A 57,671-nucleotide genomic window follows, 5' to 3' on the forward strand; every position below is an offset into this window, starting at 1 on the left:
GGATAATGGTCTTGTTTTCCTCCTTGGGCACCGTCTGTGCGCTCTGAAAAACGCCGTCGTCCGAGATCGTGATCTCAAGCTGCGCGTTTTGGACGATATGCGCCACCGGCGTCAGCGGTTCCTTTTCGCCCTCCACCGCCACGCCGGCGCGGTGCGCCTGCGTTTGATAGGTGCGGTATGCCGCTTGCAGCAATCCCACTTATTCCGCCTCCTTTGCAAGGCTGTCCACGCTTTGGAAATTGCCGAAGGTTTCGCCAAACGGTTTGCATTCCATGTCCCGCACCGGGCGGGTAATCGGGCATTGCTCCGGCCGGTCAAATTCGATCACGCCCTGACGCATCACCGGATGCCAAAAGCGGACGGTCATTTTATTTTCTGTTTCCGGCGAATACGCTTCGTCCGCATAGGTGATCCCGTGGTAGGTCAGGCCGAACGCCAGCTCCGGCGTTGAATCGTAGTGGCCTTCTCCTTCGCCGAATACGCAGGGCGAGACATAGCCCTGACATTCCCGCGCGCCGAGAAAAATATCACGCCGGCCGCCGCGCTCGATCATGCGCTTTGCGATATTGTGGTGCTTGTGCTCGTTCCGGTCGCCCGCCAGCTCCGGCCGGTTCTCGTTCCATTCAAAATGCGCGCGCACCTGATAGCGGCAGTTCCGCAGATAGGTATAATACGAAAGGTCGTTCTTTTTGTCGTAATAATGGATGGGGCGAATGCCCTTGACCTCGGTCTGGATCTGGTTCATGACGCGTACCGCGTCGATGTACCAAATGATCGTCGGCTTCCAATATACCGAGCTGAGGATACCTTTAAGCGCTTCATATGTCGGCACTTGGAGCGAGCACTTTTCTCCGCCGACGCGCATGATCGGGTCGGAGAACAGCGCGTATTCGCCGATCACTTCAAACTCCACCGTGTTCCGATATGTCATGTTACACCTCCATAAATGTATTTTGATCCCCATCCGGGGAAAAACCGGTCTGGTCGGAATAAAACTCCGGGAGGAGGGCCAAAACAGCCCCGTCGCATAGCGCATAGACCCCGCCTGACTCGCGCAGGCGGTCCAGCTCGTATTGGTACAGCGATACGGAAAAACGCCCGGTTTGCTGAAACAGCGCCTGCCGGTAGGGGAGATCGTAAGACGCCTGTGGCGAACCAAGCGAGTCGATCAGCTCGGCGCCGCCCGCAAACGGCGTGAGCACATCCGTCGTGTTGTCGTCGAACACGTGAAAAGCTTGCCCCGCGGTGGCAAAGGCCTGCCCGAACAGATAATCATTTTTCACCGCGCAATGGCCGCGGCCTGTCTGGTTGACCGATAAATAGTCAAGCAGCGTTTGTCCGCCGGGCAACGGATAGTCCTGCGCGCCTTGTTTCATTTCGTCATACAGGGCGCGGTAATAGGATTGCACCGCCGCCTCACCAGCCAGATCGTTTGCAAAGGCCGTGGGGGTGCGTGAATATTGCAGCAAAACAGAGGCCGCCGCCTGCTGGCATTCGCGGATTTCTTTTAAATGGCTTAGGTTTTCACCGCGCAGCCGGACGATGTAGACCGGATATAGCCTTCCGTGATCGCCGCTTCGGTTGCAGCGTCCGGCGGACTGCACGATATTATCTAGTCCGGCCAACACGCGGATGACACACCCGAAGGAAAAATCGACGCCCGCCTCGACGAGCTGCGTGGAAATACAGATCACCGGCGCATGGTCGTCAAGCGCTTTCTGAATCGCAGTCATGGTCTGCATACGGTGCGCCATGCACATGGCGTTGGACAAATGAAAGCGCAGCCCCTTCCACCGGCCTTGCAGCGCGGCGTATAACGCGCGCGCCTGCGTCCGCGTGTTGCAGATCAGCAGCAGACTGCCGTGCTTGCCCGCCTGTTCGCAAGCGAAGCCGGCCAATTCTTCCACGGTAAAGTCCGGCACGCTGCGGTCGATGATCTCCGTGCGGCGGAATACCGTTTGCCAGCTCTGCTCCTGCGGGACGAGCTCGGGCTCCGCCGCGTACCGCAGGCGGTGCGCCGTCTGCTCCAAGCACGGCTGCGTGGCCGAGCAAAGCACCACGGACGCGCCGCAATAGGAAGCAAGATAATTGAGCGCCAAATTAAATTCGGATAACAAGCGGCGCGGCACCGACTGTACCTCGTCGATCACGATCACGCTGTCGCGCAGCGCGTTCATGCGCCGGATGCAGGAGCTTTGCCCGGCAAGCAGCGTGTTCAGCAACTGCACCAGCGTGGTAATGACCATGGGGGCCTGCCAATTCTCCAGCAGCAGCTCGTTGTAGTCCAGTTTCTCTTCACTTTTTTCCTGCACGACATTGGAGTGATGCTCTAAAATCAGACGGTCGTCGCCGAGAAAGTCTCGAATGACCTTTGCGTTTTGTTCCAGTACTGACAGTAACGGAATAACGAAAAAGATTCGCTTTTTTCCTTCTGCGGCAGCGGCGAGCGCGTAGCGCAGCGAGGCCAAGGTTTTGCCGCCGCCCGTGGGAACGTTTAGCCGGAACACGCCGCTGCCTCTTCCCGCCGCCATTCGGCAGCGGTCCGAGATGCTTTTTCTGACCTGATCGATGGACTCCGTATTGGGAAAAGCCGCAAGGCGGGATTCTAACACGGCCAACCGATCGGCCCAGCAGGCGGACGGTACCTCTGGGTAAGCGGCGGGATCGGCTGTTCGCATAAATTCCGCTGTGTCCCGCCGGTCGCCCTCGATCACGGCGGAGAGGGTATGCCGGGCGAGCAGCGCCAGATAAAAGAGCAGTTCCTTCTGGCTGTCGCCAAGCGGCCGCAGCCTGTCAAGCGCGGCCTGCACCTCTTTTACCGCTTCGTCAAACAGCCGGTCGAGCGTTTGTTCATTTTCGCAGAGCTGAAGAAAATTGGCGCGGGCCTGCTCGTACCCGGTGCCCTCGGTGGTCAGCCGGTGCCGGAACCCGTCCGCGCCGTCGGGGGAGATGCAGTCAAACTGTCCATGGTGCGCGCCAATGGCAAAGGCGAGCAGCTCGCTCGTCGCGTTGCGGAAGGTCTGTCCCGCATCGGTGTGCCACCGTTCCAGCGCGTATCGTGCGCCCGCAAAGGTGTGGTTGACGCTGCCGCGGCGTGCTTCTTCCCCACGCGCTTTCCGTTCTATATATTGCTTGAACGCCTCGGTGTATTTCCCCATGTCGTGCAGCAGCCCGGCCAGATACGCCGTTTGCTCCATGCCCGGCGGCGCGGCGGCGCGTGTGTATACGGCGCATTGCCGGTTGTGTGCGGCAACGGTCTGCACAATTTCTCTTCCGGCGTCGTCCCTGCGGATGTGTGCGGGATAGTTCAAAGTAGCTCGCCTCCGTCGTTTGTCAAGCGGTTCATTTTCGATATGTTAAGCATACCATAGGAAGTGTCCGATAAAAAGGACTTTCAAAACCGCATATCACCAAGTAGAAGGTAAATCTTGTAATCAGTATAGCACAGTCTTTGACCGATTTCCACGAAAAAACCGATAAAACGACACCGGCGCGCCGCAGGCTTCGCCGCTATCCGGACGACGGTTTTTGCGAATCAGGCAGCTTGTCGAAACGAGTCGTAAATTTTGTTTACAATCTCTTCAGACTTTCTACAAACTTTGGACATATCGGTAGGGTATTCTATTACCAGAGCAAAGGATTAGAAAGTTACCTCCTTTAAGGCAGGCTCTATAGAAAATCTGACCCGGTCCTGTGGGACGGAATACCGCGCAGGCTCCCGGGCAGTCCAAAGATACAGGCGGCTGAAAAGCGCCTTTGTTCATAAAAAGCACGCGCCGGAGCAAAAGCTCAGAGCGCGTGCTTTGGCGTATTATGAGTCGGCTTGCTTTTCCTGCGCCTGTTCCCGCGCAAGCATATCGGCCATGATGCCGGGATAGATGCGGTCCAGCCGGTACCAAAGCAGACAAATGGCGATCAGCGCCCAAGCCAGCAGGTTGCCGTAAATATAGATATGCTCGATCATAACGGCGGCCCGCGCGGGAATGACCGAGCGCCCGGAAAAGCCCGCGGCTTCCAGCAGCAGGCCGACCAGCGCCATGGTAGCGCCGCTGCCGAATTTTTGTCCGGCGGTGGTGGCGGAAACGATCAGGCCTTGCAAGCGCACCCCGGTTTTCCAATGGCCGTATTCAATGATATCGGCCAGCATGGAGTATTTAACGCCACGAAAACAGCCCTTGCCAATTCCGCGCAGCACGCAGGCGAACAGGGCAAGGCGCAGGCTGGCGGGAGAAAAAAGCTGCATGGCCATGCCGAGCGCCGCAATGACGGCGCCGGACAGCGCCACGCCCCGCTTGCCAAGGCGAAAGATGAACGGGGCGAGAAACAGCACGGTCACAATCTGCGGCACGGATTCAAACGCGGCGAGCGCGCCGGTCAGGTCGCGGTCGCCCAGCACATACTGCGCATAATAGGCGCTGCAAGAACCCGTGACCGCTTCGTAGAACGCGAGAAAAACCGAAAGCAGAAAAAACAAAAGAAAGTACCGGTTGGTCAGGATGAGGCGCAGGCCCTGCAGCAGCGGCACCTCGCGTCCCTCACGCGTTTTGGTTGCAAGCGGCACGCGCTCCCGGCAGTTTTGAAAACAGAACCAAAGCATGAGGATGGAGAGCGCGGCATAAAGCAAAGACACGGTGATCCAAGCGCGCTGCGTATTGCCCAATAGCGAAACGAGCGGGAAGGTGACGGCGGTAACGACCAGATTGCCGACCGCCGACATGCCGGTGCGGTACAGGTTGACGGAGGCGCGTTGGGCGGTGTCGCGCGTCATCAGCGTGGCAAGCGTGGCGTAGGGCAGGTTCAGCGCGGTGTAAACGACAGTTGTGCACAAGTTATAGGTGATGAAAATATAGACCGCCCGAACCCACTGCGAGCCCGGCGGCACCGTGAACAGCAGCACGGCGGATATCCCGTAGGGCAGCATCATCCATAGGATCCAAGCGCGCGCCTTGCCGTGCCTCGAGTGCGTCCGGTCGATCAGCGCGCCCACGATCACATCGCTGATACCGTCAAATATGCGGGAGATCATCAGAATCGTGCCGACGATCAACACGTCCACATGGATCACATTGGTGTAGAAATACAGCAGCAGCGAGGTCGTCAGGGCGAAAACGACGTTGCAGGCCACGTCGCCCATGCCGTAGGCCAGTTTTTCCCGCGTGCGGATGCGGGCGAACTGCGCATCCGCCGTGCCGGTGATCGGTGGTTCCACCCTGTGTTTCATTCCTCTCTTTTCGATATACCACTATCGTATCGCGTTACGGAATAAATATCAATTAGCATTCCTGTACAAGGTACTTTGTTCAATATTGTCATGGTATACAACGCCGTGCTGTGGTATAATAGCCGCAAAACGGCTATTATACTTTGATTAAATTAATTATACCATCAGCGGCTCTTAGGTGTGTTTTGGCTCTTCGGAATTGCTTGCCGCTGTGGTATAATAGCCGCAAGACGGCTATTATACCCGGATTAAATTAATTATACCATCAGTGGCGCGTAGGTGTGTTTTGACAATTTGAAAAAGCTTGCCACTGTGGTACAATAGGCAAAAGGGCGGAACGGGAGGCGGAAGTATGGAAAAAAACCTGTATATGCTGCTGGAGGGCAGATACCCCACGCTGCACCGGGTGGAAAAGAAAATCGCCGGTTATGTGCTGGCGCACGCCGACGCTGTGGTGACGATGAGCGTGCAGCAGCTTGCCAAGGAATTGGACGTGGCCGAATCGAGCATCGTGCGGTTCAGTAAAACGCTGGGCTGCTCCGGCTTCGCCGAATTTAAGCTGATGCTCGTGAAATATGCGCCAAGCGCGGCGCGCACGATCTTTGAGGAGCTTTCGCCGCAGGACGATGCGGCCGCGATCACCAAAAAGGTTTTTTCCCGCAACATCGATACGTTGGAGCGCGCGCTCGGCCTGTTGGATTTTGACAAGATCGGGCAAGCGGTCGACTGGATGGACGGCGCGGAGCGTATCGTATTTTATGCGCTGGGCGCTTCAGCGTCGATCGCGGAGGACTTTTATATCCGTTTGATGCGCATCGGTATGAACGCGCAGGCGGTGACCGACGCGCACCTGAGCCAAATATCCGCCGGTATGCTGTCTCGCCGCGCGGTAGCGGTCGGCATTACGCACACGGGCCGCACGTTCGAGGTGGTGCACGCGCTGGCGGCCGCGCGGGAGCAGGGCGCAAAGACCATAGCGATCACCGGCTTTCCGCAAACGCCGGTAGAGCGCGCGGCCGATCTGTGTCTTGAGCTGTATTCGCCCGAGCAGCTGTTTGTCTCGCCGCGCGTGGCGCAGGTGTCGCTGATCGATAGCCTGTATGTCGGGCTGGCCCTTCGCAGAAAGGCAAGCGCACTGAGCTACGTCAACCGCATGGAAAATTCGCTGAAAGATTTCCGCGTCAAATGAGCGGATAAAACAATTTACTAGAAGGGGGTGTAAAATAAATTTTCACAAATGAATAGAAAACTGTTGCAAAGCGAAGAATGCTACCAATTTTGTCATTCTGAGAAGCGAAGCGACGAAGAATCTCGCGCGAACGCGCGTTCCCAGCGTAAATTCCGCGCGTTCGCGCGAGATTCTTCACTTCGTTCAGAATGACATTTGGGTACTCTTCTATTTTGCAACAGTTTTTTTACAGCCCCTTCTTTTTCGCGGAATAATATTCCGTGATAATGAATATTGTTTTGATATGTCGCATTGCATAAGAAATATTATTCGATATTGTGAACAAGTGATGAAAATAAAAAAGATGTTGAGATTACCTTGATATTTTATAAAAAGGCAGATATATTGGATGAAAAGCGGAAGACGCGTTTGGTGGGGGAGGTGTGTGAGCGAACGCGTCCAGCTGATGGGAAATGAATAATATTTGAAAATGGAGCGAGCAAGAACACAGAAAAGGAGCAAAAGAGGAAATGAGGAATACGCTGAAAAAAGCGGTTAGCTGGCTGCTGACCGCGGTCATGCTGGCGGCCTGTTTGCCTGCGGGCTTTGCCGCCGAGGGGGCGGCGTTCAAAAACGGCCCGTATCTGATGGCCCCAAAGACCGATAGCATGGTCGTCGTTTGGGAAGCAACGCAAAAGACGGAGGCCACCATCGCCTACGGCACGGAGGAGAACGCGCTTTGCGAACCGATTCCGGTGCAGCCGCGCGCGGACGCGCCGGATTTTCAGGGCGCGAAAATGCAGCTTTACCAGTACCGGCTGGAAAATTTGAAACCCGGCGCCCGCTACTATTACGAGGTAAAGCTTGCCGGGGGAGAAAGCTGCAAAGCAAATTTTAAGACGCTGGAAAACGATCCGGAGAAAATAAACCTGATCTCGCTCTCCGATTCGCACGCCTTTGCCACCCGCGCCGAGCTGGACGCGGCGGTGAAGCAGTACGACCCGGCGTTCCTGCTGCACTGCGGCGATATCGTGGAGGGCACCGGCGCGCAGGCCGAGCAGTTCAGCTATTTTCTAAAGGGCGAAGCCGCGGATGATTTCATTCACTATTATCCGGTCGTGTATTCCAGCGGCAACCACGATCAGGGCGGCGTGTATTACAACACCTATATTTATGACGTGCAGGATAAGGAATACGGCGCCGTGGTAAACGGTGACAGCTCGTTTGATTACGGCGGCCTGCACATTACATTGATGAACAGCGCGCCATGGGGCCTGTACCAAATGAACTCCGAAGCGACCGGACAAAAGGCCGACGCCGCCACGATCGATACGATAAGCAAGGCGATGGATTGGCTGCGGGGGGATCTGGCTTCGGATGCGGCGAAAAACGCGGATTTCCGCATCATCACCATGCATCATCCGGTATCGGATGCGTATACCAAGCGCTATATCCCGGATGTGATCGAGCCGGGCAAGGTCGACCTTTTGCTGTCCGGCCACACGCACAGCTATGCGCGCGCGGTGTCTGCAAATCCGGCGGTAGGCGCTTCGACCGTGTACCTGACCCATCAGGACGCGCGCACCTATAACAAAAAGGGCGATTACTTCCATATCACCGGCGACGGCGACACGCTGACCGTGGATGTGTTCGGCGCGGAAAGCGCGGGCGCGGAAAGCAAGCTGGCCGTTTCCACCACGATCGCCAAGGAAAAGCAGGTGCTCGGCTATTCGGATGTTTCGCTTACGCCGAACGAGGTGCTTTATAACGGCTTCGTCACGGTCAAGGCGACGGTGACGAACAACGGCAAGGGCTTGGCGGCGGCCGTGCTGCCGGTCACGGACAACGGCGAAACGCGTTACCTGTACCAATTTGACGGCGAGACGAAAACGCTTGACCCGGGCGCGTCCGTCACCCTGACCGGCACGCTGTCCATGGGCACGCTGGGCAAGCACACGCTGAAGCTTGCGGACAAGTCCGTTGATGTGAACGTAAAATTCCGCGCCGCCACCTTTGACTACCGCAACATCCGCACCAAAATGGGCGACGGGGAAATGAGCGATATCGAAAGCAACACGCTGCACATTAAGGCGGATGTGACGAATATCGGCAACGAAGCGGGTACGGCCACGGCGGAATTCAAGATCGACGGCGAAACGGTCGAGACCAAGCAGTACAATCTGGGTTCGGACGAGACCAAGACGGCAGAGTTCAGCCATACCTTTGAAAAAGCCGGCGCCTATGAAGTCACGATTGGCAACGCCGCGCCGCAGACCGTTTACATCGAAGGTTCGATTCAGGGCATGCCGATCGTGAAGGACAAGTCCGGTAGCGGCAACAACGGCTATATCCACGGCCAGCCTGAGCTGGGCACGGACGACCAAGGCCGCCAGACGCTGATTTTGGACGGCAAACGCGATTATATTGAGATACCGGACAACGGCGGCTATACGGTCAAGGATGCGTGCACGGGCGTCGTATGGGCCAACCTGCCGGGCGCGGGTACGACCAAGCCCGGCGTTTCCGAGCTGACCGAGCAATATATCGATCTGGACGGCAAGGGCGCGATCCCGGATCACAATCCGCTCATGGTCAAGGGCATCGGTCTTGGCTGGGGCACGCCTTATCTGTTCCGCATGGCGGTGCGCGAAAACGGCAAGGTGACCTACGGCGTGTGCCTGCTCGACGATAACGGCGAGTTTAGCTGGAACGACGACAGCACTGAAAAAAGCGGCATCCAAAAGGATACTTGGGTGCAGTATACCAGCGCCTTTGACTTTGAGACCGGCGGCGACGCGTATGAAAACGACTACAACAGCTCGCACGTCGACAAGCCGCCTTTTACCGCGCCGGTCAAGAACTGGGAGGGCGAGCCGATGTACATCGGTCTCGGCTTCAAAAACACCTTGCAGACCGGGCGCGGGCGCGGCATGTACCACACCATGCTGCCGGGCGCGATCGCGCAGGTCCGCTTTTACACGGATAAGCTGTCCGCCGCTGAAAACGACACGCTCCGCGCCGCCCCAACGGCGGCCGGGCCCAAGGCCGACGCGCTGAAAATCTGGCTATCCTTTGAAGACAGTGATCTGAACCTGAGCGGTACGCATACCACCGAGTGGGTGACGGCCACGGCGGCGCCGTCCGCGCTCGCGTACGATGTTTCCTTTGGCGGTAAAGCCTCCGTCACAGCGACCGTGCAGACCTCGGACGACGGCAAGACGATAAAGGAAGAAAAAAACTATCCGCTTGAAAACGGTGCGAACACCGCCGCGCTGACCGGCTTGGGGCAGGCGAAGTATGTGCGCGTCAAAACGGCGTTCGTCTCGGATTTGAACAAGACGGAATCGAGCGTGCCGGTGCTCACGGAATATACGCTGACCGCGGGTTCGTCTAAAACGTGGAACACGCTGGTGGATTGGAGCAAGGGGACCTTTGAGGGCGCGGCGGGCCATCAGTCGGGCGATGTTTACCGCAACCACGCGAAGGATTTTGACGATTACGGCGAAACGGCGGATCAGGCGGATGTGTCCGGCTTTGCCGATACCGCGAACCATTGGGCGAAGAACGCGATCGAGCAGGTGGTGGAAGAGGGCCTGTTCACCGGTGCGAGCGCAACCGCGTTCGAGCCGGAAAACACCATGACGCGCGGCATGTTCGTCACCGTGCTGGGCCGCATGGCCGGTGCGAAGGGCGACGGCGCGGCCGCGGCCGCGGTTTTCTCCGATGTACCGGCGGACGCCTACTATGCGCCCTTTGTGGCGTGGGCCTCTGAAAACGGTATCGTCACCGGCACCGACCCCGGCCGGTTTTCGCCCGGCGAACCGGTCAGCCGCGAGCAGATGGCGGCGCTTCTGAGCCGCTACGCGGACTATGCCGCGCTGCCGCTGGGCGGCGACGCGGAACGGCAGGTGTTTGCGGACGATGCCAGCATCCGCGCGTTCGCGCGCGACGCGGTATACCGCATGCAGCAAAGCGGCGTGATTCTCGGCCAGCCGGGCAACGTGTTTGAGCCGCAGGGCAACGCGACCCGCGCCGAAGCGGCCACCATGCTCTGCCGTTTTGAAAAGCTGACGGAAAACGCGGCCTGACACGGCCACATAGATAAAGGAGCGCCTCCCGCATTTTCATGCGGGAGGCGCTCGCGTTTGTTTTATTGGCGGCGGACCGAGGGGCGAAACAGCTTTTTCATCAGCAGCTTGCCGTTAAAGGGGATCAAGGGGTACAGATAGCTGTGCCCCGAAAAGGTTTTGCACGAGAGCAGGATGACCAGAATAGCGAGCAGGCCGAGCAAAAAGCCCCAAACGTTCAGTGTGACGGTCAGGATCAGCAAGCCCATGCGCATGAATTTCATCGCATAGCCCAGCTCGAACGAAGGCTGGTTGAACCCGCCCAACGCGACAAAGGCCATATACAGCATGGCTTCGGAGGAAAACCAACCGGATTTGACCGCGAAATCGCCCACCACGATACCCGCGATCACCGAAAGCGAGGTCGTCAGCATCGAAGGCGTGTTCAGGGTGGCGAGCTTGAGCCCGTCAATGCCGAGTTCCAAAATGATCAGCTGCCAGAAAAGCGGCACCGCGGGCGGCTCGGAGGGAATGAGGAACGCAAGCCCCTCCGGCAGCCATGCGGGATTTTGGTTGACCAGCAGCCAAAGCGGCGTGACCAGCAGCATCAGCAGCAGCACGAGAAAGCGCGTCAGCCGCAGGTAAGAGCCGGTCAGCGGCGGGAAATAATAGTCGTTCGCCTCCTCCATGATGTCGAAAATAGAGGTCGGCAGCGTCATGGCGGCGGGGGAGTTGTCCACCAGAAGGACAACGTCGCCCTCGAGCACCTGCGCGGCGGCGGCGTCCGGCCTTTCGGTGTATTTGAAGCGGGGGAACGGGTTATACCATTTATGGGGCAGCAGCAGCTCGGCCAAGCTTTCGCTGTTCATGGTCAAAGCGTCCACCTGCTGTCCGTCCCGCGTCAGGCGGTCGCGCAGCTTTTTCAAAAGCGCGTCGTCCGCGCGGTCGGCCATATAGCAGAGCACCACGTCGGTTTTGCTCGCGGCGCCAAGCGTGAAAGCCTCCATCCGCAAGTGCGGCGAGCGTATACGGCGGCGGATCAGTGCACAGTTTAAAACCATGGTTTCAACAAAGCCGTCGTGCGAACCGCGAAAAACCTTGTCCTTCTCCGGCTCGGCGGTGTCGCGCTGGGGATAGGTGCGGATATCAAGCAGCACGTACTGCGCAAAACCTTCAATCAGCAGCGCGGTCTGCCCGGCGAGCACGGCGGTGACGACCTTGCTCTCATCCTGTTCCAGCGCGGCCTCGCAGTAGGGCACGGCAAGGTCTAAAAAGGCCTGTTCATCGACAAAGCAGGGATCGTCCTGCTTCAGGGAGTAGAAAAACTCCATGATCTTTTCAAACAGCTCGTCCTTGACAAAGCCGTCTATCAGCGTGAACATGGCGCGCCGTCCGGCGAAGCGCACCGGCCGCTCGAGCAGGTCAAAGCTTTTGTTAACGGCAAGCGCCTGCCGCAGCGCGCTCACCCGGGAATCGAAAGAAGACATGGCATTTCGTCCTTTCAGGGAGAATTACGGTTAGTTTGTGCGTAAATTGGGAGAAAATACACCGAGAGCAGTGCATCCAATTTGACGAAACGCAAGATGTGGTATATAATATAGTTGTGGTAATATGTATAAATTTTGACACCGGCGAAAGCGCCGGTTTTATTTGGGTATAGGAGTGCAAAAAAAGCATGAGTAAGGCAAAGCAGCATTACGGAAACGAAAGTATTTCCTCGCTCAAGGGCGCGGATCGCGTGCGCAAGCGCCCGGGCGTTATCTTTGGCTCGGACGGGCTGGAGGGCTGCGAGCACGCGGTTTTTGAAATACTTTCCAACTCGATCGACGAAGCGCGCGAGGGCTACGGCAGCGAGATCACCGTGACCCGGTACGAGGACGGTTCGATCGAGGTGGCCGACCAAGGACGCGGCATGCCGGTGGAGTGGAACGCGGCGGAAAACCGCTATAACTGGGAGCTGATCTTTTGCGAATTGTACGCGGGCGGCAAATACCAAAACGACACCGGCGAAAACTATGAGTTTTCGCTGGGTCTTAACGGCCTTGGCACGTGCGCCACGCAGTACTCCTCCGAATATATGGACGCTACCGTCGTGCGCGACGGCTTTGAATACAGCCTGCACTTTGAAAAGGGCGAAAACAAGACCGGCACCAAGGAAGGCTTCATTAAAAAGGAGACGACCTCGAAAAGGACCGGCACCAAGATTCGCTGGAAGCCCGATCTTGAGGTGTTCACCGATATCCGCGTGCCGCTCGATTATTATCAGGACACGCTCAAGCGGCAGGCCGTGGTCAACAATAAGCTGAAATTCATCCTGCGCGACCAACAGGGCGGCAAGTTTGAAACAAGCGAGTTTTTATATCAAAACGGCATTGTCGATTATGTGCAGGAGCTGGCCGGCGGGACGCCGCTCACCTCTGTGCAGTTTCTGGAAAACGAAAGGCGCGGCCGCGACCGCGCGGACAAGCCGGAATACAAGGTGAAGCTTTCCTGCGCGTTCTGCTTTTCCCCAAGCGAGCAGCGGCTGGAATACTATCATAACTCCTCGTGGCTGGAGCACGGCGGCGCGCCGGACAAGGCGGTGCGCTCGGCTTTTGTTTCCGCGATCGACGGGTATATCAAGCAGATCGGCAAGTACACCAAAAGCGAGAGCAAGGTCACCTTTCAGGACGTGGCGGACAGCCTCGTGCTGGTGACCAACTGCTTTTCCACCCAGACCTCGTACGAAAACCAGACCAAAAAGGCCATCACCAATAAATTCATTCAGGAAGCGATGACCGACTTTTTAAAGCAGGGTCTGGAAATCTATTTTATCGAAAACAAGGCCGAAGCGGACAAGATCGCCGAGCAGATTCTCATCAACAAGCGCTCGCGCGAGCAGGCCGAAAAAGCGCGCCTTAACATCAAGAAAAAGCTTTCCGGCAACCTTGATCTGGCCAACCGCGTGCAGAAGTTTGTCGACTGCCGCACCAAGGACGTTGCGCGCCGTGAGATCTACATCGTGGAGGGCGATTCGGCGCTCGGTTCGGTCAAGCAGGGGCGGGACAGCGAGTTTCAGGCCATCATGCCGGTGCGCGGCAAAATACTCAACTGCCTGAAAGCCGATTATGATAAAATTTTCAAAAACGATATCATCACCGATCTTTTAAAGGTGCTCGGCTGCGGGGTAGAGGTGCGCAACAAAGCCTCCAAGGACCTTTCCGCTTTTGATCTAAACAGCCTGCGGTGGAATAAAGTCATCATCTGTACCGATGCGGACGTGGACGGCTTCCAGATCCGCACGCTGATTCTGACCATGCTGTACCGCCTAACGCCCACGCTGATCGAAAAGGGCTTTGTCTATATCGCGGAATCGCCGCTCTATGAGATTGAGTGCAAGGGCAAAAGCTATTTCGCGTTCGACGAAACCGAAAAAGCCGCGATCATCAAAAAGCTGGAAGGCAAAAAAATGCTCATCCAGCGCTCCAAGGGCCTTGGCGAAAACGAGGCCGACATGATGTGGGAGACCACCATGAACCCGGAGACCCGCCGCCTGATCCGCGTCGAGCCAGAGGAAGCCAAGGCGACCAGCGATATGTTCGACCTGCTGCTCGGCGACAACCTCGCGGGCCGCAAGGAATATATTGCGGAAAACGGATATTTATATTTAGAGCTGGCCGATATCTCATAAACGATAGGTGAAAAACAATATGGCTAAAAAACCCGAGAAAAAAGAATATAAAGAGCATCCGTCCACGCCGCAGCGCATCACGGATACGCTGCGCGAGAACTATATGCCCTATGCGATGAGCGTGATCGTGTCCCGCGCCATCCCGGAGATAGACGGCTTCAAGCCCTCGCACCGGAAGCTGCTGTACACGATGTACAAAAAGGGGCTGCTGAACGGCAACCGCACCAAGTCCGCCAACATCGTGGGCGAAACGATGAAGCTCAACCCCCACGGCGACGGCGCGATCTATGAGACCATGGTGCGCCTGACGCGCGGCAACGAAGCGCTTTTAAACCCCTTTGTTGATTCCAAGGGCAACTTCGGCAAGGTCTATTCGCGCGATATGGCCTATGCGGCCCCGCGTTACACCGAGGCAAAGCTGGACGCTTTCTGCGCCGAGCTGTTCCGCGACATCGATTGCGACGCGGTTGATTTTGTGGACAACTACGACGGCACGATGAAGGAGCCTTCGCTGCTGCCGACGACCTTCCCGAACATCCTCGCTTCCGCGAATACGGGCATCGCGGTCGGCATGGCGTCGAACTTTTGCGGCTTCAATTTGGCCGAGGTGTGCCGCACCGCAATCGCCTGTATCAAGGACCCGGCGCACGACCTGCTTTCCACCTTGCCCGCGCCCGACTTTTCGACCGGCGGCGAGCTGATCTACGATGAAAACGAAATGCGCGCCATTTATGAGAGCGGCCGCGGTTCGTTCAAGGTGCGCGCTAAGTGGGAATATCAAAAAAAGGAAAATATCATCGAGGTCACCGAGATTCCGTATACGACCACGATCGAAGCCATAATCGACAAGGTGGCCGAGCTGGCCAAGGCGGGCAAGCTGCGAGAAATCGCCGATATCCGCGACGAGACCGACCTTTCCGGCCTGAAGCTGGCGATCGATCTCAAGCGAGGCACCGACCCGGACAAGCTGATGGCCAAGCTGATGAAGATGACGCCGCTCATGGACAGCTTTTCCTGCAATTTCAACGTGCTGATCGGCGGCTTGCCGCGCGTATTAGGCGTTCGGCAGGTGCTGGACGAGTGGACGGCGTGGCGCACCGAATGCGTGCGCCGCCGCGTATACTTCGATTTGAACAAGAAGAAGGACAAGCTGCATCTGCTGCACGGCCTTGCCAAGATTCTGCTCGATATCGATAAGGCGATCCGCATCATCCGCGAGACCGCCGAGGAAGCCGAGGTTATCCCGAACCTGATGATCGGCTTTGGAATCGACCAGATTCAGGCCGAGTATATCGCGGATATCCGCCTGCGCAACATCAATAAGGAATATATCCTTAAGCGCACGCAGGAGACCGAAGCGCTTGAAAAAGAGATCAAAAAGCTCGAAGAGATCGTGGGCAGCAAGGCGAAGATTCGAAATATCATCGTCGCGGAGCTGGAGCAGGTGATCAAAAAGTACCCGTCCGAGCGGCGCACCAAGCTCGTCACCGCCGAAGCCGTGCCCGTGTTCGACGAGACCGAACACATCGAGGATTACCCCGTGCTGCTCTTCTTGACGCGCGAGGGCTACTTTAAGAAAATTACGCCTCAATCCTTCCGCATGGGCAGCGAGCACAAGCTAAAGGATGGGGATGAGATCGTTTGGCAGGCCGAAACGACCAACAAGGCGGAGATCATCTTCCTGACCAACATGCAGCAGGCCTACAAAGCCCGCCTGTATGATTTTGACGACTGCAAAGCCTCCGCGCTGGGCGACTATCTGGCCTCTAAGCTCGGCATGGACGAAGGGGAAACGCCGGTGTTCGCGTTCCAGCCCGGCGATTACAAGGGGATCATGGCGGTCGTGTTCCAGAACGGCAAGGCCGCCCGTTTCTCGATCGACAGCTTTGAAACCAAGACCAACCGCCGCCGCCTGACGGGCGCGTATTCGGGCAAGTCGCCCGCCGTTCAGTTCTTCTTCCCGGTGGATGAAACGACCGAGATCACCATGTTTTCCACCGCGAACCGCGCGCTGACCTTCCGCGCGGGCATGCTGGATATCAAGGCCAGCCGCTCGACACAGGGGGTACAGGCGATGGTGCTGCGCGGTAAGCACACGGTCACCCGCGCCGTCCGCATGGAGGACGCGGCGCTTACCGATAACGGCCGCTACCGCTGCCGTTCCATTCCCTCTATCGGAGCTTTGCTGACCGATGAGGACCTGCCGGATAAGCAGCTGACGCTTTAATATCGTATGGCTGAGAGGGCTGTGAAAACCGTAAAGGTTTTCACAGCCCTTTTGTCTTAACTTGCGGACGTGCTTTCGCTTTGCCATGCGTTTGCTTTCAGAACAAAAAACACGGTAAGCAGGGTCGAAAAAAGGTCGGCCGCCGGCTGTACGCAGATCACGCCGGTCAGGTCGAACAGCCGGGGCAGGGTGAATATGAGAGGGAAGAAGAAAATACCCTGCCGGCTCAAGCTGAGCGCGCTGCCGATCAGGCTATTCCCAATCGCCAGATAGAGGGAAGCGTACACCATTTGAAATCCAAAGGTGATGAGCAGCACGGCGTTCAGCCGCAGCGCCTTGCTGGCCAGCGCGATCATCTGCGCGTCGCTTCCGAAAAGGGAAACCACCGGCTCGGCAAATACGATCAGCGCCGCCGCCGCGATCACGCAAAAGGCGGTCGACCAGATCAGGCAAAGCTTAATGGACTTTTGCAGCCGCCCCAGCTGCTTCGCGCCGTAATTGTAGCCCGCGAAAGGCTGAAAGCCCTTTAGAAAACCGAACACGACATAGGTGGACACGGTCATGATCCGGGTGACGGCCCCCATGGCCGCGACGGCATAATCGCCATAGGGCTTGGCAGCCGTATTAATCAACCCCATGGACGCGCTGGCCAGAAACTGAAACAGAAGCACGGGAACGCCTATTTTTAAGATTTCGCCGTAAATTTTTCCCGAAATTGTGATCTTGCGCAGAGAAAACCGCAGCACACCCTTTTTCTTTGCGATATAGCCGAGATAAAGCGCCATATTCAGGCACAGAGAGAGCACGGTGGCGATCGCCGCGCCCTCGATGCCCAGCTTCATGCCATAAATCAGGATGGGGTCCAAAATCACGTTCGCAAGGCTGCCCGTTAGCATGGCGGCCATGGTAAAGCGGGTAGCGCCCTGCGCGGTAAGCAGGTTGTTCATGGATACGGTGAACACGTTGATGATAGAGCCCACGACATAGATTTTCGCGTAGGCGCGCGCATAGGGCAGAATCGTTTCCGTAGCGCCGAGAGAGGTCAATACGGGATCGAGAAAAAGAAGGATGACCGCGATGATCGCGCCGCCCAATAAGATACCGGAGAAAAGCGCGGTCGAAGCGGTCCGGTCCGCATGCTCGTGATCGCCTTTGCCGAGCAAGCGGGAAATGTAAGAGGATGCGCCCGCGCCGAACATCATGCCAAGGCCAATGATGATTTGCACGATCGGGAACACAACGGATACGGCGCCCATTTGGCTGAGCCCCAACCCGCCCACGAAATATGCGTCGATCACGTTGTACAAGGCGGAGATCAGCATGCCGACCATCGTCGGTATGCCCAGCTTGAGCAGGGCGGAAGCAACGTTCGCTTCCCGCAAAAGATAGAGGTGCGTGGATTTTTCAGACATGGTCATGTCCTCCTAAAAATGGTTTTATATGATCGGCAAAGCCGGGATCATTAACGAAAACTGAACGTTAGTTCGATATTGTTCAATAAAAAAAGGAACCGGCCTAAAGGCCGATTCCGGATAAATACATTTTGGATAATTTGTGAAGGGTCATAACAGCCCATTCCTTTCCCTTATCATGATACATGATCTGCATCAGGCCATCAACAAAGTTGCTTGCAATGATATGGACAAAAACCTCGTCCGCGGTCTCGTCGTTACAGTGCTGCGCCAAATGTTTCTCTATTTCGGCGATAAAGCGATCTTTTTCATGGTCGTACTTGGTGCCGCCGCTTTGATCGATCAAAATAATAAATTCCTCGCGGTGGTCAAATAGGTCGAGCAAGCAGTCGATTTCGGCTGTGCTCAGTCCGTAAATAGCGTTGCCGCCGTGCATCCGCTGGGGTTCCTGCCGGTCACCCGCGCAGAGGACGCGCTCCCAATCGTACAGAACGGGGAGGAGTACGGCGTCGAAAAGCGCCTGCTTGTTTTTATAGTAAGAGTAGATCAGGCCGGTCGGTATTTTGGCCCTTTGGGCAATGCTGCGCATAACAGCCGCCTGATAGCCCTTTTCAAAAAATTCCGCCAGCGCGGCCTTTAAAATATTCTCGCGGATTTCATCCTTTAACACCTGCGGCATAGCGTCCTCCAATATTGAACTTATGTTCAATTATAAGGCGGAGCATACGCTTTGTCAAGGAACAAAAAAGCGCATTGCAGAAAATTCCGCAATGCGCCAAGCGATGTATCATTCGTCGAACAGTGGGGTGGAGAAGTACCGCTCGGCGGTGTCGGGCAGCACGGTAACGACCGTTTTGCCGGGGCCGAGCTTGCGCGCCAGTTGGATCGCGGCGGCTACGTTGGTACCGCTGGAAATGCCGCACATCAGCCCTTCCAGACGGGCGAGGTCGCGCGCGGTCTGAATGGCTTCGTCGTCGGACACAATGTACAGGTTATCGTAAATTTCCGTATTCAGGTTTTTGGGGATCACGCCGTCGCCTATGCCCATTTGCAGGTGCGTGCCGATCGATCCGCCGGACAAAATGGCCGCGTTTTCCGGTTCGACCGCCCAAATTTCCAGCCCCGAGTTATGCTCCCGCAGCACCTCGCCGATGCCGCTGATCGTACCGCCCGTACCAAAACCGGCGCAGAAGCCGTCGATCGGGCCGCCAACCTGCTCTAAAATCTCAAGCGCGGTGTGCGCGCGATGCACGGCGGGGTTTGCCGGGTTGTCGAACTGCTGGGGAACAAATACCTTGGGATCGCTCGCGGCCATATCCATGGCCTTTTGCAGGCACTGATCGATACAGTCCCCAATATTGCCCGCGTCGTGCACAAGAATGACCTCGGCCCCGTAATGGCGGACGAGCTTCCGGCGTTCCTCGGATACCGAATCCGGCATAATGATGACCGTGCGGTAGCCCTTTACCGCGCCGCACAGCGCAAGGCCGATGCCTTGATTGCCGCTTGTCGGCTCGACAATGATGGTGTCCGGGCCGATCAGACCGCGCTTTTCCGCGTCCTCAATCATGTTCAGCGCGGTGCGCGTTTTGATCGAACCGCCTACGTTAAGGCCTTCGTACTTGACCAGCACCTCAGCGCCGCCCTCGGGCGCCATATGGCTCAGTCGCACCATCGGCGTGTGGCCAACGGCCTCTAGAATATTGCTGTAAACCATGTTAAATGATCTTCCTCTCAAACGTGTTGTCCAATAGCTATTATTATAACACAGTTCATTCTATATGGGTAGGAGAGAATTTGTTTAAAAAGGTGATACGGTCAGTATACAAAAATGAAGTTCTCAGTGTAAGAACTGAGAACTTCATTTGGTGTTTCATTGGAGCGGCGGTGAGGTCACCAATGTCCTTCGGTTAAGAATAACTGACTCCTATACAACATAGCGCCGCCCTTTGGCCTCCCCACGGCGGGGCATATGCGTAAACTTAAGCAGCGTATGCATAGAGCGCTCTTTGGGCTTCCCCCGACGAGGGGAAGCTGGCACGGCGAAGCCGTGACTGATGGGGGGCGCATGAATTGGCAGCATGATGTGCGTGTCTGCCTTAAAGTGCGCTATTCGTTACGCCCCCCATTCGTCACGCGCCTACGGCGCGCGCCACCTTCCCCTCGTGGGGGGAAGGCTAGAAAACGGTCTTTGGCCCCCCGCGCATTGCTTAAGTTTACGCATATGCCCGACGACGGGAAGGCCAGAAAGCGGTCTTTGGCCCCCGCGCATTGCTTAAGTTTACGCATATGCCTCGTCGGGGGAAGCCCAAAGGGCATTTGCTACCCAATTAGTACTTACTCACTCTTAACTAAATGACATTGGCGGGTCACCCCGTCCTACGGCATATGTGATTCATGATGCCTTTCCGCCTTTTTACCGAACAGCACAAATAAGTACGGCACAAAGAGGGACACGATGATACCGCCCCAAAGGGGAAACGCGGGAAAAATCTGAAACACGCCCTGCAAAAAGGCAGAGGAAAACTGTATGGGCAGGCCAAGCAGCAAAAACAGGGTTATAGGATAAGCCCCCATCAACTGCACGACCTTTTCAAGAACCAGAAAAACGACGTGATACACTACGACGAGCGAGGCGGACAGGGCGAGTTCACGGCGGGTCATGCGCCGAGCAAACAGCAAACCCACCAGAAGGAACAAAACCAGACCCATACCGACTAAAATCAACGTATGGGGAAGATTAATCACCTCGGAGCTATACACGCCGTTCGCGTCCGGCAGCAGCGCCCGCGTAAGTTGAAACGCAGAAACGAAGTCTGTGATCGTCAGCACAATGCCACAGACCGTGCAGAGCAAGGGAATACGTAAATAGGGATGGCCCATATCAAGCACCTCCCGGCACGATACATTAATCGAGGTATGTAATCTTTTCGATCCCCTTGATCCCAAGACCCGGCTCGTCGGAAACGGTGATGTCCTTTTCATGGAACACCGCGCCGCCGAGGATGGGATCCTCCAGACAGAGCACGGGGCCGTCCAGATCGACCTTGGTGATGATCTGCTTGGCGCAGGCCAGATGAATCGCCGCGTTGACCGAAATTTTTGCTTCCAGCATACAGCCGATCATACACTCGACGCCGTAAACCTCGGCGGCGGACGCAATCTTGAGCGCGTTGTACAGGCCGCCGCACTTCATCAGTTTAATATTGACCAGATCGGCCGCGCGCATCTGCATGATGGTCAGCGCGTCGGAGGGGCCCTGCACGCTTTCATCCGCCAACACGGGAATCGATACGTTGTCCGTCACGTATTTCAGGCCGACAAGGTCGTGCTGATGCACCGGCTGCTCGACAAATTCGATGTCCAGCCCCTTGTCCTCCATCTGGCCAAGGATGCGCACGGCTTCCTTGGGCTTCCAGCCCTGATTTGCGTCGATGCGGATACGCACATCCGAACCGACCTCCTTGCGGATGGCCTCCAGCCGCTTCAGGTCGAGCGGCGCGTCCTTGCCGACCTTGCATTTCAGGCAGTCGTATCCACGGTCGATCGCGTTGCGCGCGTCGCGGGCCATTTCCTCCGGATCGTTCACGCTGATGGTGATGTCGGTAACGATCTTATTGCGGCTGCCGCCCATCAGCTTGTAAACGGGAATGCCGTAAAGCTGGCCGTAAAGATCCCACAGCGCCATATCGACCGCGGCCTTGGCGCTTGTATTCTTGAGGATACAGGCGTTCAGCGCGAGCATCAGGTTTTCAAAATCATCCACCTCGCGGCCGAGAATGGTGGGGATGATGTGATCGCGGATCGCGCCGATGATCGCGCCCGCGGTATCGCCCGTGACCGCGCCGGTCGGCGGCGCTTCGCCATAGCCGATCGCGCCCGTGTCGGTGTGAATCTCAACGATAACGTCCTCCACCGAGGAGACCGAGCGCACCGCCGTTTTGAACGGCACGCGCAGCGGCACGGAGATCTTGCCCAGTCTTACTTTGGTGATTTTCATATTGTCATGCTCCTTCACTATTTGTCAGGATAGAATCTTCCAGTAGGTGTTTTTTTCACCTATGTTAATAGCCAGCCAATGGCCGAGTGAGTCAGCGGCAATAAAGAGATAAACCGGTTCCTCTTCAATCGGCGAATAGTCAAGCAAAATTTCGTACCAGCCGGAACCGGAGGAGCCCTGCGGCATCATGCGCCGGACCTTGAGTGACTGAAGCCGCCGGTAGGTCTCGTCCAGATCGAAGCCGGTCAACTCTGTTTCTGTGAAATTCGCGCCCGCCGTGCCGATCTTGATCGTCATACCGGTAAGGGGCGCGTACGGCAGTATGCCGGACAGCGGCCGGGATCGAAAATACGTTCCCCAAAGAATACCCGCCGTGCAGAAAACAAGCGCCAGCACGCTCCATGTGCGCTTTCCCATGTCCCTTTTCCTCGGTTCCCGTTTACTTCGCCAGCTCGAACATGGCCGAGGCGATGATCTCGGCGTTTTGCAGCAGGCGTTCAACCTCCATATACTCATCCGGCTTGTGCTCGCGCACCTCGTCGCCCGGAAAAATCGGCCCAAAGGCCACCAGATTCGGGATCGACTTGGCATAGGTGCCGCCGCCGATGGATTTTAAAACCGCTTTGTCGCCGGTCTCGGCTTCGTAAACGCGGGATAGCTTTGCAATCAATTCGCTTTCGGGCGGCATATAAATGGCAGCCTTGTGGCGCATTTCGGTCTCGGTAAAGCCCGCTTCGGCAAAGGCTGAGCGCAGCGGGGGCGCGGCTTCGTCGAAGGTCCTCGTAACGGGGTAGCGCACGGAAAGCGTGACGGATACCTCGTCCTCGCCGCCGCGGATCACACCTAGGTTGACGGTCAGATCGCCCGAAAGCTCATCGCGCATGGCAAGACCCAAATGCTCGCCGCGCGTTTCCATGCCGATGCGCTCCGCCAAAAAGGTCAGCGTGTCCTTTACATCGCCTTCGGTCAGCGGCAGTTGTAAAAGCGCCTGCGCCAGACGGCCAATGGCGTTTTCGCCTTGCTCGGGCGTGGAGCCATGCGCCGAAACACCCTGCGCTTCCACACGGATGCCGCCTTGGATCGGCGTTGCGGTCACTTTATCGGCATGTATCCGATCCGCCGCTTCGGGCGGGCAGGAGAGTTCGGCAAAGGCGAAGGCGGGGGACACGTTGGACGCCGTGCCGCCCTCGATCCGGCGCAGGTGATACGCGCCGTTTTGGCGCAGCTTGCGGCTGTAAGAGCAGTTCATGATGCCCTTTTCACCGTTGATGATCGGATATTCGCCATCCGGCGTAAAGCCCATGACGGGGATTTCGCCGCCCTTTTCCAAATAGTACTTCATATCCTGACAGCCGGTCTCCTCATTGGTGCCGAACAGCAGACGGATGCGGCGGGAAAGCGGCGCGCCCGCATCCTTTAACGCGGCCAGCGCGTACAGTGCCGCCACGGTGGGGCCTTTATCGTCCATGGTGCCGCGCCCATATATGCGGCCGTTTTCGATCTGGCCGCCAAAAGGCTCGCGCGTCCAGCCGTCGCCCGCGGGAACGACGTCCAAATGGCCCAGAATGGCCACCATTTCCTCGCCCTCGCCATACTCGCACCAGCCCACGCGCCCGTCCATATCGGTGGCCGGAAAGCCCAGCTTTTCGCAAAGCGCCAGCATCTGGTCAAGACTTCGCCGGACCTCGGCCCCGTAGGGCGCGCCGTTCTCCGCCGGGCCTTCGACGCTGGGGATGCGGATAAGCGACGCTAGATCGGCAAGCAAGTCGTCCTGATGCTGCCGGAGATAAGCTTTAAAATCCATCCTTGTCCTTCCTTTCCTTATGTTCCATATGCTTATTGTACCCGAAAATACGGTGTATTGCAAATAAATGCACAAAAAACTTATGCCCAAAAGCAAAATAATTAAGCATATTGCAATGGGAGGAAAAATCATGTATAATGGGAGCAGACAACTGCCGCGCTCCGTGGGGAATTTGGTGGGGCGGGGGAGAAAACTGAAAAAAGAGAGGGAAACTGTATGATCACCAACGGCTTTACTTACATTGCGGTTCTGGTATTTCTGGCCGCCGTTTTGGTCGGCGCGGAAAAGCTGACCAAATGGAAATTCTTCAAGTTTGTGCCGCCTGTCGTGCTGCTGTACCTGCTGACCATGGTGCTTTGCACGGTCGGCGCATGGGATATGGAGGCGACTGCACCCGCGTATGGTGCGATGAAAAACAACATTCTGTACGCCATGCTTGTGTTGATGTTGCTGCGCTGCGATATCCGCAAAATCCTAAAGCTCGGCCCGCGTATGCTGGGCGGCTTCTTCGCGGCAAGTATCTCCATCGCCATCGGCTTTATCGCTACCTACGCCATAATGCACTCCCAGCTCGGTGCGGACGCATGGAAGGCCCTCGGCGCGCTTTGCGGCAGCTGGATGGGCGGTTCGGGCAACATGGTTGCCGTGCAGGAGGCGCTGCATATCGGCCCGGCTGACATGGGCTACGCGCTCGTCATCGACTCGATCGACTATTCCGTTTGGGTCATGTTCCTGTTGTGGGCGATCTCGTTCGCGCCGCAGTTCAACAAGTGGACAAAGGCTTCCACCTCCACGCTCGACGAGGTATGCAAGCGTTTGGAAGACGAGCAGTTGGCGAATGAAAGCCACATCACCTTTGCCGGTTTGCTGTTTCTGGTGGGCAGCGCGCTTTTGGTGTCGGCGGTCGGTCAGAACATCGGTGCGGCTATCAACGGCGTTGCTCCGTGGTTGGATAAGGCGACGTGGACGGTGCTGTTCGTCACGGTTGTCGCGCTGATAGCGGCGGTCACGCCGATGGGCAAGATTGCCGGTTCGGCCGAGCTCTCCAACGTGTTCCTGTATATCGTCATCGCGCTTCTTGCCTCGCGCGCGAGCCTGCTCGAGATGACAGACGCGCCGATGTGGATTCTGTCCGGCTTTATGATTCTCGCGATTCACGGCATCATCCTTGTCGTGCTCGCCAAGATCTTCAAGCTCGATATGTTCACCTGCGGTGTGGCCAGTCTTGCCAATATCGGCGGCACGGCCTCCGCGCCGATTCTGGCGGCGTCCTACTCGGGCGCGCTGGTTCCGGTCGGCGTGCTAATGGCGCTGATGGGTTATGTCATCGGTACCGGCGGCGGTATAATCGTTGCAAATATTATGAGATTGTTTGCGTAAACGCATACTCGAAAATGGACGCGAAAGCGTCCATTTTCTATTTAATTCGGACAAGGGAAGGGAAGATCGCTATGCAGCTCAATACCTTGGGCGCGGTACATGAATTTTTGAGGCGGCAGGTGCGGCCCGGCGCGGTGTGCGTTGACGCGACGGCGGGACGAGGGCGAGACACGGCGCTGCTTTGCAGGCTCGCGGGTGAAGCGGGGCGCGTTTTAGCGTTCGATATCCAACCGGAAGCGATACGGCAAACGCGCGCGCTGCTGGAAAAAGAGGGACTTTGCGCCGAGGTAATACAGGATAGCCACAGCCACATGGAAGCCTACCTGCCGCCTGAAACGGCGGACTGCGTGGTTTTCAATTTCGGTCGCCTGCCGGGCGGCGATCCGGCCGTCTTTACGACGGCAGACACCTCGCTGCCCGCGATCGACGCGGGACTGCGGCTTCTCAAGCCGGGCGGCGTAATGGCGCTGGCGCTGTATTACGGCGGCGCGAACGGCTACGCCGAACGGGACGCGGTGCTGACGCACCTGCAAACGCTGGACGCAAAGTCCTTTACCGTTTTGCGGTGCGACTGGCTCAACCGTCGAAACGACCCGCCGATCCCGATTTTTATCTGGAAAGAACAGGGGCTATGTGGTACAATGAAGCAAAAAGGAGAGTGAAACGATATGCCATGGTGTCCCAAATGCGGGGCGGAATACCGCGAAGGCTTTACGGAGTGCGCGGAATGTCACGTCGCGCTGACCAATATCGAGCCGCGTCCGGAGGAGAAGGAACCGGAACCCCAAGAAGAGTTGATGCCGGAAGGGTTTGAAAATCCCATCGCTATTTATACCGCGTCTTCCAAGGAGGACGCAGACATGCTCTGCGAAGCCCTTCGGGAAGAGAATATCACCGCGGCCACGCGCATGGCGGTGTTTTCACAATTAAACCGCGTCTATGGCGGCGGTTCGGCGCGTTACGGCGTTCAGATCATTGTGGAGGCGAGTCAAACGGCTGCCGCCCGCGCGGTGATCGAGCGTTTCATGAGCGACTTGAAGGACGCCTCGATCGACGACGACGAGCTGGCCCGTCTGGCTGAGGAGCAGGCAACGGAAATGCCCGAGCAGCCGATGGAGGATAACGCTTCTTTCAAAATGATGCCGGTGATCGCGGGTGTGATCGCCTTAGCGCTCGTTTTGCTGTACTTTATCACACGCTGAGCTTAGGAAAGGGGGAAACCTTGCATGCCATGGTGTCCCAAATGCGGCGCGGAGTTCCGGGAAGGGTTTACAACCTGCAACTCCTGTCATGTGCCGCTGATCGACCATAAGCCGGACGGCACCGAGGAAGTGCCGCCCGAGCCGCAATACGGCGAAAAGTGGCTGCAGAACGATAAGAAGCGCGCTCTTACGCTTACCGCCCTGCGCGCGCTGATCATCCTGTTTCTGGCGGCGGCCGTTCTGCTGCTCATCGCGGATAAAGGTATTTTTTAAGCCGCGAATCGCTCGCAAAATCATATACGAAAAGGGCGCGTTGCAGATCTTTGTTCTGCAACGCGCCCTTTTTATCAATCGATATCGTCGAACAGATGCGTAAAATCAAATGTTGCGAAGTAGTCCTTCGGGGTTTCTGCGCGGCGCATGAGCTCGGTCGTGCCGTCCTCGCGGAGCAGAACCTCGGCGGAGCGAAGCTTGCCGTTGTAGTTGTAGCCCATCGAGAAGCCGTGCGCGCCCGCGTCGTGAATGAACAGGTAATCCCCGATGTCGATGCGGGGCAGGTTGCGGTCGATCGCGAACTTGTCGTTGTTTTCGCACAAGCCGCCGGTCACATCGTAGGTGCGGTCGTGCAGGGCGTTTTCCTTGCCCAGCACGGTGATGTGATGGTAAGCGCCGTACATGGCGGGGCGCATCAGGTTGGCCGCGCAGGCGTCCAGCCCGGCATATTCCTTGTGCGTGTGCTTGTGATGGATGCACTTCGTAATCAACGCGCCATAGGGGCCGAGAATGAAGCGCCCCATCTCGGTGTAGATGGCGACGTCGCCCATGCCGGCGGGAACAAGAATCTCGTCATACGCGCGGTGCACGCCCTCGCCGATCGCGAGGATATCGTTCGGCTCCTGCCACGGCTTATAGGGGATGCCCACGCCGCCCGACAGGTTGATGAACGCGATGTGCACGCCGGTTTCCTTTTGCAGCTCGGCCGCGGTCTTGAACAGGATGCGGGCCAGTGCCGGATAGTACTCGTTCGCCACGGTGTTGGAAGCAAGAAACGCGTGAATACCGAAGTTTTTGACGCCCTTGCTCTTCATGATTTTGAACGCTTCGGAAAGCTGATCGCGGGTCATACCGTACTTGGCTTCTTGCGGAGTGTCCATGATCTCGTTTTCGAGGACAAAATCGCCGCCCGGATTATAACGGCAGGACATGGTCTCTTTCCACGTGCCCACTCGGTCGTAATAATCCAGATGGGTGATATCGTCAAAGTTGATGATCGCGTCCAGATCGGAGGCAAGCTTGAAATCCTCATCCGGCGTGACGTTGGAGGAGAACATGATATCGTGTCCCGTGACGCCGCAAGCGCGGCTCATCTGAAGCTCCGTGTAAGAGGAGCAGTCGCAGCCAAAGCCTTCCTCGTGCAGGATCTGGATCAGGCGCGGGGTGGGCGTTGCCTTTACGGCAAAATACTCGCGGTAGCCGGGGTTCCAAGCAAAGGCCTGACGTACCTTGCGGGCGTTTTCGCGAATGGCCTTTTCATCGTACAGGTAAAACGGGGTGGGGTAAGTCTTTACCATCTCCTCCACTTCGGGGAGGGTGACAAAGGGTTTCTTTTCCATTGAAATTTTCGCCTTTCCTTTATAGCTTGAGGGGGGTGGTTAGTCGTCCATATTCTTGCCGAGCAAGCGCTCGAACCGGCGGCGCATATCGTCTTCAATGCGCTGGGTCTCCAGTTCGTCAATAGCGGTGATGCGGCCATTTTCAACGGTGACGACCATACCCTCCGCTACCATGGCGGGTGCTTCGGCGCGGGGAAAACGGATCAGCTCGTCATCGATCTCGACGATGACGAAATCGCCTTCAAAGCGATCCACAATACCGGATTGTTTCATGCAGCATTCTCCTTGGTGACAGATGGTTGGTCGAACGGTAGGATCACCGCGCCTTCTTCGGCGGTGATGTGGATGGTGGAAACGCCGACCTTTTGAAGATTTTGCAGCGTATCCGGGTCGGGGTGTCCGAAATCGTTATCCTGCCCGCAGCTGATCACGGCGACGGAGGGATGAACGGCACGGAGAAACGCGGGGGTGGACGAGGTCGCGCTGCCATGGTGGCCCACCTTCAGCACCTCGCACGAGAGGCGGGGATGCTTGCTGAGAAGCGCCTTTTCGGCGGCGGCCTCGGCGTCGCCCATCAGAAGCACGCTGTGCTCTCCCGCCACAAAGCGGGTGATGAGCGACCGGTCGTTTAGGTTTTTCAGTTTTTCGCGCGACGGCGCGGGGCCAAGAAATTCGAGCGCCGCGTCCGAACGGAAGCGAAGCGTTTCGCCGTCCTCGGGAACGATGGGGCGGATGCCGCGCTTTTCAAGGGCGGTGAGCAGCCTGTCGTACGCGGCGGTGTTCGCGGTTTCCGGGCCCATGTAGAAATTATCGATGGGGAAGGCGTCCACCACCTGCGCCATGCCGCCGATATGGTCGGCGTGCGGATGGGTCGCGACGGCCGCGTAAAGCTTTTTCACGCCGAGCGCGCGGAGGTATTCGACCACCGTATCGCCCGCGGAGGCCTCGCCCGCGTCGATCAGCACGGCGTCGCCGCCCGAAAGGAGCAGCGTCGCGTCGCCCTGACCAACGTTGATAAAGTGTACGGCGGTGTCCTCCGTGAGCACGGAGCCCCCGAAAGAATAACCGGCAAGGCTCAACGCGCCGTCCGCTATGACCAACAGTGCCGCGAGAAGCAGCAGTACAAGACGGAGCTTGCGATGTGCGCGGGTCTTCAAGCGATTACTCCTCGCAGGTACGGTAGGTATCGAACTTATCCGTAATCTCAGCCGAGGGGGCCGGGGTCAGCAGGCTGACGATGACGATGGCAATCAGGCCGCAGACAAAGCCGGGCACGATCTCGTACAGATCGAAAATGCCGCCGTGCAGCTGCGCCCAGACCAGATCGACCACGCCGCCAACGATGATGCCGGCAAAAGCGCCCTGCTTGTTCGTGCGCCGCCAGAACAGCGAGCACAGCACCAACGGGCCGAAGGCCGAGCCGAAGCCGGCCCAAGCATAGGAAACCAGACCGAGTACGGTGCTGTTCTGATCGGTGGCAATGAGCGCCGCGATGACAGCGACCGACATAACGCAGATGCGGGAGACCCACATCAGTTCGCCGGCGGAGGCTTTGGGTCGGATCTTGTTGTGGTAGAGGTCCTCTGTGATGGCCGAAGCGGTAACCAGCAGCTGGCTGTCCGCCGTAGACATGATCGCGGCCAAAATAGCGGAAAGGAAGATGCCGCCGATGAACACCGGGAAAATACGGCCGACCATGGTAATGTAAATCGTCTCTTCCAGACCGCTTACATTGAGCAGGCTGTCGCCCAGATACATACGGCCTGCAACGCCGATGAGCACGGCCGCCGTCAGCGAGATCAGCACCCATACGGTTGCGATATGGCGGGATTTCTTGATGGCCGAGGGCTTTTCAATGCCCATGAAACGCACAAGGATGTGCGGCTGGCCGAAGTAGCCGAGGCCCCACGCGACCAGCGATAGAATACCCATAAACGTGAGCGGCGTATTGGTCGCGCCGTCGACAAACATGCTCAGGAAGTTGGGGTTAAACGTCTGAACCTGCGTGAAGAAGGAGCCGACGCCGCCGAGCTCGGTGATGACGATGGTGGGCACCGCGAGCACGCAGAAGAACATCAGCAGGCCCTGAAAAAAGTCGGTCCAGCAAACAGCGAAAAAGCCGCCCGCGAAGGTGTACGAAATGACGACCACCGCGCCCACGGCCAGCGATACCAGATAGGGAATGCCGAACACGGAAGAGAACAGCTTGGCGCACGAAACGAAGCCGGAAGCCACATAAAACAGGAAAAACACCAGAATGAACATGGCGGCGATCACAGAGATCATACCGCTTTGATCCTGAAAACGGTTTTTAAAGAATTGCGGCAACGTGATCGCGTCGTTCGCGACCTTGGTATACTGGCGCAGCGGTTTGGCGACCAGCAGCCAGTTCAAATAGGTGCCGACGGCAAGACCGATCGCGATCCAGCCCGCGGAAATGCCGGAAAGATAGGCCGCGCCCGGCAGGCCCATGAGCAGCCAGCCCGACATATCGCTGGCCTGCGCCGACATGGACGTGACCCACGAACCGAGTTTTCTTCCCCCGAGGAAATATTCGGTCGTGGTACGGTTTTTGCCGTAGAAAAACATACCGATGCAGATCATAAAGATCAGATAGCACGCGAAGGCGATGATGATCACCAAGTTGTTGCTGATAAACATATTTTCAATTACCCTCCCTAAAATACTCCTTTATTATACATGGAACCGCACTTTTTTGCAATAACGTGGTGCAATATAAAGAACCCGTAAAAGGGGTTTGTGCAATTCGTCCAATTCCGGCTTGGCTGTTGCCACGGAATATATTTTAATTGACAAACCGATAATTGGTTATATAATAGTATTATATCCTAATTAGGAAAGAAAGGAAGGCTGGATATGGCAGTATACCGTTGCAAGATCTGTGGCTATGTGTACGATGAGGAAAAGATGGGCAAGCCCTTCGCCACTTTGAGCGAGTGCCCGCGCTGCGAGCAGGCGATCGGAAATTTTGAACTGGTGGAGGGAGAGCCCGCGCCCGTTCCCGCGCCTGTGCCTGCGCCCGAAACTTTGGCCTATCCGGCGGCGCACGCCAGACAGGACGCTTCGGTCCGCTACATGGATGAGATACACGAAATGGCGGTATCCGGCAAGCCGATCATCGCGGCCATGGGCACCCAGATGGCGATGCCGAGCTTTGACGATATCCTGCTGCTCGGCGCGCAGCTCAACCCGCCGCCGCTTGAGGAGCACGCCGAAGTGAATGTGCAGACGGTGATCGGCAAGCGGGCGAAAAAGCCGATGGTGCTGGAAAGCCCCATCTACATTTCGCATATGTCGTTCGGCGCGCTTTCAGCGGAAACCAAAACAGCGCTTTCCCGCGGCAGCGCGATGGTGAAGACAGCCATGTGCTCGGGCGAGGGCGGCATCCTGCCCGCCGAGCGCGAAGCCGCCTATCAATACATATTTGAATATGTGCCCAATCTTTACAGTGTGACCGATGAAAATTTGAAAAACGCGGACGCGATCGAGATCAAAATCGGTCAGGGCACCAAGCCCGGCATGGGCGGCCATCTGCCCGGCGGCAAGGTCACGCCGGAGATCGCCGCCGTGCGCGGCAAGCCGGTGGGGCAGGACGTAATCAGCCCGTCGAAATTTCCGGGTATCGATTCTAAGGAGGATTTGAAGCGGCTGGTGGACGAGCTGCGCGAACGGTCGGAGGGCAGGCCGATCGGCATCAAGATCGCGGCGGGCCGCATCGAAGATGACCTCTCCTATTGTGTATTCGCGGAACCGGATTTTATTACGGTTGATGGGCGCGGCGGCGCGACCGGCGCGAGCCCCAAGCTGATCCGCGACGCGACCAGCGTGCCGACCGTTTACGCCCTGCACCGGGCGCGCAAATATCTGGATAAGCACGGCAAGGGCATCGATCTGGTCATTACGGGCGGCCTGCGCGTGTCCGCGGACTTTGCCAAGGCTATCGCCATGGGCGCGGACGCGGTCGCTATCGCCTCCGCCGCGCTGATCGCGGCGGCCTGTATGCAGTACCGCATCTGCGGCACGGGCAAGTGTCCGGTCGGCGTGGCGACACAGGACCCGGAGCTGCGTCAGCGCCTGCATGAGGACGCGGCGGCGCAGCGCGTGGCCAATTTTCTGACCGTTTCGACTGAGGAGCTCAAGACCTTTGCCCGTATCACCGGGCATGAGGATGTGCACGATCTGTCGGTAAACGACCTGTGCACGGTGAGCCGGGAGATATCGAAGTATACGGATATCAGACACGCTTGAGAGCTAGGAGTTAGAAAGTAGGAATTAGGAGTTAGGGCGGCGTTTGCCGCCCTTTTCCTTTAGAAATACGCGTCGTCCGCCCATTTTGCGGAGTTTTCGTCAATATAGGTCCAATGAGTTTGCAGGTCCGCGTCATTGCGGATGATATGGTCGTAATAGCCGGTTTGCCATAGGCTGCTGCCGCAAGCACGCCGCGTCATGGCCTTAAATCCTTTTATAATATTCGGCACCGACGTTTGGGTAGGGCGGGGTGACCCCACCCCGCCGACATCCGGAGAAAGTTCCAGCAGAATATGTATATGGTTTGGCATGACGACAAAATGCAGTAAACGAACATTATGATATGCTTCGGACATGGTCTGAATTATTTTGCATACTTTTTTGCCGGTTGCCGTGAGCACGGTGAGCGGCGGGGTGAGGTCACCCCGCCCTACAATCTCGCCCAGCGAATGGACCTTGTTTTTGGTGCAGACCGTCAGGAAATACACGCCGGATTCACTGTAATCGTAGGCTTTCAGGCGTGGATGCTTTCTTTTAGGAAGCTGCATACGGGTATCTCCACCTTTGAAAAATGACGTAAGATATTTTGTATAGAAAAGCGGCGGTGTTTTTGCACCGCCGGTTTTGCTGTATTTTGTTATAGCTTCATTGCCCGGGCGAGCTTGCTTTCGGGCTCCGGGACGAGGGAGAGATGCTCGGCAAGCTCGGCGGCAAGGGCGTGGAAGGGTTCTTCGCTGCCCACGATATGCTCAAGCTCGATCTCGCACAGCGGCGCCGTTCTGCCTTCATGCTGCAATTCGCCCTGATCGAGGGCGAGCTCGCACACCGTGTCGTTTTGCTGAATGAGCACGGCGACGCGCATGAAATCCACCGTGCATTGCACGGCAAGCTCGGCCGAAGCGGCCTTGGCGCACAGATCCTTTGGCGCGCCGGCTTCCGGCAGGTGGGCAAGGCCTTCCTCGATCGTGGCGGCCTCGCACTCGTATTCCTCGTGCGTCCGCATGCCTTCAGGCGTTGATACGTTGCGCAGCTTCATGCAGCACACGCCGCGGCTGTTTTCCAGCCGCAGACGAAGCGCCGCCTCGTTTTGGCGTAAAAGTCCGTCCGCGGAGTCAAAATACTGCGACCTCATGTGGATGGTTCGGCTGGCGCTGCCCAGCCTGCCGGATGCCCACAGCAGCGCGCCGCCGAGCAAGGCTTCGTCCGCACGCCATTTGTATTCACGTTCCATTAACGCACCTGTCCGTTTCCATATACGATATATTTGGTGGAGGTGAGCGCGGTCAAGCCCATGGGCCCGCGCGCGTGGAGCTTTTGGGTGGAAATGCCGATCTCGGCGCCAAAGCCGAACTCAAACCCGTCGGTAAAGCGGGTGGAAGCGTTGACATAGACGGCGGCGGCGTCGATCTCTTCCAGAAAACGCTGGGAAGACGCGTAATCGCGGGTAACGATACACTCGGAGTGGCCGGTGTTATAGCGGTTAATGTGATCGATCGCTTCGTCCAGCGAATCGACCACCTTGACCGAGATCTCAAAATCGAGGTACTCCTTGCCCCAATCCTCATCCGTGGCGGGCAGGACGGCTTCGCCTAAGATCTCCTGCGTGCGCGGACAGCCGTGCAGCTTGACGCCGCTCGGCGCGAGGCCCTCGGCCGCCATGGGCAAAAAGGCCGCCGCAACGTCGCGGTGGACGAGCAGACTCTCAGCCGCGTTGCACACGGAGGGGCGTTGGCACTTGGCGTTGACCAGAATGCTCTGCGCCATGGCGAGGTCGGCCGTGGAATCGACATAAACGTGGCAGTTGCCGGTGCCCGTTTCGATGACCGGCACGGTCGCGTTTTGCACGACCGTTTGGATCAGCCCGGCCCCGCCGCGCGGGATCAGCACGTCGAGATAGCCGTTCAGGCGCATCATTTGGTTCGCGCTGTCACGCGTCGTATCCTCCACAAGGTTGATGGCGTTCTCCGGCAGGCCCTCGGCGGCGAGCGCCGCGCGCATCAGCCCGGTTAAGCACAGGGAAGAGTGGAACGCCTCCTTGCCGCCGCGCAGGATGCAGGCCGAACCCGCCTTGAAGCATAATGCCGCCGCGTCCACGGTGACATTGGGGCGCGCTTCGTATATGATGCCGATCACGCCCATGGGCACGCGCTTTTCGCCGATGTTCAGGCCCGAGGGCGTTTTGCGCATCCAAAGCATTTCCCCGATCGGATCGGGCAGATCGGCCACCTTACGGCAACCCTCCGCTATGCCCGCGATGCGCTTTTCATCAAGCATCAGCCGGTCGATCAGACCCTCGCCAAGGCCGCTTGCGCGGCCGGCCTCGATATCGGCACGGTTGGCGGCGATGATCTCGTCCGTGTGCGCCAAAAGCGCGTCCGCAATGGCCGATAGGCCCCGGTTTTTGTCGTTCGTGCCCAGCTTGGCAACGGCGCGCTTTGCTTCGTTTGCGTCGCGGGCAATGTCCATCAGTTGTCTCATTGGTGCACCTCTTTTTCTGCTTTTGCCAGCTGCTCGCGTATATGGCGCGCGAACAGATCAGGTCGATCAATCATCGGGCTGTGGCCACAGTCCGCCATCACGACAAGCTGCTTTTCCGGCGCGTCTATGCGGTCGAAGTAGCGTTCGACCGGCGCAAGGTGGGTGATATGATCGCGCGCGCCCTGTATGAACAGCGCGGGAACGCGCCAGTGCGCGCTGAACCGGGTAAGATCGAAAACGTTCATGCAGGCGCACAGCAGCGGCGTGCTTGTCAAGTTGCCTCGGATAATATCGATCAGGTCGCGTTTTTGAAGCGTGGGGCTGCGCCGCACGGCGGGGATCAGCGGTACCGGGTTTGGCTCGCGCAGGCCGTATTTGTTGCGCAGTTTGGTCATGGCGGCGTAGTGGCGCAAGCCTTTTTTATCCCAGTGGTCGGGCGGATAGGGCTGCATGGAAGCGAATCGCGCCTGATCGCGCGGCGTGCCGCGTTCGGCCAGCGCCTTGCGCAGCGCCGCGGTCGAAGCCTGCTCGGCCGCCGTCATGGAAACGACCTGTCCAACGCCGATATAGCGCGCGATCCGCTCCGGATGGCGCAGCGCGTACAGCGCGCCAAGCACCGTGCCCCAAGAGTGGCCCAGCAAAACGATGGGGGAGCCGGGAAAACGCTTTTTCAGTAGCTTGATCACGCCGTCCAAATCATGAAGCATCAGGCCGATCGAAAGCGGCGCGTCGGGATTACGGCGCAGCGTGCGTCCCGCGCCGCGCTGGTCGTAAAAGGCAAGGGTGCAGGCGTCGCCCAACATGTCATGGTGAGCATATGCAAAGCAGCTTTCGCTTACGCCCGGCCCGCCATGGAGAAACAGGACCAAGGGCTTGCCGGGCGCGGCGGGCAAGGTGAGCAGATAGGTCTCCGTGCCGTTCAGCGGAATAAATTCTTCAATCCAGTTTTGCGCCTGCTTCATGTTTACAGCTCCCTTCGCGCCTGTCAGGCACGCTCTCTGGCAAACAGCGTGCCCACCGGTTTACCATCCACGATGTCGTATAAAATATCGGCGTTTTCGCCGTTGGCCACCAGCATGGGGATGCCCGCGTCCATGCACAGCTCGGCGGCGGTCAGCTTGGTCGCCATGCCGCCCGTGCCGCCGGACGAGCCCGGCCCGCCCGCCATGCGGCGCACCTTCGCGTCGATGTTGGAGATTAGGGGCAGCAGCTTTGCCTGCGGGTTTTTGCGGGGATCGGAATCGTAAAGACCGTCGATATCGGTGAAGATGATGAGCAGATCGGCTTCGCACATGCGCGCGACAACGGCGGAAAGCGTATCGTTATCGCCGAAGTTTTCGATATGCACCAGCTCGGCGGTGGCGACGGTGTCGTTTTCGTTGATGATCGGGACGACGCCGGTCTGCAAAAGCGCGGAAAAGGTGTTGTGAATGTTTTCCCGCTGGCCGTCGTTCGTGATATTTTCCCGTGTCAGTAATATTTGCGCAACATTGATGCCGTATTCCAAGAACATTTTGTCGTATATATGCATCAGCTCGCATTGGCCCACCGCGGCGGCGGCCTGTTTCATGGAAAGCTTATGCGGCCGCTCCCGCAGGCCGAGCTTGGCCGCGCCCACGGTTACCGCGCCGGAGGATACCAAAACCATTTCAAAACCGCGGTTTTGCAAATCGCAGATGCAGCGGACGAGCTGCTCGATGCGCCGGATGTTGAGCTTGCCGTTATCATAAGTAAGCGTAGAGGTGCCGACCTTGACGACGATACGCCGCACCTCGTTGATGTTGAGCATGGTAATATCTCCTTGTTACACACATTTGTATCCAGCTTTATTTTAGCACAGCAAAACGTCCCGCACAAGGCAAACAAAAAATGTTTCTTTTTCCGCCGGTATCTCGGAAGTCAGCCCAGCGCCACGTCGAGGATCATCATCGCGAGAAAGCCCGCCATGACGCCCATGGTGCCAAGGTTGGAATGCTCGCCCAAATGGGCTTCGGGAATCAGTTCTTCTACTACAACATAGAGCATCGCGCCCGCCGCCGCCGCGAGCAGCCACGGCATCAGAGGGGCGATATCCTTCGCCAGCAGCACGACTAAAATGCCAAAGATCGGTTCGACGACGCCGGACAGGCTGCCGTAAAGGAACGAACGGCCCGCGGAAAGGCCTTCCTGCCGAAGCGGCAGGGCGACGGCAGCGCCCTCCGGGAAGTTCTGTATGCCAATTCCGACGGCGAGCGCCAGCGCGGCGGCATACATGGCGGGATCGCCCCCGTGCTGCGCCGCCAGCGCGAACGACAGGCCGACGGCCATGCCCTCCGGTATATTGTGCAGTGTCACCGCGAGCACCAAAAGCGTGGTGCGGTGAAGCGAAGAGGGCAGGCCCTCAGGCGTATCGCCGTCCGGGTGAAGGTGGGGCAGCAGTTGGTCAAGCAGCAGCAGCAGCCCCACGCCGAGCAGGAAACCGCCTGCGGCGGGGACCCAGCCGACCATGCCCTGCGCTTCCGCTTCCTCAATAGCGGGCACCAGCAGGCTCCATACGGAAGCCGCGATCATCACGCCCGCGGCAAAACCAAGGCACAGGCGCTGCAACGTTCTGCTTTGGCCGCGGCGCACCAGAAAAACAAGAGCCGCGCCAAGCGTTGTCATGAAAAATGTAAAGCCGGTACCGGCGGCCGCGTAGGCGAGTGGACTGGACATAAAAAACACTCCTTTTCAAATTGGATGATAACCGCGCTTGCAATTTCTCATTGTATGCGAGACGCGGGTAAGTGGGTTTAAGTTAGCTTGTGCTAACTTAAAGTATAGCGCGGTTTCTCATCTGTGTCAAGCAGCCAAGCCGCGGCATACAATGCGGGGAGGAAAGGGGCGTGTATCGCATGGTTTCGATCAGCCTGTGCATGATCGTGAAGAATGAGGAAGAGGTTCTCGCGCGGTGTCTGGACAGCGCGAAGGATATAGCGGATGAGGTGATCGTCGTCGACACCGGGTCGACGGACCGGACAAAGGAGATCGCCGCGCGTTATGGAAACGTATATGACTTTGTTTGGTGCGATGATTTTGCGGCCGCGCGCAATTTTGCGTTCGCGCAGGCGACAAAGGATTATTGTATGTGGCTCGACGCGGATGATGTGATCGCGCCCGCCGACCGGGAGCGCTTTTTAAAACTCAAGCAAACGCTTGATCCGGCGGCGGATGTTGTCATGTTGCCCTACCATACCGCGTTCGATGAGCGGGGCGCGCCGTGCTTCACCTATTTTCGCGAACGGCTGCTGCGCCGCGCGCGCGGCTTTCAGTGGCAAGGGGCGGTGCATGAGGTCATCGCCCCGTCGGGGTTCATCCTTTATGGGGACGCCGCGGTGGAACACCGAAAGGAACGGCCCGGCGACCCAGACCGCAATTTGCAGATCTATGAAAAGCTGCTGCGCGAAAACGGCTCGCTCGATCCGCGCGGCCAGTTCTATTATGCCCGGGAGTTGCTTGCCCATAAGCGCTATGCGGAAGCGGCGGATGCTTTTGCCAATTTTTTATCCAGACCGGATGGGTTTGTGGAAAACCGTATCGAAGCCTGCCGCCAGCTGGCGGAGTGCCGGAAAGCGCTCGGCAAGCCGGAGGACGCGCTGATGAGCCTTTTTCACAGCTTTGCTTTTGCCGCGCCGCGGGCCGAGACCCTGTGCGCGCTTGGCGCGTTTTTTATGGAGCGGCAGGATTATGAGCAGGCGGCTTTTTGGTACGAGGCCGCGCTCCGCGTCAAGCAGGATGCAAAAAACGGCGGCTTTACCGTGACCGAGTGCTACGGTTATTTGCCCTGTATCCAGCTTTGTGTGTGCTATGACCGTCTGGGCGAGCGCGAAAAAGCGCGGGCGTGGAATGAGAAGGCCGCGGCCTTTCGGCCCGATTCGCCAGCCGTGCGGCACAATCGTCAGTATTTCGCGGGCAGCGGCGGGGCCGGCTGAATAGAATGCTTTAGCCGCGCGTGTGAAAAGCGTGCGGCGTATGGAAAGGATGGATCGAATGAACGACAGAATGAATCGCGGCGGCTGCGGCGGTTCGCTGAACGGCTGGATGGATGAGCTGCGAAGCGAATGTGGCTGCGGCCAGCCGATGACGCCCTGTCCGCCGCCTTGCCCGCCCGGGCCAACCGGGCCGACAGGCCCGCGCGGCGAGCGGGGATATATGGGCCCCGCCGGTATGCCCGGCCCCAGAGGGCCGGAAGGTCCGAAGGGCGATCCCGGCATGCCGGGCCGTCCCGGCGCGACCGGGCCGACCGGTCCGATGGGACTGCGCGGACCGACCGGCGCCACTGGCGCTACGGGTGCGACCGGCGCCACGGGTGCGACCGGTCCGATGGGGCTGCGCGGGCCGACCGGCGCGACCGGTGCCACCGGCGCTACCGGTGCGACAGGTGCCACCGGCGCTACGGGCGCGACCGGCACACCGGGCTCGGCCAGTATGACCGGCGCTACCGGCCCCACCGGGCCAACCGGCGCGACTGGTGCGACCGGCCCGATGGGGCTGCGCGGACCGACCGGCGCGACCGGTACGACTGGCGCCACGGGCGCTACCGGCGCTACCGGCACGCCCGGCCTGACCGGCGCCACCGGTGCTACGGGCGCTACGGGTGCTACCGGTGCGACTGGTCCGACCGGTGCGACCGGACCCAGAGGTGCGACCGGTCCGACCGGCGCGACCGGGCAACAGGGTGACGCTGGCGCGGCGGATACCATTACCGTAAGCACGACCACGACCGGCGAGCCCGGCGACGCGGCCGCTGTTGTAGACGTCACCGGCAGTCCGGACCACGTGCTGGAGTTCAATATTCCGCGCGGTGCGACCGGTGCAACGGGAACAACCGGCGCTACCGGTACGACAGGTGCGACCGGCCCACAGGGCGTGCAAGGCATCCAAGGGCCGCAGGGGCTTCCAGGGTGAACGTGGCCCGCAGGGCATTCAAGGACCTCAAGGTGAGCGTGGAGCGACCGGCCCCACCGGTCCGACCGGCGCAACTGGCGCCGCAGGTGCGAACGGCACCACCCCCGTCATCACAGTGGCGGGCACCGTGACCGGCGATCCCGGCAGCGATGCGAGCGTCGATGAGACCTTTACGCCGCAGGGCGCACAGCTACTATTCACCATCCCTGCCGGCGTGACCGGCCCGACAGGCGCTACCGGCACCGCAGGTACGGCGGGAGCAACCGGAGCAACCGGTCCGACCGGCCCGACCGGCGCGACCGGCACGGCAGGTGCGACGGGAGCAACCGGCCCCACCGGCGCGACCGGCACGGCAGGCGCGGCAGGCGCGGCAGGCGCAACCGGCCCGACCGGCCCGACGGGCGCGACCGGTACGGCAGGCGCGGCGGGAGCGACAGGCCCCACCGGCCCGACCGGCGCGACCGGCACCGCAGGTACGGTGGGCGCAACAGGTCCCACCGGCCCGACCGGCGCAACCGGCACGGCAGGTACGGCGGGAGCGACAGGTCCCACCGGCCCGACCGGCGCTACCGGCACGGCAGGCGCGGCGGGAGCAACGGGCCCCACCGGCCCGACGGGTGCCACCGGCACGGCAGGCGCGGCAGGAGCAACGGGCCCCACCGGCCCGACGGGCGCCACCGGTACCGCAGGTACGGCAGGAGCAACCGGCCCGACTGGCCCGACCGGTGCCACCGGCACCGCAGGTACGGCGGGCGCAACAGGTCCGACCGGCCCGACGGGCGCGACCGGCACGGCAGGCGCGGCAGGAGCAACTGGCCCGACCGGCCCGACAGGCGCAACCGGCACCGCAGGTGCGGCGGGAGCGACAGGTCCCACCGGCCCGACCGGCGCGACCGGCACGGCAGGCGCGGCAGGAGCGACAGGTCCCACTGGCCCGACCGGTGCCACCGGCACGGCAGGCGCGGCGGGAGCGACAGGCCCCACCGGCCCGACCGGCCCGACCGGCACGGCAGGCGCGGCGGGAGCAACCGGCCCGACTGGCCCGACCGGCGCGACCGGCACGGCAGGCGCGGCAGGAGCGACTGGTCCGACCGGCCCGACGGGCACGGCAGGTGCGGCGGGAGCAACCGGAGCAACCGGCCCGACCGGCCCGACCGGTGCCACCGGTACGGCAGGCGCGGCAGGTGCGACAGGTCCCACCGGCCCGACCGGCGCGACCGGCACCGCAGGCGCGGCGGGAGCAACCGGCCCGACCGGCGCGACTGGCGCGACCGGCACGGCAGGCGCGGCGGGAGCGACAGGCCCCACCGGCCCGACCGGCGCGACCGGCCCGACCGGCGCGACCGGCGCCACCGGCACGGCAGGCGCGGCGGGAGCAACCGGCCCCACCGGCGCGACCGGCGCCACCGGCACGGCAGGCGCGGCGGGAGCAACGGGCCCCACCGGCCCGACCGGAGCGACCGGCCCGACCGGCCCGACTGGCGCGACCGGCCCGACGGGCGCCACCGGCACGGCAGGCAGCTCTGCTATTGTCCCCTTTGCTTCAGGAATACCGATATCACTCAATACGATTGCCGGAGGTCTAGTAGGCACGCCCGCGTTTGTCGGATTTGGCAGTTCTGCGCCGGGTGTCGCGATTTCGGGCGGTATTATCGATATCACAAGCCCGACGGGCACCTTGACAAACTTTGCCTTCTCCATGCCGAGAGCGGGTACGATCACCAGCCTGAGCGCTTATTTCAGCACGACGCTTGCGCTGTCTCTGGTTGGCTCGACCGTTCAGATCACGGCTCAGCTTTATCGATCGACCGCACCGAATAACCAGTTTACCGCTGTTCCCGGCGCGGAGGTCAATCTGACGCCGACGTTGACCGGCGTTCTCTCGGTCGGCGCAGTCTCATCCGGCATCACGACCGGTCTGAATATAGCGGTGACCGCGGGAACGCGGCTGATGCTTGTATTCTCAGCGACCGCGTCCGGCCTATCTCTCATCAACTCTGTCACAGGCTACGCAAGCGGTGGTCTGGCCCTCTCGTAGGTAGATAGTAAGCAAAGAGGTCTTCGGAGCAAAACTTCGGAGACCTCTTTTTATAATTTTTGGCTAAAACAGCGCACCGGAAGTGGGCATTCGGCATACGCGCCGAATAGTATGAATCAGCCGGGTGGTGAAAGCCGCGCCGGCGTTTGGAAAGGATGAATTGCATGAACGATCGAATGAATCATAATTACTGCGACGGTTGGATAGACGAGGTGCGCAGCGAGTGTGGCTGTGGCTGCGGCCAGCATCCTTCACCCTGTCCGCCGTCCTGCCCGCCCGGCCCCACAGGGCCGACAGGGCCGCGCGGCTGGCGCGGCGAGCGCGGACCGATGGGGCCCGCCGGTATGCCCGGCCCAATGGGCCCGATGGGACCGGAAGGTCCGAAGGGCGACCCCGGCATGCAGGGCCCGAGAGGCCCGATGGGTCCTGAAGGCCCCAAGGGCGACACCGGTGCAGCGGGCGCGACAGGCGCCACCGGTGCGACAGGCGCGACCGGAGCCACGGGCATGACCGGCGCGACAGGCGCGACAGGCACCCCGGGTTCAGCCAGTATGACCGGCGCGACCGGCCCTACCGGCCCGACCGGCCCCAAGGGCGATACCGGTGCAGCAGGCGCGACCGGCATGACGGGTGCGACCGGCGCCACCGGCGCGACCGGTGCGACCGGCGCCACCGGACCGACTGGGCCAAGAGGCTTTACCGGTGCGACCGGCATAGCGGAAACCATCACGATACGCGGCACCACGACCGGGGAACCCGATGAACCTGCCGATGTGGTCGATGTAACCGGCGGCCCGGACCATGTATTGGAGTTCCATATTCCGCGCGGCGCGACCGGAGCAACCGGCGCCGTAGGCGCGACCGGCGCGACCGGTCCGCAGGGCGTGCAGGGCGACCAAGGCCCGCAGGGCGTGCAAGGAGAACGCGGCCCGCAGGGAATTCAGGGCATAGCGGGTGAACAAGGCGCAACTGGCCCCACCGGCGCCACGGGAGCAACCGGTCTCATCGGTCCCGTCGGCCCGACCGGCCCGACAGGTGCGGCGGGCGCCACCGGCGTTACCGGCGCTACCGGCGCCACCGGTGCCACCGGGGCGACCGGCGCAACCGGCGCAACCGGCGCCGTTGGCCCAGCAGGTCCGACCGGCGCAACCGGTGAGCTGGGTGCGACCGGCCCCACCGGCGCAACCGGTGAAACAGGCGCGACCGGCGCGGAAGGCGCCGCAGGTCCGACCGGCCCCACGGGCGAGGCTGGTGCGACCGGCGCAACCGGGGCAACTGGTGAAATAGGTCCCACCGGTGCGACCGGGGAACCCGGCGAACCCGGACCGCAGGGCGAAATGGGTCCCGAGGGTCCCATGGGTCCGACCGGTGAAACCGGCGAGACCGGCCCGACAGGTGCGGCAGCAACAATACGGATCGGCACGGTGACAACAGGCGACCCCGGCACACCCGCCGAGGTGACCAATGTCGGCACGGATGAAGACGCGATCTTTGATTTCGTGATTCCGCGCGGCGAGCCGGGCGGGGGCGGCACTCCCGAGGTGCTTGCGACCGTAGACCAGACAAACCAGCCGAGCGCGGCCGGAAACGCGCTGACCTTCAACGACACGCCGCTGGTGTCCGGCACGGCGATCACGCATTCGGCAGGGTCGACCGATGTCATGATCAACCGGGACGGTATTTATCAGGCCACCTTCCACGCGACCGTCTCGGTGGACCCCGGCACGCCGATCCCGTCAACGCTGGTGGTGCGTCTGTATCAAAACGGCGCGCCGGTGGCAGGCGCTTCGGCGCGGCATACCTTTACCGCGACCGGAGAAACGGCTACCATGTCGTTCGATGTACCCTTCCGCGCGGAGGGGGTTCCTTCCACCATACAGGTGGTGGCGGATTCGGCGGGCTTTACTTTTGAAGAAGCAGCGCTGACGGTGATCCGGCTGGGTGACGCTAGCTGAGCATAAGCACGATACGGTTTCGCTTCAGTGATGTTTGGTGGCACACCAAAAACTCCGATTCTGTCAGCCGTTAACTTTGACACGAGCAACGGGCGGTCTCGCGGAATAAGATGAAAATAGCCGGCCGGCTGTGGCCGTGCCGGCGCTGAGAGAAAGGATGAATGGCATGCATGACCCTATGGATTATAACGGCTGCGACGATCCGCTGAACAGCCTGATGAATGAGCTGAAAAGGGGTTGCGGCTGCGGCTGCGACGGTCCCAAGCCGCCCTGCCCGCCGCCCTGCCCGCGACCGTGCCCGACCGGCCCGACCGGAGCGACAGGCCCCAGTGGACCGACCGGTGCAACCGGCCCAAGCGGTGCGACCGGCGCAACCGGTGCAACCGGCCCAAGCGGTCCGACCGGTGCGACCGGTGCGACCGGCCCAAGCGGCCCGACCGGCTCGACAGGAGCAACCGGAGCAACCGGAGCGACAGGAGCAACGGGCGCCACCGGCGCGACTGGCGCCACCGGCGCAACAGGCGCCACCGGCCCTGCCGGAGACGCCGCGGCATGCGCCTGTGTCGCGCAAATGAGAAACCTGCTGCGCCAGATCATTCAGTTGTATCCCACGACCAATATCGTCGTTGCGATGGAGAGCGGCAATAATGCCAGCGGCCGCCCGGGCAGTCTGCTGCCCGCGCCGAACACGAACCCCAACGCTGGCCTGTTCCAACTCGTCAACGCGCAGGGCGTGCCGCAGGAAGCGCTTTCTATTTGCAGGATCGCGTCCGTACGGTTGACCAGCAGCACCTACAACAACGCGATCACCTACCTGCCCACGCCGACGCCCACGCCGACCGGCTGCGCGGCGGACTGTGAAGCGGCTGTGCGCGCTTATCTGCCGGTTGGCACGGCGGGCGTTGACATCAACGCGGGCGGGCAGACCGTCGGTCAAGGCACGGTGCTGAAAAACGAGTACGGCGTCGTCGTTTTGGTCGGCCCGAATAACAGCGACCCCACGTTTGTATCCACCTGCAAGGCGGAGATATTGACCAAGTAAACGCTCACCGGGTGTATGGAACAGTAAAAAAGCCTTCGGCGCATTGCGTCGAAGGCTTTTTAACGGCCGTAATGATGCGCAGGGGCAGGGCGGGATGAATAGGATGAATTGAGCCGGTCGGCATTGCGGCCGATCGGCTTTGGAAAGGATGGATGGAATGTTTGAATCCATAAACGATAAAGACTGCGGCGGATCGCTGAACGACTGGATGGACGCGTTGCGCCGCGACTGCGGCTGTGAGCATGCCGAGCCGCCTTGCCCGCCGCCGTGTCCGCCCGGCCATACCGGGCCGACAGGGCCAACCGGCGCGACCGGCGCGACGGGGAGAACCGGCCCCACAGGGCCGGCCGGCGCGACCGGCGCAACAGGTGCGACCGGCCCGACCGGCCCGGCCGGAATGAACGGTATGCGCGGCGCCACCGGTGCGACCGGCCCGCGAGGCGCGACCGGCGCAATGGGGTTTCCCGGACCGATCGGCCCCACGGGCGCTACAGGCGTCTCAGGTATCCGGGGCGTAACCGGTGCGACAGGTCCGACCGGGGCCACCGGGGCCACCGGCGCGGCCGGAAGCCAAGGCGCTACGGGCGTGGCCGGCCCAACCGGCGCCACAGGAATGACCGGGGCCACCGGCCCAACAGGCGCCACGGGGCCAACCGGGGCCACCGGCCCCCAAGGGGCTGCGGGAGCGACCGGAGAAGCGGGTCCGGCCGGTTTGGACGGGGCCACCGGCCCAGCGGGACCGACCGGGGCAACGGGCGCTACCGGCGCCGCGCCGGAGGATGTTTTCGCATCCTTCGCCACGTTTGGCGTAGCGTTTGCCGACGCGACCCAAATTCCGTTGGGTACCGTCACCGCCGATCCCACCGGGCAGATCGTTTTGACCGATACCACACGAATTACGCTTGCGCCGGGCTATTATTTGCTTTCGTACCATGTATCCATCATTTTAAGGGAAGCAGGGTATATGCAGATCACGCCGTTTTACAGCGGCAGATCGCACATTGAATACGGGATCTACTTCAAAACCGGTTCGCCGGTGTCCAGCGCCTATGGTTCCAATGCGATCATTATCAATGTGCCGGAAGAAACGCGCTTTTCGCTCACCTACAACAGCAATGCGAGCGGCAGCGACGGCGCCGCGACCGTGGCCGTCGTCAAGCTAAACAGAACGGTTTGATCTTAACGGCAAGCGGGCGGCGCTTCGCTGACCGCATAGCCGTTTTGCCTTAAGACGGCGATTGCGCGGTCGAAGTTTTCCGCCTTGGTCAGGATATAGTCGGTATTAAAGGTAGAGATCGCAAAAATACCGATGCCCTCTTCGGCCAGCAGGGCGGAGAGCTTGGACAAAATTCCGATCAGCGAAAAATCCAGCTCGCCCTCGATGCGAAACGCTTTCCAGCCGTGCTCGCAGGCAGTCGTCCGCGCGGGCACGCGCTGGGTTTCGCATACCAGAGAAAGCTCCTCGTCCGTTTTGCCGATAAAGCAAAAACCGCCGGTGAGATCGATGAGCGAGGGATCGTCCAGCTTACACACGGAAAAATCCCGGTCAATGATTTGAAGGGTCATAATAGGTTGATTCTCCTTTGCGAATTCGTCGCATTTTTTATCATTGTAATACACGGCTATGCGCCTGTCAAACGGCTGATCGGGCTTGCATCATTATTCCAGCTTTTGATTTGACCCTTGCTGTGGTATAATAGCCGCAAAACGGCTATTATACCCGGATTAAATTAATTATACCACCAGCGGCGCATAAGTGTATTTTAACACTTCGAAAATGCTTGCCGCTGTGGTATAATAGCCGTAAAGCAGCAATTATACCATCAGCGGCGCCTATCGGAATCCCGATATCTCTCGTTTACCCGCCGCGGTGATATAATGAAAAACAACACACTGGCAGAGGAGTGACGCCATATATGAGAGAGACGGTTTTATATTACGAGCCCGGCGACAAGGCGCGGGCGGAAGCGCTCAAGGGCGTGCTGGTTCGTCTGGGCGTGCGCATTAAAAACGTCGGAGCGGGGGAGACCGGGCAAACGGTCGGTTTTCTGTTGGGCCGCAAGGGCTTTGAGGGGCGCGCGGAGCCTGAAAAATCCGGCGCTGGCCGAACCTCTGCTCGTTCTGGACGGATTTGACGATAAGCGCCTAGAGATATTGCTGCGTGAAATGAAAAAAACAGGCGTTTCCGTGCCATACAAGGCGGTCGTGACCGAGACCAACTGCGCATGGCTGCTGCACCAGCTTTACGAGGAGCTGGCCGAAGAGCATGAGGCGATGAGCCGATGATCGAGCGGAACGTTACGGATCTGGATCTGGGACAGATTGCGCGATCGGGCCAGTGCTTTCGCATGAACGATATAGGGGAGGGACGCTTCTCCCTGATCGCCTCCGGGCGGTACATAGAGCTGTGGCAGCGGGGCGACGCCCTGTACTGCGACTGCGAGGAGGACGAATGGGAGGCGGTATGGCGGCCCTATTTTGATCTGGATACCGATTACGGCGCGTTCAAACGCGCGGTCAGCCCGCGGGACAAGTACCTGCAAAGCGCCATACAGGTGGGCGGCGGCATCCGTATTTTGCGGCAGGAGTTATTTGAAACTATCATTTGTTTCATCATTTCGCAGCAAAATAACATAAACCGCATCAAAAAATGTGTCGAAAATATCTCTTTGCTTTTTGGCGAAACCTGCTATAATAAGAGCAAAGAGGTATACAATGCCTTTCCCACGCCGCAAGCGCTTGCCGCGGTCACGGCGGAGGAGCTTGCGCCCTGCCGTCTGGGTTACCGTGCAAGATACATTGCCGCCGCTTCCAGACAGATCGCCTGCGGCGAGGTCGATCTAGACCGCGTTGCCGCGCTGCCTTATGAAGAGGCGAAGGCCGAACTGATGCGCCTGACCGGCGTAGGCGTTAAGGTGGCGGAATGCATTTGCCTGTTCGCCCTGCACCATATCGATGCCTTTCCGATCGACACCCATATTCGGGACATGCTGGACCGGCACTATCCAAAGGGCTTTCCGATGAAGCGATACAAGGGCTTTGCGGGCGTATTGCAGCAATACGGCTTTTATTACGAGATTTATGCGTAAAAAGTAAGAAAACGGACAAACTAACGACAAAAAAGGAGAGAATCATCATGGCAGTTCTTACGATCACCAAGGATAATTTCGACAGCGAGGTCATGCAGTCCGACAAGCCGGTGCTGCTGGACTTCTGGGCTACTTGGTGCGGCCCCTGCCGCATGGTTTCGCCGATTGTGGACGAGATCGCGGAGGAGCGCGGCGATATCAAGGTCGGCAAGATCAACATTGACGAGCAAATGGATCTGGCGCAGCAGTTCGGCGTGATGAGCATACCGACGCTGATCGTCATGAAGGATGGACAGATCGCAAACAAGAGCGTCGGCGCGGTCCCGAAGGACAGCATTCTGGCGCTGCTATAAGAATAAAAAAGAACATTGCCCAAAGGAGTGTACTGCTAAAGAAGCGAGCTATCCCCTTTGAAAACACTAATTTTATCAGCAGTCACCTCTAAGCGAAAGGACATCTTCCAAAACCAAACACGCAGAGAAAAGGCACTATCCGGCAGGATAGCGCCTTTTTTCGTTCCCATCCAAGGAAAGCCCGTATGAGCGTAGAGATAGCGCTTGCCTGCCTCTATAACAGCGGGGATGTACCTTAATCTACAATCGCCCGATTCCTCGCAGGCATTGCCTCCTCTAAGCGACTTGTCACTAGGATATAGGATTAGTATACTTATTTCTAAAATCCATTGCTTTTATTTCTTTTGTCTGCTATACTTTATTTAGTCAATAAATTGACCGTAAATAAATGGACCGAGGGTGGCGGATTATGACAAGAGACGATAAGAGAAACGCATATCTGTACTGCAAATTCAGGGATGAACAGTTTGCGCTATATGACGAATATGCAAAACGTCATGGGATGTTGATGAAAACACTGCTGGTAGTCAACGTTCTCTTTTATGACAGCTTTTATGAAAAAGGCGGCATGACGCAGTCGGAAATATGCCAGAGAACATTTCAGTCTAAACAGACCGTGAACTTAATTATTAAAAATCTTCTGGCAGAAAACTATGTCACCGTTACCGAAGCACCGGAAAATAAGCGGAACAAAATTGTTCAAATGACAGCGGCGGGCCGGGTATATTGCGAAAAGGTTGTCCGTCATATCACATGGGCGGAGGACACGGCAATGTCTATGTTTACAGAGGAAGAGCAAAAACAACTGATTGACCTGTCCAGAACATTTACAAAAAACCTTACCAAACTGGTCAATCAAGAAACGGAGGAATAAAAATGGAATTTTATAAGGTAGTCAACAGGAGAAGAAGTATTCGTCAATTTGAGGAGCGCGAAATTCCAAGAGAGGTATTGGAGCGGATTTTAGACGCCGGCCTGAAAAGCCCCCTCCTCCAATCATCAGAGAAGATGGGAGCTGGTAACGCTTACCGATAAAGCCATGATTAAAGAGCTGGCGAAACTCATTCGCCCCTACCCCTGCCGTATTCAGGAGCCGAAAACCCCGCAGCAGGAAATGTTCAAGATCGCCTATCCCCGCCAGAGCAGTATGGTTGAAGAATCCGCGTGTGTGATTTTGCCGTATTTCAAACAAAAGTACCCGATGACCGAAGATAAAAATGGTTACGGTCTGATGGACTACGGCGCGACATGGGCGTTGGTGGAAAACATACTTCTCGCTGCAACCGCTGAGGAATTGGGATCTGTTGTCCATATTCCGGTCAAGAAAGAGCCGGAGAAAATCAAAGAGCTACTGCATATCCCGGATGGCTGGTATCTTCCCACATTGGTGATTCTTGGATACGCAAGTCCTGACGCCAAAGTGCCCTCACAGGTCAATGCAACGGTAGAAAACAAAGTCCGCTGGAACCAGTGGTAAATACGGAGGAAAAATGGAATTTAACGAGGTCGTTGACAAGAGAAGAACCAGCCGGGAGTGGACCGACGAGCCGGTTGCGTTTGAGGCGATTAAGCGAATCATCGAGGCGGGCATGAAAGCCCCCTCATGGGATCACTACCGTAAATGGCAGTTTATCGTGCTCCATACGAGAGAAGAAAAAGAAAATGCCTTCGGTTATGCCAAGTACATCGCAGACAAATTTGACTTGAGCCGTTACGAAAACAAAAAGCTGAATCTGGCGCAGAAGATGTACTCTTATGCCATGCCCCGGCAATATACCATGTTGGTGGATTGCCCCTATGTGGTCATCCCCCTTTTTCGGTGCGCGAAGCTCAACGGCGAGTGGGTCAGCAAATTAAACCCACTCACCACCGCATGGTGCGTGGCTGAAAATATGATGTTGGCCGTCATCAACGAGGGGCTGGGCTACTCTCTGCGTATTCCGCTCAACAAGGAGCATGACATTGTGTTAGGGCAGCTCGATGTGCCAAAGGGTTGGATGACGCCCTGCTTCATCGGAATCGGTCATCCGAAAGCGGACGAACTGGTTTTAGAGCAGCACCTCACCGACCCGGACGGACATCTACATATGGGAGTGTGGTAAATATGGATTCTCCTCTGATTCGAGAAATCGAAGTCAAAAGCGTCCTGTCAAAATCCAATCTCCCGGTCTGCGAATACTCAGTGAACCCCTATGTGGGCTGCGCCCACGCCTGTAAATACTGCTATGCCTCTTTTGTGAAGCGGTTTACCGGCCACGGAGAGCAGTGGGGGAACTTCGTGGACGTGAAGCATTGGCCGGGAATCAAACGCCCGGAGCGGTACGCCGGTAAGGAATTGTTTATCGGCTCCGTTACCGACCCCTATCAGCCGTTGGAAGAAATCTACGGCCGCACAAAGGCGCTATTGGAGCAGCTATGCGGAAGCGGCTGCAAAATCAGCATTGCCACCAAATCCGATTTGATCCTGCGCGACCTGAAGTTGATTCGGTCTTTCTCCGGCGCCCGCGTATCCTGGTCTATCAACACGCTGGACGAGGACTTCCGGGCCGATATGGACCAAGCCGTTTCCATTGAGCGGCGGCTGGCGGCGATGGAGGAATTTCACAGGGCGGGCGTCCGAACCACCTGCTTTATCTCGCCCATCTTTCCCGGCATTACCGATGTGAAAGCCATCATTCAGCGGGCAAAGGCCCACTGCAATTTAATATGGCTGGAAAAACCTCAATCTGCGGGGCGGATATAAAACCGTTATCATGGACTACATTCAAGAGAAATACGCCGGCCTGTTGCCGTTGTATCAAGAAATCTACAACAAAAAAGACCGCCGCTATTGGGAACTGCTGGACACAGAGCTGAACGACTGGGCCGCAGAAATCGGACTTGACTATGTGACCAACGATGACAGCATGGCGCGCCCCTTTGAGGAACCTCCCATCATCGTCAATTTCTTCTACCACGAGCAGATCAAAAAATTTGCGCGAAAGGATGGTGACAGCCATGCCGGAACTGCCCGAAGTTGAAATCATTCGACGTGTCCTTTTACCGCAAATTCAAGGCGCGGTGATCCAGACTGTATCGGTCACACGGCCCGAAGTCGTAGCCCACCCGGACGCGGATAAATTTTGCAGGCAGCTGACCGGACAGAAAATTCATAATATGACACGGCGGGGGAAATTTTTGACCGTTCTACTGGTGAGCGGCGACTCTCTTTCGCTCCATCTGCGTATGACCGGATGTCTGCTGCTCGTACCGCCCGACAATCCGATGAAAAAGCACACCCATGTCATGTTTCAGTTGGACAACGGGAAAGAGCTCCGCTTTTCCGACCCCCGCCGTTTTGGTCGTTTCTGGCTTCTGGAAAGGGACGAGGCAGATACATACAGCGGTGCAGGCTCTCTGGGCGTAGAGCCACTGGAAAGTAGTCTTACCGCCGCATATTTGAAAACAAGCTTTTACAGACGAAAAAGGCCCGTTAAAGAATGTTTGCTTGACCAAAAAAGTATCGCTGGAATTGGAAACATCTATTCAGACGAAATTCTATTTTCAGCACAGGTACATCCGAGCCGTACGGCCAACAGCCTGACAGACGACGAATGGAAGCGACTGGCGGAAGAAATCCCGAAAGTTCTAAACTATTTTATTGAAAAAAGCGCCGTAACGCCGGAGGAATTCTTGCAGGGTACAGGACAGGATTATCGAAATACCGCTTTTCTCCGCGTGTACGGACGCGAGGGTGAACCATGCCCTATGTGCGGCACAACACTTCGCAAAACGGTGATAGCGGGACGCAGCAGCGTATTTTGTCCCCATTGTCAACCAATGAACGCTTTGTCAAAATGACCGCAGACTAGTGGCAGGAGCAGAAAACGCTGGAAGCCAGCACCGCCGACCAACGGAAAAACGTTGAGGGAATCGAACGGCAGAACTTGAACGTAAAAAGCTTCCTCAAAATCGTCCACAGCTACATAGAGCCGGAAACCTTAACGCCCGATATTCTCCATGAGTTCGTGGAAAAAATCGTGGTTCACGCCCTCGGCAAATCCAGCGGCCACCGCACCCAGCAAGTTCACATCCACTATAACTTCGTAGGCGAAATCGAGCTTTCTTGCGAAATTGCAAAAAGAGAAACGGCGTGATATGCCGTAGCACATCACGCCGTTTCCCTAGAGTGAAAAACTTCTTTACGAGCGTACTCCTAAGTGGGGAATGCTCTTTATTTATTGTGGACATTACAGAGGCAGGGGAGCACCGCTGTTCGGGACAGGCATTCGCCCTAATACAGCTCCTGACCCGCCAGTTTTTCCTGCCATAGGGCGTAAAGAGTCTGTACATCGTCACGAAACTCTTTATCGGTCTGCGTTTCCTTCTGCTTGATCGATTCGAGCACCTCGAACGCAAAGGCTTTGCAGCCGTATTGCTTCCAATCGTCCCGAAGCGCGTTGTCGGCGCACAGATCGGTCATCTGCGCAAAGGCAAAACGGTTTTCGCTGCCTTTCAGATCGACCGCCCAGTTGAGCAGGGCGCGGCCGGTCACAGTATTGCGGATACAGAACACGCCGCCCTCGTTCTTTCTCGCCTTGTACGCCGCGATTGCGTCGCGGCGGTCTTGCTTCTCCATAAACATACCTCCTTTCAGTGGATGCTCCAGTTTTCGTCAAAGGGACGGCGCCAATACCGCGCGCCGTCTATCGTGCGGGCAAGCAGACCTTCGTCGATCAGCAGGCGGCGCGCTACATCCGGGTCGGGCCCGGAAAGCCAGCCGCTCAAAAGCGCGGTGACCTCGCGTTCGGTGTAATCGCGTTCCGGCTCGGTCTTTGCCGCCAGATATTGCAGTACGGGCAGCTTGACGCGGTTTTTCGACGGGATGAAAATGACCTGCCGCCGGGCGTTGACAAATTTAATGATATTGATCATGCGGGGCGAGCCTTCCAAGTGGATACGCCTCCTCTCTTTTAAATTTACTAAATTACTAATTTACTAATTATAATAGACGCTTCCGCCGGGTTTGTCAAGAGAGAAAAAGCAGCGCCCGGGCATCTCCTTTGACAGAGAAGCCAGAGCGCTGCTTTTTAATGCAATTTTCGGATGATCAGCAGGCTGACCAAAGTAATGACAAACATGGCCACGCCGGAGATCAGGAACCACAGCGGAACGCCGTAGGCCTCGCTGATCGGGCCGGAAACCAGCAGGCCGACCGGCATGGAGAGCGACATCATGCTGCCCATCAGCGAGAACACGCGGCCCTGCGCCTCGCCGGGAATACTTTCCTGCATGTAGGCGATGGTGGGGATGCCGTAGAAATTGCCGCTGCCGCCCATGAACAGGCAGACCACCGCAAACACCCAGAACCCGGTCATATTAGGCGGTACAAGACCGGAAATGAGCGAGGTGAGCGCGATGCCGAACAGCCCAAGGTGCGCGAACAGAAGCTTGTTTTTGATATGTCCGAACAGACCGACGGCCAACGAGGTGGCCATCATTCCCAGCGCGAAGGTGAACTCCACAATGCTTGCGTGGAACGCTTCCAAATGAAAGTAGTTGCTCGTCATCAGCGGATAGTAGGAGGAAAGCGGCATGAAAAATACCATGCACAGCGTGACCGCGAACAGCAGCACGCAAAGCTGTTTGTCGCGCAGCAGCGTGCGGAAGCCCTCGCGCAGCTCGTGCGCGAAATGGCGCTTTTCGCCGTGCTCCTGCGGCGGCTCCTCGATTTTGACAAAGGCCAGCGTCAGGCAGGCGGCCACCGCGCCGAGCAAATCGGTCAGCAGAATGACGGGCAGGGGCAGCGCGCCGTACATCAATGCGCCCAGCACCGGGCCCAGCATGAACGCGCCGGACTGCAAAAACTGCTGCCAGCCGCCCACGCGCACCAGTTCGTCCGTGGGCACCAGACGGGGGATGAGCGCTTGGATCGCGGGCGTGTGAAACACGCCGCCCAGCGCGCGCACGCCGAGTACGACGCAGGCCGTCCAGTGCGGTGGGGTGGCGAACAGGAACCATACGGCAAAGGCCACGGCGACCAGTCCCTGAAACAGGTCGGCGGCGATGACAACGGTCTTGCGGTGCAGCCGGTCGATCCAAACGCCCGCGAACGGGCCGAGCAGGGCCTGCGGCAAAAAGGCCATCAGGCCCGAAAAGGCGAGTAGGATGGGCGAGCCGGTCTCGCTCGCCATCCACCAAATGAGCGCGAACTGTACGGCGGAGGAGCCGACCAGCGATACGGTCTGTCCGGTGACGATGGTAAGAAATTTTCGTTTCCAGTTTAAGTTCAATGTGTTTTCTCCTTATGACAGAAAGCGGCTTTGCGAACAAAAAAACAGGCAGGAGGACCCAAACGGATACTCCTGCCTGCAAAAATCGACAGCAAAGCGCGCCGGTAATACCGGCGGTACATTCGCATCGAAAAGCATGACAAAAGAAACCCTTAAAATAGGTCCTTCTTGTCCTGTTTTATCGAATGCGAATATAATGCATGAACGGTTCTCCTTTGACCATAAAGATAATATGGCCTATCATAGCAGAGAAACCACGGTCTGTCAACCGTTATCCACGCAAATATTTAATCGCGCTCATCGCGGCGATCGCGCCGTCCGACACGGCCTTTGCCACTTGCAGCAGCCCGCCCGTGCAGTCGCCCGCGGCGAAAAGGCCGGGCACGTTGGTCATCATCTTATCGTCCACCGTGATCGAGCGGCCCTCGGTCATCGCGCCGAGCTTGCGCGCGAAATCCGTGCTGCCCGCGGTGCCGTAGGCGATGAACAGACCGTCCGCCGCAAGCGCCGCGCCGTCCTGAAATGCAATGGCTGATACCTTGTCCTCGCCCGCGACGCGGGCGACCGGACGCGTTTCGACCGAAATGCCGTCGGGCAGTCCGGCGGGCGGCTCGGCGCCGTTCGTTAAAAGCGTGACAGAGGAAACAACCGGCAAAAGGGTTTTTGCTTCTTCCACCGCGTATTCGCCCTGCCCGAGCACCGCGACCGACTTGCCCCGGTAAAAGAACGCGTCGCAAATGGCGCAATAGCTGACGCCGCGCCCTTCCAGCTCGGCGATGCCGGGAATCTTGGGCGCGGCGCGCGGCGCGCCGGTCGCAAGGATGATCGCGTCCGCCTCGTAGGGTTGGCCGGTGGTTTTGACAATAAAGCCCTTTTCGGCGTACTCCGCGCCGGTCACTTCGGTTTCCGTGAGCGTTACGCCGAGGCGTTCGGCCTGCGCGCGGCCCTCGCCCAGCAGGTGAGCGCCCGTGACCGGCTGGGCAAAGCCAAAGTAGTTTTCGATCTTGTCCGTTTTTTCGAGCGCACCGCCGCCTTGATACAGCACCGTGGGCTTGAGCCCCGCGCGCGCGGCGTAAATAGAAGCGGACAGGCCCGCCGGGCCGCCGCCGATGATGATGAGGTTTGCCATATTTTGTGCCTCGCTTTCCGTTTCGTTATTTTCAGTATAGCACAAATGGCTGGACGTAGATGAAAAAAGTGTTAAATCGCGGCGCAAACGGTCGTTTTTTTCGTTATCCCACGCGCAGCATGCGGTAGCCCACGCCGATATGGGTCTGGATATAGCGCGGGCTGGAGGGATCGGGCTCGATCTTTTTGCGCAGGGTGGCCATAAAAACGCGCAGGGACGGCGTATCCGACGGCAGCACGTTGCCCCATATCTCCTTTAAAATAAAGTTGTGCGTGAGCACCTTGCCGGTGTTGCGGGCAAGCAGGCACAACAGGCGGTATTCGATCGGCGTTAAGTGAATCTCCTGTCCGCTGACGTAGACGCAGCCCGCGGCGTAGTCGATTTTCAGTTCGGCGTTTTCATAGGTGCTGGCTTCGCTGCCGGTGCGTTCGGCGTCGAACCGGACGCGGCGCAGCGCGACGCGCAGGCGGGCGAGCAGCTCTTCCACGGAAAAGGGCTTGACCAGATAATCGTCCGCGCCCGCGTCCAGCGCCTCCACCTTGTCGCGGTCGTCGCTGCGGGCGGAGACCACAATAATCGGCACGTTGGACCAAGAACGCACCTTTTTGATGATATCCACCCCGTCCATATCGGGCAGGCCCAGATCAAGGATGATTACGTCCGGCCGGCACGAAGCGGCGGCCAGCACGGCGGCCGCGCCAGTTCCGGCGAGGTGGTATTGGTAGGCCTGTGTTTCCAGCGTGGTGCAGATCAGGTTGCTGACTGCGGCGTCGTCCTCGACGACCAGAATTTGTGGTTTGTTCATAGGGATTATGATACCTCCGCTTGTTCGAGTGTAAAGGAAAAGGCCGCGCCCCGCGGCGTATTGTCCGTGACCGTGATCTCGCCGCCGTGCGCCTGCACGATCGAGCGGCAGAGCGCAAGACCCAGCCCTAACCCGCGCCGGCTGTCGCCCTTGCCGCCGGCGGCGGTATAGAACATATCGAACAGGCGGGGCTTTGCTTCGTCCGGCACGCCGGGCCCGTCGTCCGCGACGCGGACGGCCACCATGCCGCCCTGTTTTTCGGCGGACAGCGTGATATGCGACCCGACCGGCGTGTATTTAATCGCGTTGTTGACCAGATTGATGACCACCTGCACGATCAGCCGCGCGTCCATGCGCGCCAAAAGCAGGTCGTCCGCGAGGGCGCAGGTGATCACATGGTCGGCCGCGTGCCGGTCGAGGTGGCCGAGCGCTTCGCGGAACACCTCGTCCACGAGCTCGGGCTCGACGTGGATGTCCATGGTGCCGTTTTCAATACGGGTGACGGAAAGCAGGTTTTCCACCAGATCGACCAGCCACATCGCGTCGTCATAGATATCGGTATAGAGCTGGCCGCGCTTTTCCGGGGTCAGCCTGTCGGCGCTGGCCATTAAAATGCCCGCGCTGCCCGATATGCTGGTGAGCGGCGTGCGCAGATCGTGCGAGATCGCGCGCAGCAAATTGGCGCGCAGGGTTTCCTGCTGCATCTGCATTTCCGCGGCCTGTTTTTCCTTGCCCAGCGCGTCCTTTTCCAGCGCAAGGCCGCATTCGCCCAGCATGGCGATCAGCAGATTGCGCTCGAAGGAATCGAGATCGGGCTGGCGGTCCATCGCCACGCCCGCGACCGCGAACACGCGCGCCGTGCCCCGCACCGCGAGATACAGGCAGCGGGAGCCGGGAAGGGTGCCGGTCGTCGCCCCGGCGTGTTTGTTGTTGCGGCGCACCCATTCGGCCACCGCGCGCTCTTCCTCCGTCAGGTAGGCTTCGGCTGGCTCGGGTTCACCCGGGAAATAGACCTGCGCCTGCCCCAGACCGTCGTCCGCGCGGGCAGGGTAGAACAGCACGGTGCGGCCGAGCAGCTTGACCATTTGCTTTGCGGTCTCCAGCAGGATGGCGTCCGCGTCCTCGGCCTTTTGCAGCTTTTGGCTGGTTTGCAGCAGCACCTCGGTGCGGTAGGCCTTTTGCGCGGCCTGCTCCGCCTGTGTTTTGACGCGGCCCGCGAGCGTCGAGGTGATGAAGCTGGCGATCAGCATGACGAGAAAGGTCATCGGGTAGCTTGCGTCGTACGCATGCAGGGTAAAGCGCGGCTCGGTAAAGAAAAAGTTGAACACCACCACGCTCAAAAGCGAGGCGATCGCCCCGTAGGCGCGGCCGCGCGCCCAGACCGAGGAAAACAACACGCCCAAAATATATACCGTGATAATGTTCGCTTCGCGGAACCCCGCCGCGTAAAACACCCCGCCGATCAGCGTGGAGAGCGCGATCGCGGCAAAGCACTTGCCGAGTTCAAGGGGGGAAAAGCGGAAAACGGGCGCTTTGCCCTGTGGGGCGGGG

52 protein-coding genes and 3 pseudogenes (2 of these 55 cut by a window edge) are annotated in these 57,671 nt (G+C 58.6%); 26 read left to right on the forward strand and 29 right to left on the reverse strand.

Features of this window, described 5'->3' with window-relative positions; all coding sequences use genetic code 11:
* The 4 genes from cas8c to RWV98_RS07885 form a co-directional block, all read right to left on the reverse strand.
* Positions 1-199, reverse strand: partial view of a type I-C CRISPR-associated protein Cas8c/Csd1 gene (gene cas8c, locus RWV98_RS07870; RefSeq protein ID WP_317865051.1) — the start only. 1,559 nt of this gene lie to the left of the window's left edge; 199 of the gene's 1,758 nt are visible here — the first part of the coding sequence; its start codon is at positions 197-199; its stop codon lies beyond the left edge, outside the window.
* On the reverse strand, positions 200-931 hold the full coding sequence (gene cas5c / locus RWV98_RS07875) for a type I-C CRISPR-associated protein Cas5c (protein ID WP_317865053.1): 732 nt from the start codon (positions 929-931) through the stop codon (positions 200-202).
* A 1-nt stretch (position 932) separates the two neighbouring features.
* On the reverse strand, positions 933-3,311 hold the full coding sequence (gene cas3, locus RWV98_RS07880) for a CRISPR-associated helicase Cas3' (RefSeq protein WP_317865055.1): 2,379 nt from the start codon (positions 3,309-3,311) through the stop codon (positions 933-935).
* 500 nt (positions 3,312-3,811) lie between these two features.
* Complete coding sequence (locus RWV98_RS07885) at positions 3,812-5,209, reverse strand: MFS transporter (RefSeq protein ID WP_317865057.1); 1,398 nt, start codon at positions 5,207-5,209, stop codon at positions 3,812-3,814.
* A gap of 364 nt (positions 5,210-5,573) precedes the next feature.
* Here RWV98_RS07885 and RWV98_RS07890 point away from each other — a divergent pair, with 364 nt between their 5' ends.
* On the forward strand, positions 5,574-6,410 hold the full coding sequence (locus RWV98_RS07890) for a MurR/RpiR family transcriptional regulator (RefSeq protein ID WP_317865059.1): 837 nt from the start codon (positions 5,574-5,576) through the stop codon (positions 6,408-6,410).
* Positions 6,411-6,919: 509 nt separating this feature from the next.
* Positions 6,920-10,477 carry an S-layer homology domain-containing protein gene (locus tag RWV98_RS07895; RefSeq protein ID WP_317865061.1) on the forward strand — a complete coding sequence of 1,186 codons (3,558 nt, stop codon included), beginning with the start codon at positions 6,920-6,922 and terminating at the stop codon, positions 10,475-10,477.
* Positions 10,478-10,539: 62 nt separating this feature from the next.
* Here RWV98_RS07895 and RWV98_RS07900 read toward each other — a convergent pair whose 3' ends face one another.
* Positions 10,540-11,943, reverse strand: a complete 1,404-nt coding sequence (locus RWV98_RS07900) for a spore germination protein (protein WP_317865063.1) — start codon at positions 11,941-11,943, stop codon at positions 10,540-10,542.
* Positions 11,944-12,131: 188 nt separating this feature from the next.
* Here RWV98_RS07900 and RWV98_RS07905 point away from each other — a divergent pair, with 188 nt between their 5' ends.
* Both RWV98_RS07905 and RWV98_RS07910 read left to right on the forward strand, forming a co-directional pair.
* A complete protein-coding gene (locus tag RWV98_RS07905) occupies positions 12,132-14,126 on the forward strand; it encodes a DNA gyrase/topoisomerase IV subunit B (protein WP_280961640.1) in 1,995 nt (664 codons plus the stop codon).
* Between the two features lie 19 nt (positions 14,127-14,145).
* On the forward strand, positions 14,146-16,353 hold the full coding sequence (locus RWV98_RS07910; protein WP_317865066.1) for a DNA topoisomerase (ATP-hydrolyzing) subunit A: 2,208 nt from the start codon (positions 14,146-14,148) through the stop codon (positions 16,351-16,353).
* Between the two features lie 56 nt (positions 16,354-16,409).
* On the opposite strand, the gene RWV98_RS07915 is transcribed toward RWV98_RS07910, so the two are convergent.
* From RWV98_RS07915 to pepV, 7 genes are all read right to left on the reverse strand, one after another.
* Entirely contained in the window at positions 16,410-17,765 is a 1,356-nt protein-coding gene (locus RWV98_RS07915) for an MATE family efflux transporter (RefSeq protein WP_317865068.1), read from the reverse strand.
* A 103-nt stretch (positions 17,766-17,868) separates the two neighbouring features.
* The gene (locus RWV98_RS07920) at positions 17,869-18,444 is read right to left on the reverse strand and encodes a TetR/AcrR family transcriptional regulator (protein WP_280961636.1); all 576 of its coding nucleotides are present in this window, start codon (positions 18,442-18,444) and stop codon (positions 17,869-17,871) included.
* A 108-nt stretch (positions 18,445-18,552) separates the two neighbouring features.
* Positions 18,553-19,482, reverse strand: a complete 930-nt coding sequence (gene cysK, locus RWV98_RS07925; protein WP_317865070.1) for a cysteine synthase A — start codon at positions 19,480-19,482, stop codon at positions 18,553-18,555.
* A gap of 662 nt (positions 19,483-20,144) precedes the next feature.
* On the reverse strand, positions 20,145-20,648 hold the full coding sequence (locus tag RWV98_RS07930; RefSeq protein ID WP_317865072.1) for a hypothetical protein: 504 nt from the start codon (positions 20,646-20,648) through the stop codon (positions 20,145-20,147).
* A gap of 25 nt (positions 20,649-20,673) precedes the next feature.
* Entirely contained in the window at positions 20,674-21,765 is a 1,092-nt protein-coding gene (locus RWV98_RS07935; RefSeq protein ID WP_317865074.1) for a dipeptide epimerase, read from the reverse strand.
* Positions 21,766-21,789: 24 nt separating this feature from the next.
* Positions 21,790-22,182, reverse strand: a complete 393-nt coding sequence (locus tag RWV98_RS07940; RefSeq protein WP_317865076.1) for a hypothetical protein — start codon at positions 22,180-22,182, stop codon at positions 21,790-21,792.
* 22 nt (positions 22,183-22,204) lie between these two features.
* Positions 22,205-23,569, reverse strand: coding sequence for a dipeptidase PepV (gene pepV / locus RWV98_RS07945; protein ID WP_317865078.1), 1,365 nt, complete (start codon positions 23,567-23,569; stop codon positions 22,205-22,207).
* A 216-nt stretch (positions 23,570-23,785) separates the two neighbouring features.
* Here pepV and RWV98_RS07950 point away from each other — a divergent pair, with 216 nt between their 5' ends.
* The 4 genes from RWV98_RS07950 to RWV98_RS07965 all read left to right on the forward strand — a co-directional run bounded on the left by RWV98_RS07950 (position 23,786) and on the right by RWV98_RS07965 (position 26,424).
* Entirely contained in the window at positions 23,786-24,949 is a 1,164-nt protein-coding gene (locus RWV98_RS07950; RefSeq protein ID WP_280961631.1) for a DUF819 family protein, read from the forward strand.
* Positions 24,950-25,020: 71 nt separating this feature from the next.
* Positions 25,021-25,611 (forward strand): tRNA (mnm(5)s(2)U34)-methyltransferase, encoded by a 591-nt coding sequence (locus tag RWV98_RS07955; protein WP_317865080.1) that lies wholly within the window; start codon positions 25,021-25,023, stop codon positions 25,609-25,611.
* 6 nt (positions 25,612-25,617) lie between these two features.
* Positions 25,618-26,151, forward strand: a complete 534-nt coding sequence (locus tag RWV98_RS07960) for a hypothetical protein (protein WP_280961629.1) — start codon at positions 25,618-25,620, stop codon at positions 26,149-26,151.
* A 24-nt stretch (positions 26,152-26,175) separates the two neighbouring features.
* Positions 26,176-26,424: a hypothetical protein gene (locus tag RWV98_RS07965; RefSeq protein WP_317865083.1), complete on the forward strand. Its 249-nt coding sequence runs from the start codon at positions 26,176-26,178 to the stop codon at positions 26,422-26,424.
* A gap of 74 nt (positions 26,425-26,498) precedes the next feature.
* On the opposite strand, the gene RWV98_RS07970 is transcribed toward RWV98_RS07965, so the two are convergent.
* The 4 genes from RWV98_RS07970 to putP are packed head-to-tail and all read right to left on the reverse strand — an operon-like array spanning position 26,499 to position 30,425.
* Positions 26,499-27,764, reverse strand: a complete 1,266-nt coding sequence (locus RWV98_RS07970; RefSeq protein ID WP_280961625.1) for a diaminopimelate decarboxylase — start codon at positions 27,762-27,764, stop codon at positions 26,499-26,501.
* Positions 27,765-27,803: 39 nt separating this feature from the next.
* Positions 27,804-28,037, reverse strand: a complete 234-nt coding sequence (locus RWV98_RS07975; protein ID WP_280961624.1) for a DUF3006 domain-containing protein — start codon at positions 28,035-28,037, stop codon at positions 27,804-27,806.
* Positions 28,034-28,921, reverse strand: a complete 888-nt coding sequence (locus tag RWV98_RS07980; protein ID WP_317865085.1) for a ComEC/Rec2 family competence protein — start codon at positions 28,919-28,921, stop codon at positions 28,034-28,036. Before RWV98_RS07980 ends, RWV98_RS07975 begins: the two co-directional genes overlap by 4 nt.
* 4 nt (positions 28,922-28,925) lie before the next feature.
* Positions 28,926-30,425 carry a sodium/proline symporter PutP gene (putP, locus tag RWV98_RS07985; RefSeq protein ID WP_280961622.1) on the reverse strand — a complete coding sequence of 500 codons (1,500 nt, stop codon included), beginning with the start codon at positions 30,423-30,425 and terminating at the stop codon, positions 28,926-28,928.
* A 216-nt stretch (positions 30,426-30,641) separates the two neighbouring features.
* Here putP and RWV98_RS07990 point away from each other — a divergent pair, with 216 nt between their 5' ends.
* Positions 30,642-32,033, forward strand: a complete 1,392-nt coding sequence (locus tag RWV98_RS07990) for a glutamate synthase-related protein (protein ID WP_317865087.1) — start codon at positions 30,642-30,644, stop codon at positions 32,031-32,033.
* 59 nt (positions 32,034-32,092) lie between these two features.
* On the opposite strand, the gene RWV98_RS07995 is transcribed toward RWV98_RS07990, so the two are convergent.
* The 6 genes from RWV98_RS07995 to RWV98_RS08020 all read right to left on the reverse strand — a co-directional run bounded on the left by RWV98_RS07995 (position 32,093) and on the right by RWV98_RS08020 (position 37,205).
* A complete protein-coding gene (locus tag RWV98_RS07995) occupies positions 32,093-32,581 on the reverse strand; it encodes a transposase (RefSeq protein ID WP_317865089.1) in 489 nt (162 codons plus the stop codon).
* 89 nt (positions 32,582-32,670) lie between these two features.
* Positions 32,671-33,264, reverse strand: coding sequence for a CYTH domain-containing protein (locus RWV98_RS08000; protein WP_317865091.1), 594 nt, complete (start codon positions 33,262-33,264; stop codon positions 32,671-32,673).
* A complete protein-coding gene (locus RWV98_RS08005; protein ID WP_317865093.1) occupies positions 33,264-34,511 on the reverse strand; it encodes a glutamate-5-semialdehyde dehydrogenase in 1,248 nt (415 codons plus the stop codon). Before RWV98_RS08005 ends, RWV98_RS08000 begins: the two co-directional genes overlap by 1 nt.
* Complete coding sequence (locus RWV98_RS08010) at positions 34,508-35,473, reverse strand: alpha/beta fold hydrolase (RefSeq protein WP_317865095.1); 966 nt, start codon at positions 35,471-35,473, stop codon at positions 34,508-34,510. Before RWV98_RS08010 ends, RWV98_RS08005 begins: the two co-directional genes overlap by 4 nt.
* Before the next feature lie 23 nt (positions 35,474-35,496).
* Complete coding sequence (proB, locus tag RWV98_RS08015) at positions 35,497-36,300, reverse strand: glutamate 5-kinase (protein ID WP_280961616.1); 804 nt, start codon at positions 36,298-36,300, stop codon at positions 35,497-35,499.
* A gap of 110 nt (positions 36,301-36,410) precedes the next feature.
* Complete coding sequence (locus RWV98_RS08020; protein ID WP_317865096.1) at positions 36,411-37,205, reverse strand: ZIP family metal transporter; 795 nt, start codon at positions 37,203-37,205, stop codon at positions 36,411-36,413.
* A gap of 179 nt (positions 37,206-37,384) precedes the next feature.
* Here RWV98_RS08020 and RWV98_RS08025 point away from each other — a divergent pair, with 179 nt between their 5' ends.
* The 6 genes and pseudogenes from RWV98_RS08025 to RWV98_RS19425 form a co-directional block, all read left to right on the forward strand.
* A complete protein-coding gene (locus RWV98_RS08025) occupies positions 37,385-38,461 on the forward strand; it encodes a glycosyltransferase (protein ID WP_317865721.1) in 1,077 nt (358 codons plus the stop codon).
* Between the two features lie 292 nt (positions 38,462-38,753).
* Positions 38,754-39,266: pseudogene (locus RWV98_RS19420) on the forward strand (collagen-like protein); the annotation flags it as partial.
* Between the two features lie 76 nt (positions 39,267-39,342).
* The gene (locus RWV98_RS08035; protein ID WP_442872109.1) at positions 39,343-41,475 is read left to right on the forward strand and encodes an exosporium glycoprotein BclB-related protein; all 2,133 of its coding nucleotides are present in this window, start codon (positions 39,343-39,345) and stop codon (positions 41,473-41,475) included.
* Between the two features lie 164 nt (positions 41,476-41,639).
* Entirely contained in the window at positions 41,640-43,430 is a 1,791-nt protein-coding gene (locus RWV98_RS08040; RefSeq protein ID WP_317865098.1) for a collagen-like protein, read from the forward strand.
* Between the two features lie 166 nt (positions 43,431-43,596).
* A complete protein-coding gene (locus RWV98_RS08045) occupies positions 43,597-44,472 on the forward strand; it encodes a collagen-like protein (protein WP_317865100.1) in 876 nt (291 codons plus the stop codon).
* Positions 44,473-44,689: 217 nt separating this feature from the next.
* Positions 44,690-45,238: pseudogene (locus tag RWV98_RS19425) on the forward strand (hypothetical protein); the annotation flags it as partial.
* Between the two features lie 413 nt (positions 45,239-45,651).
* On the opposite strand, the gene RWV98_RS08055 reads toward RWV98_RS19425, so the two are convergent.
* Complete coding sequence (locus RWV98_RS08055; protein ID WP_280963648.1) at positions 45,652-46,038, reverse strand: ACT domain-containing protein; 387 nt, start codon at positions 46,036-46,038, stop codon at positions 45,652-45,654.
* Between the two features lie 350 nt (positions 46,039-46,388).
* On the opposite strand from RWV98_RS08055, the gene RWV98_RS08060 reads away from it, so the two are divergent.
* From RWV98_RS08060 to RWV98_RS08110, 11 genes and pseudogenes are all read left to right on the forward strand, one after another.
* A complete protein-coding gene (locus RWV98_RS08060; RefSeq protein WP_317865105.1) occupies positions 46,389-46,607 on the forward strand; it encodes a hypothetical protein in 219 nt (72 codons plus the stop codon).
* 31 nt (positions 46,608-46,638) lie between these two features.
* Entirely contained in the window at positions 46,639-46,758 is a 120-nt protein-coding gene (locus RWV98_RS08065) for a DUF3783 domain-containing protein (protein ID WP_317865107.1), read from the forward strand.
* Positions 46,755-47,561 carry a DNA-3-methyladenine glycosylase family protein gene (locus RWV98_RS08070; protein ID WP_317865109.1) on the forward strand — a complete coding sequence of 269 codons (807 nt, stop codon included), beginning with the start codon at positions 46,755-46,757 and terminating at the stop codon, positions 47,559-47,561. The genes RWV98_RS08065 and RWV98_RS08070 overlap by 4 nt, the downstream gene beginning before the upstream one ends.
* A gap of 47 nt (positions 47,562-47,608) precedes the next feature.
* Positions 47,609-47,914: a thioredoxin gene (trxA, locus tag RWV98_RS08075; protein WP_317865111.1), complete on the forward strand. Its 306-nt coding sequence runs from the start codon at positions 47,609-47,611 to the stop codon at positions 47,912-47,914.
* Positions 47,915-48,323: 409 nt separating this feature from the next.
* Positions 48,324-48,788, forward strand: coding sequence for a MarR family winged helix-turn-helix transcriptional regulator (locus RWV98_RS08080; protein ID WP_317865113.1), 465 nt, complete (start codon positions 48,324-48,326; stop codon positions 48,786-48,788).
* A gap of 2 nt (positions 48,789-48,790) precedes the next feature.
* The gene (locus RWV98_RS08085; protein WP_317865115.1) at positions 48,791-48,949 is read left to right on the forward strand and encodes a nitroreductase family protein; all 159 of its coding nucleotides are present in this window, start codon (positions 48,791-48,793) and stop codon (positions 48,947-48,949) included.
* A 4-nt stretch (positions 48,950-48,953) separates the two neighbouring features.
* The gene (locus RWV98_RS08090) at positions 48,954-49,391 is read left to right on the forward strand and encodes a nitroreductase family protein (protein WP_317865117.1); all 438 of its coding nucleotides are present in this window, start codon (positions 48,954-48,956) and stop codon (positions 49,389-49,391) included.
* A 13-nt stretch (positions 49,392-49,404) separates the two neighbouring features.
* Positions 49,405-50,016, forward strand: coding sequence for a nitroreductase family protein (locus tag RWV98_RS08095; protein ID WP_317865119.1), 612 nt, complete (start codon positions 49,405-49,407; stop codon positions 50,014-50,016).
* A 2-nt stretch (positions 50,017-50,018) separates the two neighbouring features.
* A pseudogene (locus RWV98_RS08100) lies at positions 50,019-50,934 on the forward strand (radical SAM mobile pair protein B).
* Positions 50,912-51,754: a bifunctional DNA-formamidopyrimidine glycosylase/DNA-(apurinic or apyrimidinic site) lyase gene (mutM, locus tag RWV98_RS08105; RefSeq protein ID WP_317865121.1), complete on the forward strand. Its 843-nt coding sequence runs from the start codon at positions 50,912-50,914 to the stop codon at positions 51,752-51,754. The pseudogene RWV98_RS08100 and the gene mutM overlap by 23 nt, the downstream one beginning before the upstream one ends.
* A gap of 71 nt (positions 51,755-51,825) precedes the next feature.
* Entirely contained in the window at positions 51,826-52,050 is a 225-nt protein-coding gene (locus RWV98_RS08110; protein WP_317865725.1) for a DUF4368 domain-containing protein, read from the forward strand.
* A 137-nt stretch (positions 52,051-52,187) separates the two neighbouring features.
* Here RWV98_RS08110 and RWV98_RS08115 read toward each other — a convergent pair whose 3' ends face one another.
* From RWV98_RS08115 to RWV98_RS08140, 6 genes are all read right to left on the reverse strand, one after another.
* Positions 52,188-52,532, reverse strand: coding sequence for a GIY-YIG nuclease family protein (locus RWV98_RS08115; protein WP_317865123.1), 345 nt, complete (start codon positions 52,530-52,532; stop codon positions 52,188-52,190).
* Between the two features lie 14 nt (positions 52,533-52,546).
* Positions 52,547-52,846: a DUF2087 domain-containing protein gene (locus tag RWV98_RS08120; RefSeq protein WP_317865125.1), complete on the reverse strand. Its 300-nt coding sequence runs from the start codon at positions 52,844-52,846 to the stop codon at positions 52,547-52,549.
* A gap of 137 nt (positions 52,847-52,983) precedes the next feature.
* Entirely contained in the window at positions 52,984-54,186 is a 1,203-nt protein-coding gene (locus tag RWV98_RS08125) for an MFS transporter (RefSeq protein ID WP_317865127.1), read from the reverse strand.
* A gap of 271 nt (positions 54,187-54,457) precedes the next feature.
* The gene (locus tag RWV98_RS08130; protein ID WP_317865129.1) at positions 54,458-55,315 is read right to left on the reverse strand and encodes an NAD(P)/FAD-dependent oxidoreductase; all 858 of its coding nucleotides are present in this window, start codon (positions 55,313-55,315) and stop codon (positions 54,458-54,460) included.
* Positions 55,316-55,418: 103 nt separating this feature from the next.
* Entirely contained in the window at positions 55,419-56,120 is a 702-nt protein-coding gene (locus tag RWV98_RS08135) for a response regulator (RefSeq protein WP_280963635.1), read from the reverse strand.
* A 5-nt stretch (positions 56,121-56,125) separates the two neighbouring features.
* Positions 56,126-57,671 carry the 3' portion of a sensor histidine kinase KdpD gene (locus tag RWV98_RS08140; RefSeq protein ID WP_317865131.1) on the reverse strand. The gene runs 1,133 nt beyond the window's last position, so the window shows 1,546 of its 2,679 coding nt (coding positions 1,134-2,679); the start codon falls outside the window, past its right edge — the gene reads right to left on this strand; its stop codon occupies positions 56,126-56,128.

Origin of the sequence: Agathobaculum sp. NTUH-O15-33, from assembly GCF_033193315.1 — a bacterium.
GTDB classification, from domain to species: Bacteria; Bacillota; Clostridia; order Oscillospirales; family Butyricicoccaceae; genus Agathobaculum; species Agathobaculum faecihominis_A.

Bases quoted from the DNA above. Each gene is read 5' to 3' on its own strand.
- cas5c (WP_317865053.1), bottom strand. From the start codon at position 931: ATGACATATCGGAACACGGTGGAGTTTGAAGTGATCGGCGAATACGCG.
- RWV98_RS07890 (WP_317865059.1), top strand. From the start codon at position 5,574: ATGGAAAAAAACCTGTATATGCTGCTGGAGGGCAGATACCCCACGCTG.
- RWV98_RS07895 (WP_317865061.1), top strand. From the start codon at position 6,920: ATGAGGAATACGCTGAAAAAAGCGGTTAGCTGGCTGCTGACCGCGGTC.
- RWV98_RS07900 (WP_317865063.1), bottom strand. From the start codon at position 11,943: ATGTCTTCTTTCGATTCCCGGGTGAGCGCGCTGCGGCAGGCGCTTGCC.
- RWV98_RS07905 (WP_280961640.1), top strand. From the start codon at position 12,132: ATGAGTAAGGCAAAGCAGCATTACGGAAACGAAAGTATTTCCTCGCTC.
- RWV98_RS07910 (WP_317865066.1), top strand. From the start codon at position 14,146: ATGGCTAAAAAACCCGAGAAAAAAGAATATAAAGAGCATCCGTCCACG.
- RWV98_RS07915 (WP_317865068.1), bottom strand. From the start codon at position 17,765: ATGTCTGAAAAATCCACGCACCTCTATCTTTTGCGGGAAGCGAACGTT.
- RWV98_RS07920 (WP_280961636.1), bottom strand. From the start codon at position 18,444: ATGCCGCAGGTGTTAAAGGATGAAATCCGCGAGAATATTTTAAAGGCC.
- cysK (WP_317865070.1), bottom strand. From the start codon at position 19,482: ATGGTTTACAGCAATATTCTAGAGGCCGTTGGCCACACGCCGATGGTG.
- RWV98_RS07930 (WP_317865072.1), bottom strand. From the start codon at position 20,648: ATGGGCCATCCCTATTTACGTATTCCCTTGCTCTGCACGGTCTGTGGC.
- RWV98_RS07935 (WP_317865074.1), bottom strand. From the start codon at position 21,765: ATGAAAATCACCAAAGTAAGACTGGGCAAGATCTCCGTGCCGCTGCGC.
- RWV98_RS07940 (WP_317865076.1), bottom strand. From the start codon at position 22,182: ATGGGAAAGCGCACATGGAGCGTGCTGGCGCTTGTTTTCTGCACGGCG.
- pepV (WP_317865078.1), bottom strand. From the start codon at position 23,569: ATGGATTTTAAAGCTTATCTCCGGCAGCATCAGGACGACTTGCTTGCC.
- RWV98_RS07950 (WP_280961631.1), top strand. From the start codon at position 23,786: ATGATCACCAACGGCTTTACTTACATTGCGGTTCTGGTATTTCTGGCC.
- RWV98_RS07955 (WP_317865080.1), top strand. From the start codon at position 25,021: ATGCAGCTCAATACCTTGGGCGCGGTACATGAATTTTTGAGGCGGCAG.
- RWV98_RS07960 (WP_280961629.1), top strand. From the start codon at position 25,618: ATGCCATGGTGTCCCAAATGCGGGGCGGAATACCGCGAAGGCTTTACG.
- RWV98_RS07965 (WP_317865083.1), top strand. From the start codon at position 26,176: ATGCCATGGTGTCCCAAATGCGGCGCGGAGTTCCGGGAAGGGTTTACA.
- RWV98_RS07970 (WP_280961625.1), bottom strand. From the start codon at position 27,764: ATGGAAAAGAAACCCTTTGTCACCCTCCCCGAAGTGGAGGAGATGGTA.
- RWV98_RS07975 (WP_280961624.1), bottom strand. From the start codon at position 28,037: ATGAAACAATCCGGTATTGTGGATCGCTTTGAAGGCGATTTCGTCATC.
- putP (WP_280961622.1), bottom strand. From the start codon at position 30,425: ATGTTTATCAGCAACAACTTGGTGATCATCATCGCCTTCGCGTGCTAT.
- RWV98_RS07990 (WP_317865087.1), top strand. From the start codon at position 30,642: ATGGCAGTATACCGTTGCAAGATCTGTGGCTATGTGTACGATGAGGAA.
- RWV98_RS07995 (WP_317865089.1), bottom strand. From the start codon at position 32,581: ATGCAGCTTCCTAAAAGAAAGCATCCACGCCTGAAAGCCTACGATTAC.
- RWV98_RS08000 (WP_317865091.1), bottom strand. From the start codon at position 33,264: ATGGAACGTGAATACAAATGGCGTGCGGACGAAGCCTTGCTCGGCGGC.
- RWV98_RS08005 (WP_317865093.1), bottom strand. From the start codon at position 34,511: ATGAGACAACTGATGGACATTGCCCGCGACGCAAACGAAGCAAAGCGC.
- RWV98_RS08010 (WP_317865095.1), bottom strand. From the start codon at position 35,473: ATGAAGCAGGCGCAAAACTGGATTGAAGAATTTATTCCGCTGAACGGC.
- proB (WP_280961616.1), bottom strand. From the start codon at position 36,300: ATGCTCAACATCAACGAGGTGCGGCGTATCGTCGTCAAGGTCGGCACC.
- RWV98_RS08020 (WP_317865096.1), bottom strand. From the start codon at position 37,205: ATGTCCAGTCCACTCGCCTACGCGGCCGCCGGTACCGGCTTTACATTT.
- RWV98_RS08025 (WP_317865721.1), top strand. From the start codon at position 37,385: ATGGTTTCGATCAGCCTGTGCATGATCGTGAAGAATGAGGAAGAGGTT.
- RWV98_RS08040 (WP_317865098.1), top strand. From the start codon at position 41,640: ATGAACGATCGAATGAATCATAATTACTGCGACGGTTGGATAGACGAG.
- RWV98_RS08045 (WP_317865100.1), top strand. From the start codon at position 43,597: ATGCATGACCCTATGGATTATAACGGCTGCGACGATCCGCTGAACAGC.
- RWV98_RS08055 (WP_280963648.1), bottom strand. From the start codon at position 46,038: ATGACCCTTCAAATCATTGACCGGGATTTTTCCGTGTGTAAGCTGGAC.
- RWV98_RS08060 (WP_317865105.1), top strand. From the start codon at position 46,389: ATGAGAGAGACGGTTTTATATTACGAGCCCGGCGACAAGGCGCGGGCG.
- RWV98_RS08065 (WP_317865107.1), top strand. From the start codon at position 46,639: ATGAAAAAAACAGGCGTTTCCGTGCCATACAAGGCGGTCGTGACCGAG.
- RWV98_RS08070 (WP_317865109.1), top strand. From the start codon at position 46,755: ATGATCGAGCGGAACGTTACGGATCTGGATCTGGGACAGATTGCGCGA.
- trxA (WP_317865111.1), top strand. From the start codon at position 47,609: ATGGCAGTTCTTACGATCACCAAGGATAATTTCGACAGCGAGGTCATG.
- RWV98_RS08080 (WP_317865113.1), top strand. From the start codon at position 48,324: ATGACAAGAGACGATAAGAGAAACGCATATCTGTACTGCAAATTCAGG.
- RWV98_RS08085 (WP_317865115.1), top strand. From the start codon at position 48,791: ATGGAATTTTATAAGGTAGTCAACAGGAGAAGAAGTATTCGTCAATTT.
- RWV98_RS08090 (WP_317865117.1), top strand. From the start codon at position 48,954: ATGATTAAAGAGCTGGCGAAACTCATTCGCCCCTACCCCTGCCGTATT.
- RWV98_RS08095 (WP_317865119.1), top strand. From the start codon at position 49,405: ATGGAATTTAACGAGGTCGTTGACAAGAGAAGAACCAGCCGGGAGTGG.
- mutM (WP_317865121.1), top strand. From the start codon at position 50,912: ATGCCGGAACTGCCCGAAGTTGAAATCATTCGACGTGTCCTTTTACCG.
- RWV98_RS08115 (WP_317865123.1), bottom strand. From the start codon at position 52,532: ATGGAGAAGCAAGACCGCCGCGACGCAATCGCGGCGTACAAGGCGAGA.
- RWV98_RS08130 (WP_317865129.1), bottom strand. From the start codon at position 55,315: ATGGCAAACCTCATCATCATCGGCGGCGGCCCGGCGGGCCTGTCCGCT.
- RWV98_RS08135 (WP_280963635.1), bottom strand. From the start codon at position 56,120: ATGAACAAACCACAAATTCTGGTCGTCGAGGACGACGCCGCAGTCAGC.